Origin of the sequence: Rhizobium sp. Root483D2, assembly GCF_001426685.1 — a bacterium.
In the GTDB taxonomy this organism is placed as follows: domain Bacteria; phylum Pseudomonadota; class Alphaproteobacteria; order Rhizobiales; family Rhizobiaceae; genus Pararhizobium; species Pararhizobium qamdonense.
Genome location: NZ_LMFB01000005.1, coordinates 248,444 through 305,321, shown reverse-complemented (window position 1 = coordinate 305,321; position 56,878 = coordinate 248,444). Strand labels below are relative to the sequence as shown.

Genomic DNA, 56,878 nt, shown 5'->3' with positions numbered 1-56,878 from the left:
AACCGCGCGCTTAATTAATAAGGGCATTGTCAATATTATTGGAAGAATACTGAAAAGCGCGGTAAAGGCTTGACGGCCAAGCCCTGCACGGAGATGTTGCGCGCAACAATCCAGGGCTGCTCAGAGAGAATAGGACATATCGCGTGCCAGTGACGACGACAAAAATTACTCCGGTTCTTTTGGCTGGCGGTTCGGGATCGCGACTTTGGCCGGTATCGCGCGATCAGCTTCCCAAGCAATTCCAGCCCCTCGTGGGCGATTTGTCGACGTATCAGCAGACATTGAAGCGTGTTTCCGATCCAGAGCTCTATGGAATGCCGGTGGTCATAACCAACGAGGATTTCCGGTTCTTTGCGCAGCACCAGGCGAAAGATGTGGGGGTACCCTCCACCGTCGTGCTTGAGCCGGCCCGGCGCGATAGTGCCGCCGCCATGGCGGTTGCAGCCGTTCTTGCTGAACGGCGGTCTCCCGGCGGCCTCGTGCTAGCTCTCGCTGCGGATCATGTGGTGCTCGATGAGGACTTGTTCTCGCAGGCCGTAAAACTCGGATGCAAGGCAGCGCTCGACGGTCATATCGTCGTCTTTGGGCTTACTCCAACTGAGCCTCGCACCTCCTATGGCTATATCAATCCGGGCGCTTCGTTGGATGGCGAAGCGGATCTACATCTGGTCGAGGGATTTGTCGAAAAACCCGATGCCGAAACGGCGATCAGCTATTTGCAGAAGGGGTATCTGTGGAATTCTGGCAATTTTCTGTTCCGCTCCGACATGATGATCGCCGAACTGCAAACCTACGCGCCGGACATTCTGGCCGCAGTCCAGTCTTCGGTCGATCAGGCCGAAACAGACCTTGGGTTCCTTCGGCTTCACAAGGAAAGTTTTGAGGGTTCGCCAAAGAACTCGATCGACTACGCGGTTATCGAGAAAACCAGCAAGATCGCCGTCGTGCGCGGTCATTTCCGCTGGTCGGATATAGGCAGCTGGGACGCGATCTGGGAGGTTGCGCCCAAGAGTACGACGGACAACGCGATCGTGGGAGATGGGCTGGCACTTGAGTCGGAGGGTTGCCTGATCCATTCCACCGGTCTGATGACGACGGTCGTGGGTGCGAAGGACCTTGTCGTTGTCGTGACGCAGGATGCGGTCCTCGTTGTGCCGAAAGCGCGGTCGCAGGAGGTCAAAGGTCTTGTCGAATCACTCAAAGACGGCAGCCATCGCCGGATAACCGAGACCCACAAGCGCGGATACCGTCCATGGGGCTATGTCGAGGAGATGCTGACGGGTGACCGCTTCGCCGTGAAACGGCTGGTGATAGATCCCGGTGCCCGCACATCGCTGCAGAGCCACATGAACCGTGCAGAACATTGGGTCGTGGTCGGGGGCACTGCGACCGTTACGATCGGCGAAAGCACTTCGATCCTAACCGAGAATGAATCGATTTATGTCCCGCTCGGAAAGGCGCATCGTATCGCCAATGAAGGGCGCATCGCTCTCGAACTGATTGAAGTCAGAACCGGCGCCTATATCAAGGATGACGATATTGTGCGCATCGAGGATGATTACAGCCGCAAATTAAATCTTTAGAGGCTGCCAGATCGGGGGGGCGTCGGAAGACAGTTTGTATCTTAAAGAACCTTGATACGCGATCCGATTTGAGTGCCGGGCTCTCACAAGCCCGGCACTCAATGTTTAAAACCATATTCCCTGCACTCAATCTTCAGCGGCCCAAAACCGCCTCGATGGCACCGGCCGCAGCCTTCACCACGATATCTGCCTCTTCGCGTGTCAGGCACAGCGGCGGCGCAAAGCCGAGAATATCTCCTTGGGGCATGGCGCGGCCGATGACGCCGCGTTCCAGCAAGGCGGCCGAGATCTGCGGGCCGATCTTGCGGGATGCGTCGAAGAATGTGCGGTCATCCTTGTCCTCGACAAATTCCACCGCCGCCATCAATCCATCGCCGCGCACCTCGCCGACATTCCTGTGGCCGGCGACAGCTTTTGCCAGTTCAGCCCGGAAATAGGCACCAGTCGCGCCGGCATTGTCAACGAGGCCGAGTTCATCGACCAGTTCCAGATTGGCGACGCCGGCGGCAGCGCAGATTGGATGGGCCGAATACGTCCAGCCATGGCCGATCGCGCCCATTTTGTCGGAGCCTTCGACAAGCACCTGCCACATCCTGTCCGAGACGATCGAACCGGAAAGTGGCGCATAGGCAGAGGTAAGGCCTTTGGCGATGGTGATGAGATCCGGCTTCATGCCGTAGTGACCGGAGCCGAACATCGAGCCGAGACGGCCAAAACCAGTGACGACTTCGTCGGCGACCAGCAGGATATCGTATTTTTCGAGCACGGCCTGGATCTTCTGCCAGTAACCGGCCGGCGGCGGCACGATGCCGCCGGTGCCGAGAATCGGCTCGCCGATGAAGGCCGCAATCGTCTCCGGGCCTTCCGCAAGGATCATCTCTTCCAGCTTGTCGGCGCAATGTTGCGAGAACTGCTCCTCGCTCATCGACCGGTCGGCCCGGCGGAAATAATAGGGCGCCTCCGTGTGGAGGATCGGCGCCCTCGGCAGGTCGAACAGATTGTGGAACAGGTCAAGACCGGTCAGGCTGCCGGTCATGACGCCAGAGCCATGATAACCGCGCCAGCGGGAAATGATCTTCTTCTTTTCCGGGCGGCCGAGGATGTTGTTATAGTACCAGATCAGTTTGATATTGGTTTCGTTGGCGTCGGAGCCCGACAGGCCGAAATAGACACGGCTCATGCCAGCCGGTGCCCGGTCGATGATCATCTTCGACAGCGTGATCGACGCCTCGGTCCCATGGCCTACATAGGCGTGATAATAGGCAAGGTTCTTGGCCTGCTCGGCAATGGCATCGGAAATTTTCTGGCGGCCATAGCCGACATTGACGCAGTAGAGGCCGGCAAACGCGTCCAGACTTTTGCGGCCGTTGGTATCGGTGATGTAGACGCCTTCGCCGCCGGCAATGATGCGGGTGGGCGTCTCGCCGCGCGCATGCATGCCCATATGGGTGGACGGATGGAAGAAGTGGTCGCGGTCCCAGGCGGTCATTTCGTTGCTGTGCTCGGACATATGCCTATTCCTCGTGTCTGTGTTCAATGGGTCGGTTGCGCCATCAGGCCGCTGTGTCGATGCAGAGATATTTGAGTTCGGTGAAAGCCTCGATGCCGTGCCGCGATCCTTCGCGGCCGAGACCGGATTGTTTCCAGCCGCCGAAGGGAATGGGACCGCCGGTGATCTTGACCCGGTTGATCGCCACCATGCCGTAGTCCAGGGCCCGGCCGAGCCGCATCTGCCGAGCGCCGTTTTCGGTGACGGCATAGGCAACGAGGCCGTATTCGGTGTCGTTGGCGCGGGCGATCACCTCGTCCTCGGTGTCGAAAACGGCAATGGCAGCGACTGGCCCGAAGGTTTCTTCCGACATGATCAGAGCATCGCGGGGCACGCCGGTGAGCAGCGTCGGGGTGTAGAACAAGGGTCCAGCCGGGTGACGTGTGCCGCCGGTCAGGCATTGAGCGCCGCGCTTGATGGCATCGGTCACATGCTCATGCACCTTTGTCACCGCCCGCTCATGCATCAAAGGGCCGATATCGACGCCGGGTTCCAGGCCGTCCCCGATCTTCAGCATCTCAATCCGCGCCTTGAAAGCCGCGTTGAAGGCGTCGAGGATCGAGCGCTGGACAAAGATGCGATTGGCGGCGAGGCAATCCTGGCCCGATGTCGCAAATTTCGCATTGATGGCGATATCGACCGCCTTGTCCACATCCGCATCGTCAAAGACGATCAGCGGCGCGTGGCCGCCCAGTTCCATCACCAGCCGTTTCAGGGTCGGCGCGCATTGCCCTGCGATGAGCTTTCCGATTTCGGTGGAGCCGGTAAAGCTCAGCGCCCGGACCCGGCTGTCTTCGCACAGGCGGCCGACAATGGTGGCAGCGTCGCCGGTCACGACGTTGAAAACGCCCGCCGGAATGCCGGCTCTCTCCCCAAGCTCTGCCAGTGCCAGTGCGGAAAGAGGAGTTTCAGAAGACGGGTGAGCAACGACCGTGCAGCCTGCAGCCAACGCTGCAGCCGCCTTGCGGGTGATCATGGCGGACGGAAAATTCCAGGGCGTGACGATGCCGACGACACCCAGCGCCTCTCGGCGCACGATCATCTCGGCGTCCGGCAGGTGGCTCGTAACGCTCTCTGCATTCAGCCTTTTGCCTTCCTCCGCATACCATTCGATGAAGGACGCGGCATAATCGATTTCGCCCTTCGATTCCGCCAGCGGCTTTCCCTGCTCCAGCGTCATGATCAGAGCCAGATCATCCTTGGCGGCGAGCATCAGTTTATACCAGCGGCGCAGGATTTTGGCGCGCTCCTGCGGCAGCAGCGACCGCCATTTTGGAAAGGCGCGTGCGGCGGCATCAATGGCCAGCGACGTTTCAGTCGCATCCAGCTGCGAAACCCAGGCGAGAGGTACGGATGTGGCGGGATCGCGCACTTCGAACGTGCTGTTCGCCGCATTGGCGACCCAGCGGCCGCCGATATAAGCGAGCGATTTCAACAGATGTTTGTCGGTCAGCCGCGCAAGAGCGTCGTGACAGGCGGGTCGGGCGAATACAGCGTTCATCTGGGGCTCCTCATGCGTCGATTGCCACGCAGTCTGACAGCTTTGGAGGGAGAGATGGTCTGTTGGCAGCAAGCGTAGAAGAGGATCTGTCCAAATGACGGGGTGCTTGCAGAGGAATTGTCTAGCTGTCCGCTATGCTCTCCTGCGACAGGAGAACAGAAACAGGCAACACGGTTTCCTCTTTCACGGTCTTGGTCACGATGTACGTAAAATAGCGGGCAATGCCGATTTCGCGGTCAAGCAGGTCATCGACCAGCCGCTGATAGGCGTCGATATTCGACGCCATGATTTTCACGATGTAATCGACCCCGCCGCCGACCGACCAGCAGGCGACAATTTCAGGAATGGCCGTCACCGCCCGCTCGAAACGGTCGAAATCCACCTGGCGATGATTGCCGAGCGTGACCTCCATCATCACGCTCGCAACAGGCGCAACGCGGCGCACAGCGACACGCGCGTGGTAGCCCGAGACGATCCCGGCTTTTTCGAGCTTGCGCAGCCGCATCCAGCAGGGCGTCGGCGACAGGCCCACTTCTTCTGCCAGCGCCAGCTTGGTGATGCGCCCGTCCCGTTGGACGGCCTCTAAAATCCGCAGGTCGATGGCGTCAAGTTTCATTCGAACGGGTATCCCGGCGTGGTTATCATGGCAAAGCCTATGAAATCCGAATGGAGAATGCAATTTTTGGATTGTCAATTGACCTGAATTTTATCAATGTCAAATCATGACAAATTGGCGTCCCGATCCGCAGCAGCTCCGCCGGCCGGCCTATCTCTCGCTTGCCGAGCAGATTGCCAATGCCATTCATGACGGCAAGCTGGTGAATGGCGAGCGATTGCCGACACATAGAAAGCTGGCGGAAGATCTGACGCTGTCGATCCAGACGGTCAGCCGCGCCTATGACGAACTCATCCGCCGCGGCATGATCGCCGGGGAGATCGGACGCGGCAGCTTCGTCCAGACCCAGCCGAAAGAACCGGAGCCGCCCTATCTGCCGGAGCGGCTGGGCGAACTCATCGACCTGTCGATCCTGAAACCGGTCTGCGAGCAGATCCATCTCGAGCGGATGCGCGAAGCCTTTGGCTGGCTGGCGGAAAACCTGCCGTCGAGTTCGGCGCTGTCGTTCCGGCCGAATATGGTGTTTCCACGCCATCGGGCGGTGGCGGCCGAATGGCTGGCGCAATGCGGGCTGGAGGTTTCGCCGCTCAACGTCAATCTGACCAATGGTGCCACGTCCGGCATGACCGTCGCCCTGATGAGCGTTGCACCGCCGGGATCGACGGTTGCGACCGAGGCAATCAGCCACCACACGCTGGTGCCGCTCTCGACCTATCTGGGCATTCACCTGGAAGGTCTGGCGATCGATGACGATGGCATGATCCCGGAAGCTCTGGACGAGGCATGCCGGAAAGGCCCCATCCGTGCCGTTTTCCTGCAGCCTTCGGTGGTCAATCCGACGGCGACGCTGATGAGCATTGAGAGGCGCCAGGCGCTGGCGGCCGTTGCGGCCCGGCATGACATTGCCATCATCGAGAACGATATCCTCGGCCCCCTGGTTGAAAACCGGCCGCCGCCGCTGCAAACCTTTGCGCCCGAGCGCACGCTTTACGTCACGAGTTTCACCAAGATCACCGTGCCGGGCCTGCGCATCGGGTATCTCGTTGCGCCAGACCGCTATGTCGCCGCAGTCGCCAACCGGCATCTCGTCTCCAACTGGATGGCAACGCCGGCGATTGCCGAGATCGCCACGCGCTGGGTCAGCAACGGCACGGCGATGGAATTGGTCAACTGGCAGCGCCGGGCGCTGGCGCGGCGCCACGAGATTGCGACCGAGGCCTTGGGGGCACTCTTCTACCATTCCCACCCGCAAAGCCTGCATATCTGGCTGCCGCTGACTTGCCAGCATACGGAGGAGGGGTTCGTGGCGCAGGCGCGTCTGCGCGGGGTGGCGATCGCTCCGGGCGCCTCCTTCCAGACGGCCGACCATGGCCGCGCACCCGCCGTGCGCATTTCGCTCGGCTCGACAACCGAGGCCGAGTTGCGCACGGGGCTTGGCATCGTTGCGTCGCTGGCGCATGGAAATCCGGAAGCTCTGCTGCTTGCGATTTGATAGTTACGCCTGTCAAATGGGCAGGGAAAGAATAATTGTCATGAGATTATTTTGACAATTGACATGATTTGATAGGCTCGTCATCGTTAGGCATCGCTCGTCTCAACAGGAAGAGATCTGCATGCCTTCGCCCATGATCCGCATCGACAACATCACCAAGACCTACGGGCCGCTGACCGTGCTCGACGGTCTGTCGATGGATGTCATGCCCGGCGAGAAGCTGGCATTGATCGGCCCGTCCGGTTCGGGAAAGACCACCATCCTGCGCATCCTCATGACGCTGGAAAAAATCAACGGCGGCCATATCGAGGTCGATGGCGATCAGCTTTATCATATGCGCAAAGCCGGCAGTCTTACGGATGCCGATGAAAAGCACCTGCAGAAGATGCGCGAAAAGATCGGCATGGTCTTCCAGCACTTCAACCTGTTTCCGCATAAATGCGTGCTCGACAATATCACCCTGGCGCCGATGCTGACCAAGGGCGTGCCAAGGGCTGCTGCCGAGGCGCGGGCGATGGAGCTTCTCGACATGGTGGGCATGGCCGACAAGGCAAAGAGCATGCCCGCGCAATTGTCCGGCGGACAGAAGCAGCGCGTTGCCATCGCCCGTGCCTTGGCGCTTTCGCCGAAGATCATGCTGTTTGACGAGGTGACCTCGGCGCTTGATCCGGAATTGGTCGAGGAAGTGCTGAATGTCATGAGGAGGCTCGCGGTCGAGACCGATATGACCATGCTGCTCGTCACCCACGAAATGGGATTTGCCCATGATTTCGCCGATCGCGTCCTGTTTTTCGACAAGGGAAAGATCGTCGAGGAAGGCAAGCCGGACGACATATTCCGTAATCCCAGGCAGGAGCGCACGCAGAGCTTCCTGCGCAAGATCATCGCGGCGGGGCACCGCGTCTGATCGCTGCGGCGATCAGACAATGCCTCCGATAAAAATGGAAAAATCCAGAGGAGTTGGAACAATGAGAGCGACGTATTTCATGACGATGGCAGCCGGCGCCACGGCGTTGATGGCTGGTCTTGCTACAGTCCCGGCACATGCCGACGATGCCAAGCTGGAGGCGCTGAAGGCACAGGGCTTTGCCCGCATCGCCATTGCCAACGAGCCGCCGTTCACGGCTGTCGGCGCCGACGGCAAGGTGTCAGGGGCTGCCCCCGATGTGGCCCGCGAAGTCTTCAAGCGCCTCGGCGTGCCGGATGTCGTCGCCTCGATTTCGGAATATGGCGCGATGATCCCCGGTCTTCAGGCCGGCCGGCACGATGCTGTCACCGCCGGTCTGTTCATGAAGCCGGAGCGCTGCGCAGCCGTTGCCTATTCCGAGCCGGTTCTGTGCGATGCGGAAGCGATGCTGGTGAAAAAGGGCAATCCCAAAGCCTTCAAGAGCTATGCCGATGTTGCCAAGGATCAAGCCGCCACGATCGGCGCACCAGGCGGCGGCACGGAAGAAAAGCTGGCGCTGGAAGCCGGCGTACCGCGCGACCGCGTCATCGTCGTGCCCGACGGCCAGAGCGGCCTGAAAATGCTGCAGGACGGCCGCATCGACGCCTATTCGCTGCCGGTCCTGTCGATCAACGATCTCGTCAAGAAGGCCAACGATCCGAACCTTGAGGTCATTGCACCGGTCCAAGGTGCGCCGGTCTATTGCGATGGCGCCGCCTTCAAGAAGGGCGACGAGGCACTGCGCGACGCCTTCGACGTCGAACTGGCCAAGCTGAAGGAATCCGGTGAGTTCGCCAAGCTCATCGAGCCCTATGGTTTCTCGGCTGCGGCGGCGATGTCGACGACGCGCGAAAAGCTCTGCGCGGCTGCGCAGTAATCGCTGAGGGGAGGATGGCATGCGCCGTTCTCCCCCCCAATGAGACGATTGGTGATGATTGGTGACGATATGTGACGACGGGTGCGCATCCCGCTCCGTCACAAAGACAGGTCATGCGGCATTCCCAGAAGCCGTGGCAACTGCAGAGAAGGCAAGATGATCGACTGGTCCGGCTACATTGGGCTGATATTGCAAGGGGCGCTGGTGACCATCGAATTGACGGTCATGGGCTCCGCGCTGGCGCTGGTCATGGCGTTTGCTGCGGGGCTCGGCCGGCTGTCGCGCTTTGCCGGCGTGCGCGCGCTCGCCACTGTCTATATCGAGTTCTTTCGCGGAACCTCGATCTTCGTGCAGCTGTTCTGGGCCTATTTCGTGCTGCCATTTGCCGGCATCACGCTGACGCCCTTGCAGGCGGGTGTTCTGGCTCTGGGGCTGAATGTCGGCGCCTATGGTGCAGAGGTTGTGCGCGGGGCCGTGCGGGCCATCGGCCGCGAACAGCACGAGGCCTGCGTTGCTCTCAACCTTGGCCGCTATCACCGGATGCGGCATATCATTTTACCCCAGGCATTGCCGCTGATGCTGCCAACCTTCGGCAACAATGCCATCGAGCTATTGAAGGGCACCGCCGTCGTCTCGCTGATCTCGCTGACGGACATGACTTTTCAGGCGCAGGTGGTCAGGGCGCAGACCGGCAGCACGCTGATCCCGTTCGCGACGATTCTTGTCCTCTATTTCGCCATGGCCATGGCGATTTCCGCCGGCATGCGCTGGCTGGAGCGCCGCGCGTCGCGTGGTCTTGACGGGGTGAGGGTCTGAGCATGGAATGGGATTGGGCATTCGTTTGGCAGATCATGCCGACCCTTCTCGAAGGGCTGAAGATCACCATCCTTGCGACCGTGCTGGGCGCGATCGTCGCCGCAGTCGTTGGCCTGGTGCTGGCGATTGCCAGACGCTCGCCCAATCGTCTTATCTCGCGCCCGGTTGGCTTTCTGGCGGATTTTATCCGCGGGACGCCGCTTCTGGTGCAGCTCTATTTCATTTTCTACGTGCTGCCGGATATCGGCATCCGCCTGTCGCCGCTGACTGCCGGTGTCATTGGCCTGGGCATCCACTATGGCACCTATGCGGCCGAGGTTTACCGGGCAGGCATCGACAATGTGCCGCGCGGCCAGTGGGAGGCGGCGCGCGCCACCAATCTCAGCATCCGGCAGACATGGGTTCATGTCGTGCTGCCGCAGGCGATCCCGCCGATGATCCCGGCGCTCGCCAATTATTTCATCGCCATGTTCAAGGAGACGCCGCTGCTCTCGGCCATCACCGTGCTGGAACTGATGAACCAGGCAAAGAGCGTCGCCAATAGCAGCTATCGCTATATCGAGCCGATCACCATGGTCGGCGTGTTCTTCCTCGTCATCAGCCTGATCTCGGTTGTCGCGCTGCGTTTCCTGGAAGAGCGTTTTGCCCGGGTGGATGAACGATGAGCACGACGGAGATCAAAATCGAAACGGCAAGCCGGGCGCCCCGCCTGGACGATCGCCCGCTGCCGAAACGCATCGGCCTGATCATCCTGGCGACGGACCATACGACCGAGGTCGATTTCCAGCGTATGGTCGCCAGCAACCGGATCGGCGTCTATGTCACCCGCATTCCCTATGCCAATCCGGTGACGCCGGAAAACCTGAAGAAGATGCAGCCGTCGCTGAGCGCCGGCGCGGCCCTGATCCTGCCCGGCGAGACGCTCGACGTGGTCATGTATTCCTGCACGTCTGCTTCCGTCGTTATCGGCGATGCGCAGATCGAGGCTGCTGTGCAGTCTGCAAAGCCCGGTGTTCCCGTCGTCACGCCGACGGCTGCGGCTGTCAGTGCACTCAAGGCTCTCGGCGCAAAACGGATTTCGGTACTGACACCCTATACCGCCGAAACCAGCGCGCCGATGGCGGCTTACTTCGCCGATCTTGGTTTTGAGATCGACCGCTTCACTTGCCTTGGGCTTTCCGATGACCGGGACATGGCGCGCATCCCGCATGACGAGATCGCCGCCTTTGCCGCAGAAGCCATGGCACCGGAATCCGACGCGCTCTTCATTTCCTGTACCGCCGTTCGTGCGGCAGAGGCCGTGCCCCGCATCGAAAAGGCCCTTGGAAAGCCGGTGGTCAGCAGCAATCTGGCAACAGCCTGGGCATGCCTGCGGCTCTGCGGCGATACGGACGCGCGCCCCGAGCTCGGGCTTCTCATGACCAAGCCCTATGCGGAAAGCTGACGGCATGCAGCAACCCTTCATTTCACTGGATGATATTCGTGCCGCCGCTGCCCGTATTGCGGGCCAAATCCTGCGCACGCCGATGACGCAATCCGCTTCCCTTGGCGAGCTGGCCGGCGTTCCCGTCCATCTCAAGCTCGAGCATCAGCAGACTACCGGCAGCTTCAAACTGCGCGGTGCCAGCAATGCGATCCTGTCGCTGACACCGGCTGAGCGAGCATCGGGCGTCGTCGCAGCCTCCACCGGCAATCACGGCCGGGCACTGGCGCATGCGGCAAAGATGCAGGGTGCGGTCGCAACGATCTGCATGTCGCGCCTGGTGCCGGAGAACAAGGTCGCGGAAATCCGCAGGCTCGGAGCGGATGTCCGCATTGTCGGCAATTCGCAGGACGAAGCGCAGGATGAGGTCGACCGGCTGGTTGCGGACAAGGGCAAGATCATGGTGCCGCCCTTTGATCATCCTTCTGTCATCGCCGGGCAGGGAACGCTGGGGCTTGAGATCATGGAACAGGTGCCCGAGGCGGACACGGTTCTCGTGCCGTTATCGGGAGGCGGTCTCGCTGCCGGCGTAGCTGCGGCCGTGAAGGGCCTGCGCCCAAAGACAAGAGTCATCGGGCTCACCATGGAGCGCGGGGCTGCGATGAAGGCAAGCCTTGATGCCGGGCATCCGGTTCAGGTCGAGGAACTGCCGAGCCTGGCGGATTCGCTGGGTGGCGGTATCGGACTTCACAATGCGCTGACCTTTGCCATGTGCCGCGACCTGCTGGACGACGTTATCCTCCTCACCGAGGACGAGATCGCCGCCGGCATACGCAACGCCTATGCGGCCGAACGCGAGATCCTGGAAGGCGCCGGCGCGGTCGGTATTGCCGCACTTCTGTCTGGACGGGTGACATCGGCCGGCCCGATCGTCGCGATCCTGTCCGGCCGGAATATCGACATGGGACTGCATCGCCGCATCGTCAACGGCGCCTCCGGCGCGCCTGCGGAGGTTGCCGCATGAGCCGGATGATCATTCTGACGGAAGCGGATCTGCGATCCGTCGTGACACTGGATATGGATGCTATAACCTGTGTGGAAGACGCCTTCCGGGCGCTTTCGACCAAGGATGTGGCGATGCCGCCCATCCTTAGGCTCGACATTCCCGAGCATCGCGGCGAAGTGGATGTGAAGACCGCCTATGTGCCCGGCCTTGATGGCTTTGCCATCAAGATCAGCCCCGGCTTCTTCAACAATCCGTCGATTGGCCTGCCCAGCACCAATGGCATGATGGTCCTTCTTTCGGCAACCACCGGCCTCGTGCAGGCGCTGCTGCTCGACAATGGATATCTGACGGATGTGCGCACGGCCGCAGCCGGCGCCGTCGCGGCCAAATACCTGTCGAGGCCGGATGCGCAGGTTGCCGCGATCTTCGGTGCCGGCCTGCAGGCCCGGCTGCAACTGCAGGCGCTGACCTTGGTGCGGCCGATCCGGGAAGCCCGGATCTGGGCGCGCGACCGGGCGAAGGCCGAAACAACGGCTGCCGACCTGACCGGCACGCTGGGCATTAGGGTTGTCGCAATGGCCGATCCGCATCAGGCCATGTCCGGAGCCGATATTGCCGTCACCACGACGCCGTCTGAAACGCCGATCCTGAAAGCCGAATGGCTGGAAGCCGGCCAGCATATCACGGCAATGGGGTCGGATGCCGAACACAAGAACGAGATCGATCCGGCGGCCATCGCTGCCGCCGGTCTCTATGTTGCCGATCGTCTCACGCAGACGCGGCGGCTCGGTGAATTGCACCATGCCATCAAAACCGGTGTTGTCCCGGCGGCTATGGATTTTCCCGAGCTTGGGCAGATCATCGCCAGCCTCAAGCCGGGACGCACCGCAACCAGCCAAATCACCATCGCCGATCTCACCGGGACCGGCATTCAGGACACGGCCATCGCAACACTCGCCTTCGCTCGTGCCGGCCTTGCCGGCGCGGGCACGCCATTTGAAAGTTGAGACCGGCAAAGCCGGAGAATGTGGGAGAAACATGACCCAACCGAACCTCAAATTTTCCCTTGGGGAATATGAAACGCGGCTCGCCAAGACGCGCAAGGCCATGGAGGCAAAGGGCATCGATCTGTTGATCTGTAGCGACCCCTCCAATATGGCATGGCTGACCGGCTATGACGGCTGGTCGTTCTATGTGCATCAGGCGGTTATCGTCCCGCCCGACGGCGAACCGGTCTGGTACGGCCGCGGGCAGGACGCCAATGGCGCCAAGCTGACGGCCTATCTGAAGCATGAGAATATCATCGGTTATCCCGATCATTACGTGCAATCGACCGAACGCCATCCGATGGATTATCTGTCGGCCAAGCTGACCGAGCGCGGCTATGACCGACTGACCATCGGCGTCGAGATGGACAATTACTGGTTTTCGGCGGCCGCCTTTGCCGCCCTGGTCAAGCATCTGCCGAACGCCCGCTTCGTCGATGCAACGGCACTTGTGAATTGGCAGCGCGCCGTGAAGAGCGAGACCGAGATCAAATATATGCGCAATGCCGCCCGCATCGTGGAAGGCATGCACCAGCGCATCTTCGACAAGATCGAGATCGGCATGCGCAAATGCGATCTGGTCGCTGAAATCTATGATGCCGGAACGCGCGGCGTCGATGGTATCGGCGGCGACTATCCGGCAATTGTGCCGCTTCTGCCATCCGGCGTCGATGCGTCTGCGCCCCATCTCACCTGGGATGACAAGCCGATGAAGCGCGGCGAGGGCACCTTCTTCGAGATCGCCGGCTGCTACAACCGGTACCATGTGCCGTTGTCGCGGACCGTCTTTCTCGGCAAACCGACGCAGGACTTTCTCGATGCGGAAAAGGCAACGCTCGAAGGTATGGATGCCGGACTTGCTGCCGCAAAGCCTGGCAATACCTGCGAGGACATCGCCAATGGCTTCTTCGCAGTCCTGAAGAAATACGGCATCGTCAAGGACAACCGCACCGGCTACGGCATCGGTATTTCCTATCCGCCGGATTGGGGCGAGCGCACCATGAGCCTGCGCCCCGGCGACCGCACCGAGCTGAAACCGGGCATGACCTTTCATTTCATGACAGGGCTGTGGCTGGAAACGATGGGGCTGGAGATCACCGAGAGCATCCTGATCACCGACACCGGCGTCGAATGCCTTGCCAACGTTCCGCGCAAGCTGTTCGTCAAGGATTGAGTGGTCATGAACGATACCGGACTGCGCCCATCCCCCATCACACCGACGGTCGATTTTTCAGCCGCTGGCGTCCAGCATGGTTTCCTGCGTCTCCCCTATAGCCGCGACGATTCGGCCTGGGGTTCGGTGATGATCCCGGTCACGGTCATCAAGAACGGGGAGGGGCCGACGGCCCTTCTCACCGGCGGCAATCATGGCGACGAATATGAGGGCCCGATTGCCCTGTTTGATCTTGCGCAGACATTGCAGGCGCAGGATGTGCAAGGACGCGTCATCATCGTTCCGGCGATGAACTATCCCGCGTTCCTGGCGGGCACGCGGACATCGCCGATCGACAAGGGCAATCTCAACCGAAGCTTTCCCGGCAGGCCCGATGGTGCCGTGACCCAGAAGATCGCCGATTATTTCCAGCGCGAACTTCTGCCCCTTGCCGATATCGTGCTGGATTTCCACTCCGGCGGCAGGACGCTGGACTTTCTGCCGTTCTGTGCCGCGCATGTCCTGTCCGACAAGGCGCAGGAGGCGCGCTCCTTCGAACTCGTCGAGGCGTTTTCCGCACCCTATTCCATGCGGATGCTGGAGATCGATGCCGTCGGGATGTACGACACCGCAGCGGAAGAGATGGGCAAGATCTTCATCACCACCGAACTGGGCGGCGGCGGCACCGCAACGGCCAAAAGTGCAGGGATTGCCAAGCGCGGCGTCCGCAACGTTTTGGCAAAGGCCGGCATCCTGAAAGTTTCAGCCGAGGTGGTGCCGACCCAGTGGCTCGACATGCCGGATGGCGACTGCTTCTGTTTTGCCGAAGACGCGGGTCTTATCGAGCCGCGTTTCGATCTGGGCGATGCCGTTAAAAAAGGCGAGGCCGTCGCGCTCATCCATGCTGTCGGGCGCACCGGCCAGCGGCCGGTGGAAATCCGTGCCAAGATGGACGGCCTCCTTTGCGCACGCCATTTTCCCGGCCTCGTCAAGCCCGGCGACTGCGTTGCAGTCTTTGCGGTGACTGTCTGAGGCGGCTTTGTCGCCGCCACGGCCAACCCTCTGCTGTGAAGGTGCCGATTTAACCTTTGTCGATATTGATCCATGTCTTTTCATCAAACGACCGTGCCATGGCATGCACGGTCTGCTCGATGCGCAGGCCCTGCTTGAAATCGATCGCCGAAAAGGGTTCGCCCGCGATGGCGCGGATCAGTTCGTGGCATTCGATGATTTTCAGGTCATTGAAGCCGAGGCCATGACCGGGCGCGGGGATGAACTGGCCGTAGGGTGCATGCACAGGCGCCGTCAGGATGCGCTGAAAACCCTGTTGCGTGGCATTGCCGCCGGACTGGTAGAGTTCGAACTCGTTCATGCGTTCCTGGTCGTAAAGGATCGAGCCCTTGGACCCGAAGATCTGCAGCGCGATGCGGCCTTTCCGGCCCCAGGCGGCGCGGTTTGCCATGAGCACGGCCGAAATGCCGTGGTCGAGCCGCATCAGGATGCTGGCGCCATCATGGTTTTCCACCGCGCGGCGGCCACCATCGGGCAAGGGGCGGTCGGCATAGGGTTTTGCCATGTCGGTCACGACGGAGCGGACATGGCCGAAGAGATACCAGATCAACGACAGCGGATGCACCGCGAAATCATCCAGTGCGCCATAGCCTGCCGAACGCTCGCTCTTCCAGTAAAAGGCCGCCTCGGGATCGGCCATGAAATCCTCGTCCATCTCGGCGCGGACATGGTTGACGGTGCCGATCGCGCCGTCATCGATCAGCGTCTTCATCTGGCGCAGGATCGGGTTCTGAATATAGTTGTAGCCCATGATGGCAATTCTGCCGGAAGCTTCAACTGCTCTGAGCATGCGCTCAGCATCGGCAAAGCCCGGTGACATCGGCTTTTCGCACCAGACATGTTTGCCGGCCTCAAGGGCTGCAATGGCCATCTCAGCATGAAACTGGTTGGGCGTGGTGACGGAGACGACATCGACCTCCGGATCGTCGATCAGGCGGCGCCAGTCAGCTGTTGCCTTTTCGAAGCCGAACTCACCGGCGCGCACGCTCGCAAGTTCGGGATTGGCTTCCGCCAGATGAACCAGGCGTGGGCGGGCCACGTCGCCGAAGACGGTTTTGACCGCATTCCAGGCCAGCGCGTGGCACTTGCCCATATATCCCGTACCGATCAAGCCGACGCCCAATGGTTTCATGTCGATTATCCTTACCGATTATCCTGCAGCCCGTCAGACCGTCTTGCGCTTTTTCTGTCTGTAGACATCGACGACGACAGCAGCGACGATAATCATGCCTTTGACGATTTCCTGGTAATAGGCATCCACCCGCAGGAAGGTGAAGCCGGAGGTCATCACGCCGAGGATGACCGTGCCGATAACCGTCCCGGTGATGCGGCCGACGCCGCCGGCAAGCGACGTGCCGCCGATCACGGTGGCTGCGATCGCGTCCAATTCGTACATGACGCCCATGCCGGCCTGTGCGGTCTGGGCACGCGCGGCAGTGACGACGCCGGCAAGGCCCGCAAGCATGCCGGCAATTGCATAGACCTTGATCAGATGGGCCTCGACATTGATGCCGGAAACACGGGCAGCCTGGACATTGGCGCCGATTGCATAGGTGAATTTGCCGTAGCGGGTGTAGCGCAAGGCAATATGGAAGATGAGGGCGACGACGAGGAAGACGATGACCGGCCAGATGCCCGTGCCGATGAAGTTGAACTGGTCCGTCAGGCCGGAAACCGGCTGGCCCTTGGTGTACCATTTCGAGAGACCGCGCGCAGAAACCATCATGCCCAGCGTCGCGATGAAGGGGGGTATCTTCGTCTTGGCGATCAGCCAGCCGTTGATCAACCCGGCAAGCAGGCCGACACAGAGCCCCAGGCCGATCGGCACGATGGCCGGCAGGTCCGTCAGGGCCGGATAAAGCGCACGCGGCCAGGTCGAAGCCTGGGCGACGCTTGCGGCAATCATTGCCGTGACGCCGACAACGGAACCGGAGGAAAGATCGATGCCACCGGTGATGATCACCTGGGTGACGCCAACGGCGATGATGCCGATGACCGCCACCTGCAGGATCATGATCGTAAGCCGCTGGGTGTTCATCAGGAAGCTCTGGCCGATGAAGATCCAGCCAAGCACCTCGTAAACCAGCGCGATGCCGATCAGCACCAGGAAGATGTTGAATTCCGGCGGGATGCGCCGCTTGCTGGCCGGCGACGAGGCCGTTGCGGCCGAGGCTTCAATCTTGGTGCTCATGTCTGTCCTCCCTGATGGTATTTCTAAAAGCGCGCCATCACTGCGCTGCAAGTTCCATGACCTTGACCTGGGTCGCTTCCGCCTGGTCAAGAAAGCCCGTGACCCGGCCCTCATGCATCACCATGACGCGGTCGCTCATGCCGAGAACCTCCGGCATTTCCGAGGAGATCATGATGACGGCAACGCCGTCGCGGGCGAGCTCCGTCACCAGCCGGTGAATTTCCGCTTTAGCACCGACATCGATGCCGCGCGTCGGCTCGTCCAGAATGAGGATGCGCGGATTGGTCAAAAGCCAGCGGCCGATCAATGCCTTCTGCTGGTTGCCGCCCGAGAGGTTCTCGATGCGCTCCTGAAGGTTCGGGGTCTTGACCCGCAGCTTGCGCGCCATCTCCTCGCATTGTGCCGACACGGCCTTCTGATCGACAAAGCCCATCTTGACGAACTTGTCCTGCAACACGGCGATCTGCATGTTTTCCAGCACATCGAGGATCAGCAGACAGCCGGTATCCTTGCGGTCTTCCGTGAGGAAGGCCATGCGGTTGCGGATCGCTTCCGTCGGCGAACCGATCTTCACCGGCTTGCCGTTGATCTCGATGGATCCCGAGCTTGCCGGCGTCACGCCGAACAGTGTTTCCGCCACATTCGAGCGGCCGGAACCCACAAGACCGGCAACGCCCAGGATTTCGCCGGCGCGCACGTCGAAGGACACGTCGTGGAAGACGTCTTTCAGGCAGAGGTCTTTCACCGACAGCACGACATCGCCGATCGGCACCTCTTCCTTGGGGAACATCTGGGTGATTTCGCGGCCGACCATCATCTTGATGATGTCGTCGCGGGTTACGTCGGTGGAGGCGTGCGTGCCGATATATTTGCCGTCACGAAACACCGAGAATTCATCGGCGATCTCGAACAGCTCGTTCATCTTGTGGGTGATGTAGACGATGCCGATGCCCTGGCTGCGCAGGTCGCGGATGATGGTGAAGAGATGGGCGACTTCGCGCTCGGTCAGCGCCGATGTCGGCTCGTCCATGATCAGCACATCGGATTCGTAGGACACGGCCTTGGCGATCTCGACCATCTGGCGATTGGCGATCGAAAGGTCACGCACTTCCGCCTGCGGATCGAGCGCGATGTTCAGCCGCTTGAAAAGGTCAGCCGTCTTGCGGTTCATTTCGCCATGATCGACAAAACCCAGCCGGGTGAGGGGCTCGCGGCGGATCCAGATATTTTCGGCGACCGTCATGAAGGGCATCAGGTTGAGTTCCTGATGGATCATGGCGATCCCGTTTTCGAGCGCATCCAGCGGTGATTTCAACCGGATATCGACACCCTTGAATTTCACTTCGCCCTTGTCGGGCGTATAGATGCCGGCGAGGATCTTCATCAAGGTGGATTTGCCAGCGCCGTTTTCCCCCATCAGCGCATGCACCGTGCCGCGCTTCAACCGGAACGACACATCATCCAGCGCCACGACGCCCGGAAATTCCTTGCGCACGCCTTCGACAGCGAGAAGATATTCGGCATTGGGCACGGCGCCACTGGCACGTACGGCTGCCATTGTTGTCGGACTGACCATGTAGTGATGCCTCCCTGTCGCCTTGTCTGGCCGGGACCTGCGCCTTTGAGCGGCGCGGTCTCTTCATAGGTTTCGCTGTGCTGCGCAATGCGCCCGTCATCAACGAGACCGGGCAGTCCGGGGCGCCTGTGGGCGCCCCGGTGATCAGGCTCAGTTCTTGGCCTGATAGTCCTTGAGGTTGGCAGGGGTCACCAGTTCGAAAGGAATATAAACCTTCTTTTCGACCGTTTCGCCGCGGGCAAATTTCAAGGCTGCGTCCAGCGCACCCTTGCCCTGACCGGCAGCGTTCTGGAACACCGTCACGTCGAGGTCACCTGCTCCCATGGCAGCAAGGGCATCCTGCGTCGCATCAACGCCGCCGATCACGACCTTGTCCATCGGACGGCCGGAGGCCTTCAGTGCCTGAATGGCGCCAATCGCCATTTCGTCATTGTTGGCGATGACGGCGTCGAATTCCAGACCAGCCGAAAGCCAGTTGGTCATCAGGTCGGCACCCTGGGTCCGCGACCAGTTGGCCGTCTGCTCTTCAACGATGGTGATGCCCTTGCAGGCGTCGGTTGCCAGAACGTCGTGCACATCCTTGGTGCGCATGCGGGCGGCCTGGTTGGAAAGCTCGCCCATCATGACGACGGCCTTGCCCTTGCCACCGAGCAGCTTGCAGACTTCCTGGGTCTGAAGCGTGCCGGATTCGGCTTCGTTGGATGCGACGAAAGCCTGCTTTTCCGGGAGCGTGTCGATGTTGATCGGCTCGCGATTGACATAAACCAGAGGAATGCCGGCATCGGCCGCAATCTTCGACATAGCGGCAGTGGCATCGGTATCGACCGGGTTGACGACGATGGCATCGACGCCGGCGGCAATGAAGTTCTGGATCTGGCTCTGCTGCTTGGCAACGTCGTTCTGCGCATCTTCGACCTGCAGCGTGACGCCATCGAGCGTCTTGGCATAATCCTGCATGCCGTTGCGCAAGACGGTCAGGAAGTTGTCGTCGAACAGCGCCATCGAGACGCCGACCGTTTCGGCATGGGCCGCCGTCGACATCATCACAGCCAGGGCTGCGCTCATAATCATTTTCTTCATGATGTAGTTCCTCCACAAAACGGTGACCGGCGACCACCCTCCACAAGCCGGAGGCGCCCCATTCCCGGCGGCGCCCAATTCCCGTATGCCGCCTCTCCCGGGCGGCTCTGCATCAAAACAGAATAAACAAACCGATAGTTTGTTAATACGGAATACATATTCCATTTTATGATTGGATCGTCAAGGGCGTTCCATCCGGCATTCCTGCAAAAACGTCAGCGCGAACGTCCGTTCTCCTACGCCTTGGCGGCAAGGAAGTTCATACTCTCCCGGATTTCTGTCTGGATGTCGGTGGATTGATGGACGTCCGGTGAGAAAGGCTCGAACGAGAACGGTCCCGCATAGCCGTTTTCCCGCAGTTTCCGGATCTGGCCGACATTATCCAGCCGATCGGTTGAATCAACGAGGATGCGGTGTGGATCGCGCATCGCGCTCACGGTGACATCCGGATCGGCGACACCGGAGATATGCACCAGCCCGGTCATTTCAGGATGGAATTTTTCTTCTCCTGCCAGATGATGATGGAACGTGTCATGCACGATTTTGAACCGATTCTCCCCCGAAACGGCGCGAATGGCCTCAACGGCCTCGGTTTTGGATCGCAGCGAGCAGATTTCGAACCCGAGCGGCTCGACGAGACCGGTAATGCCTGCATCTTCCAGCATCGGCTTCAGCGCGGTCAGCGCCTGGCGCAGGTTTTCCTGGCGCTCGCCATCGGCCTGGCCGCTACCGTCGTTCACCGGCACGAGAACCAGCGCCTTGGCGCCACAGTCGCGCGCATAGGTTATGAGTTCCTGCGCTTCACGGGCGCGGGTCTCGTTCCACTCATTGAAGCGTTGCAAGGCATTGATCGAGATGATCGTCAGCCCGTGCTTTTCGGCCAGGGCCTTGATCTCGCTGGGCGGCGTCCCGTCGATGATGGCGTTGCCATCGAGATCATTGCGAATCTCGACAGCGTCAATGCCGAGCGATGCCGCTAGACCAAAAAACGCATCCGGCGATAATGCCGGAGCCGTCATGTGATTGAGTGCGAATGAAAGAGTGGTCATGGTTGCTGTTCCTCCTGCGAAATGAACGGGCCAGGGAGGGCCGGGCGGCACGCTTTTCACGCGTGCGGTCCGAATGCAAATCTCTCTCCCTAAGGCTGGAGGATCAGCAGCTTATTGCGGAACAGTCAAAGAGGAAGACGCCATTTCCCTGTCATTCGTGACAGAATGAGGAAACGTCCTGAGGGAATTCCATCATTTCCCGCGCTGTGCCGGTCAAATATTTTCCGGCGTGAAAATATCGAACGGCAAGAATGTCTGACCGGGAACGCCGCCGATGCCGCGATCGATCGCGGCGACCATCTGGCCGATCAGTTCGCGGGCGATCGGGGCGGCGGGTGTTGATATCGCCATGGTCACCAGATCATCGGCCAGCGCCGCGCGCGATTCCGGCGTCAGTTCGTTGACGACAACCAGCAGCTTTCCGGCACGCTTCTCTTCCGCCAGCGCCGTGATCGCACCCTCCATGCCGCCGCCGCAGACATAGAAGCCGATGAGATCGGGATGACGCTGCAGAAGATTGACTGTTGCCTCATGGGTAATCTCGGCAGTGTCCAGATTGACCAGCGTATCCAGTACCTCGAAGTCTGGCGCGTTCTCGCGAAAATAAGACCGGAAACCAATCTCGCGCAGTTCATGGCCGTGAAAACGGTGGCTGCCGATGAAAGTCGCGACCTTGCCCGGCTTTCGCGCCGCCTTGGCGATCATCCAGGCGGCGGTGCGCCCGACCGTGCGGTTGTTCAGCCCGACATAGCCTTCACGCACGCCGGCGGCGAAATCGGAGAGAAGCGAGAAAACGGGAATTCCCTTTTCCCGCAAGTCTTCCACCGCCGCCGTCACGGCCGGATAATCCGGGCAAACAAGCGCCACCGCCTGGTTGCGGGCGGCCACCGCCTTGAGTTTTTCCGTCAATGCCGTCGGTGTCGCACTCGTATTATAGTCGATCTGGGGAATGATGCGGACGCCGGGCGCCGACAGGGCCGCAGCTTCGATCTCCCTGGTCATCGACTGGTAGAAATATTGGTTCGGCTTTTGCAGGATGAAGCCCAGTCGATATTGTGGCAGATCCTCGAAGACCCGCTGACGCAACAGGCTGACGGCATGGTAGCCGATCTCCTTGGCCGCATCGTAAACCCGCCGAGCGGTTTCCTCCCGAACCTTGTGGCGGCCGTTCAGAACGCGATCGACGGTGGCGACGCTCACGCCTGCGGCATTGGCGAGATCGGTAATGGTCGGGCGTCCGCTCATCGGTTCTCCTGAGGTAAACCATCATTTTCTCATGAGAGATATGATGTGTTTTGATAGATTACATCAAGGCTGCATTGAGCTGCAGTCAAAGTCAACCTATCCTGATTGCACAAGCCAAGACCGGACGGCGGGAGGATGTGAATGGACAAGGTTGCCACGAAACGCGACTATAGCCTGCTCGGCCGCGATGCCCAGGCTGCCGTCGACAGCGGACTTGCTGCCGCCGAATGGTATCACACCGATATTCCGCGCAAGCAGATGAAAGAGCTGATGAAGCGCGAGGATGGCCCCGCTATCCGCGATACGGCGATATGGCTCGGCAGCATGGTGGTTACCGGCGCACTTGGGATCTATTTCTGGGGCACCTTGTGGTGCGTGCCGTTCTTCCTGATCTACGGCGTCATGTATGGCTCGGCATCGGATTCGCGCTGGCATGAATGCGGTCACGGCACGGCCTTCAAGACGCGCTGGATGAATGATGCGGTCTATCAGATCGCCTGTTTCATGATCATGCGCAATCCGGTGACCTGGCGCTGGAGCCACACCCGGCACCACACCGATACGGTCATCGTCGGCCGCGATCCGGAAATCGCCGTGATGCGCCCGCCGGACCTGCTCAGGCTGATCCTCAATGTCTTCGGCCTGCTGGATGCGGGCTATGCGATGATCGACATGGTCCGCAATGCCGCCGGGATCATCAGTCCGGCCGAAAAAACCTTTATCCCCGAGCAGGAACAGCCGCGCGTGATCCGTGTCGCCCGCATCTGGATGCTGATCTATGCCGCAACGCTGGTGCTCGCAATTTACCTCGGCTCCATCCTGCCGCTGATGCTGGTCGGGCTGCCGCGGCTCTATGGGGCCTGGCATCATGTCCTGACCGGGCTTTTGCAGCATGGCGGCCTTGCCGACAACGTCATCGATCACCGCCTGAATAGCCGCAGCGTCTACATGAACCCGTTCAGCCGGTTCGTGTACTGGAACATGAACTATCATGTCGAACATCATATGTTCCCGATGGTGCCCTATCATGCGCTGCCGCAGCTGCATGAGATGATCAAGCATGATCTGCCCGCCCCGAACAGGTCGATGCTCGACGGCTACCGTGAGATGATCCCGGCCTTCCTGCGCCAGCTGAGAAACGAGGACTATTTTCTCAAGCGCGCGCTGCCGCCGACGGCCAAGCCGTACCGCGAGGAATTTCACGCCGAGCCAATCGCCGCCGAATAGAGCGGTATCAAAGAACTGAACCGAATGGAGGAAACGATGAGCAACTGGGTGGAAGTCTGCGCAACGGACGATATCGATGAAGAGGATGTCATCCGCTTCGATCACGAGGGAAAAACCTTTGCGGTGTACCGCAGCCCCGACGACCGGTTCTTTGCGACCGATGGGCTCTGCACCCATGAAAAAATCCATCTTGCCGACGGGCTTGTCATGGACGACATCATCGAATGTCCAAAGCACAATGGCCGCTTCAGCTATATGACGGGAGAGGCCAAGGGAGCTCCAGTCTGCGTCGATCTCAAGACCTACCCGGTCAAGGTCGAGGATGGCAGCGTCTTCATTTCACTGGGCTGAGGGGGCGATCATGACGCATATCCTCATCATCGGGGCAGGGGAATGCGGCGCGCGTGCGGCTTTTTGCCTGCGCGAAAAAGGTTTTCGTGGAGAGATCACCCTTGTCGGCGCCGAGGAACATCTGCCCTATGAGCGCCCGCCGCTCTCGAAGGATGCGCTGCTGCTCGGCCATGCGCCCAAGCTGGTCTCCGATGCCGCCCGTTATCTGGAGGCAGGCATTACAGTCCTGAGCGGGATCAGCGCGGAAAACATCGAGCCGCTTGGGAAAACGGTACGCTTGTCCGATGGCCGCAATCTCGCCTATGACCAGCTGCTTTTGACGACAGGTGCCCGCCCACGCCCGTTTCCGGGCCAAAATCCAGTCGCCGCAGCGTCCGGCACACGCATTCGGACATTGCGAACCCATGGTGACGCCGTTGCCATCCGTGCTGCCCTGCAGCCGGGTACGCATCTTGCCATCATCGGCGGCGGGTTCATCGGTCTTGAACTGGCGGCAACCGCGCGCAAGCTCGGCGCGCGCGTCACGCTGGTCGAGGGCCTGCCCCGCATCCTCAGCCGTGGCGTACCGGAAGAACTGGCCGCCGTGGTCGCCGAGCGGCACGAGGCCGAGGGCGTCGAAATCCTCTGCGGCGTCAAGATCCGGGGCCTTGAAGAAAACCGGGAGGGTGCGACAATCCTTTTGGAGGATGACAGCACGATTGCTGCAGACCTGATCGTCGTCGGCATCGGTGCCATCCCGAATATCGAGCTTGCCCGCGATGCCGGACTTGCAATCGACAACGGCATCGCTGTTGACGCCTGTTTGCGAACATCCGTGCCGGACATCTTTGCCGCAGGCGACTGCTGCTCCTTTCCCCTGTCGCATTATGGCAATCGCCGCCTGCGGCTGGAAGCTTGGCGCAATGCCCAGGACCAGGGCCAGCTTGCCGCCGCCAATCTCTTAGGCGCGGAAGAGACGATCAGCGCCATTCCCTGGTTCTGGTCGGATCAATACGAACTGACGCTCCAGATTGCCGGTCTCGCCGACGGTGCGGCCCAGACCGTCCGCCGTGATATGGCTGAAGGCGCCTTCATTCTCTTCCATCTCGATGCCGGGGGCCGGTTGATCGCCGCCAGCGGTATCGGTCCCGGCAACACAGTTGCCCGCGATATCCGCCTGGCCGAAATGATGATTGCGGCCGGCATCCACCCCGATCCGTCAGCCCTCGCCGCGCCGGACACCAAGCTGAAGACGCTGCTGGCGGCCTGAAGGCCGCAGGACCAAACAGCGAACCAACCGCAGCGGCTCCTTCGCCGCTCGCGGCAACGGAGAATTATGCCATGAGACATCACCGGCCAACCGTCGCCGACCTTCTGTCGATGAAGGGAAAACGTCAGCTGAGCATGCTGCGCGTCGAGACACTGGAGGAGGCGGAGGCCGCCGAACGGGCAGGGGTCGATCTCGTGTCCGTGCCGCCATCGCTTCTGAGCCCGGCCTTCCGCGAGGCGGCACCCTCCGTCTTTGCCTTTCCCGGCCTCGAATATGGCGATCTTGTCACGGCGGACGAGTATATCCGTGCTGCTTTCCAGGCCTTGAAAGCAGGTGGTGATGCGGTCTATTGCGCCGCCGGTCTCTCGACCGTCCGCCGTATGCGCGAAGAAGGCATCCCGGTTTGCGGCCATGTCGGGCTCATTCCCTCAAAAGCCACCTGGACCGGCGGTTTCCGCGCGGTCGGCAAGACGTCGGTCAGCGCACTTGAAATCTGGCGGCAGACAAGAGCGCTCGAAGACGCCGGCGCATTTGCCGCCGAGATCGAGGTCGTTCCGGGCGAAGTCGCAGCCGCGATCAGCGAACGCACCTCCATGCTGATGCTGTCCATGGGAGCGGGCACAGGCTGTGACGCGCAATATCTGTTTGCAGACGATGTGCTCGGCGCCACCAAAGGCCATGTTCCGCGCCACGCCAAGATCTATCGGAACTTCGCCGTCGAATATGACCGGCTGCAACAGGAGCGCATTGCCGCATTCGGCGAATTTGTGGCCGATGTCAAATCCGGCGCCTATCCCGCCAAATCGCATCTGGTCGGCATCGAGCCTGCGGAGCTGGAAGCATTCCTGCAGTCGCTGGCGTAAGCAGTTGCCGCCTCACCGCACCTCACTGCTGCGTGCCGCCGTCCTTTTGCTTTTTTGTTGTTCAAACGGAGAGGCAGTACGCTTCAAACGGAGCAAGCTGCACCGGTTGGGAACTCAAGCCGAGTTTCGTGGTGTCGATCGACTGTTCCTGCGCCGTGAGATTGGCGATCCAGGCAAGACGGCCGTCCGCTGTCTCCACCGTAAATGCCAAGACCTTGTCCGGCGCGGAGGACGTGACCGCCTGCCAGGAATTTCCGGCAATGTCCGAAAGCCCTTTGACGACGGCGAAGAGCGGGCGTTTGCCGCCGTCTTCGACCGGCTCATGCTTGCCGGCATAAAGTCCGAACGGGCCGGTGAGTGCGCACAAGGTCAGGGTTTCGAGACCGGCATCCAGGACTGAGGTGACATAGCCTGCGGCAAAGGCTGCGGCGAATTGGCCGTTATGGCGCGGCTCCCGGTTGGCCATAGGTATGCGGCCACCATCCGGATTGTCCATCGTGCGGCTGCCATAGGGGTTCTGGCGCATGGGGATGGTAGAGGGGCCGATCCGGTAGGGTTTGCCGCCATAGATGGCGCGGACGGATTTCGTGATGAAGGGCAGGGCCTCGAGCGTCTGCATCACGCTGATATCGTCGGCGGCATGGACGATCGGGTTGGTGCAATGGCTGATGAAGGCGAGGTTTTCGCCCGGCACGCGCTTGCGGTTGAGTTCGGTAAAATAGGACAGCATGCCGCCGCCGAGGCGGATGCCGGGAAACGCGTTCAGGGCCGCCGCGTAAACGTCCGCAAGCGGCGGGCAGTCCGGCCATGCGCTGCCGGGCGGTGTCGATTGCCGGTCAACCGAGGGGCAGACCATGATGGCGTCAGGGCCGAAACCCGCGTCCCGCATCCAGGCAGAGATTTCCTGCAATTCCTCGCCCAGCGCCCTTTGGCAGGGGACGGCGATTTCGAGCGTCGTGGTGCCGGTGTGAATTGCTGAAATCGCGGCGAAATCTGTAAAGGCTGACGGGCCGTGACCGGCTGCCGGGTCGAAATGGAAAAGCAGCTCCTGAACGTTCAGCGCATCCGGTTGCTGAAGCGCGGCAAGGCTGTCTTTCGCTTCCTCAGGCGTGATCAACAGGCCGATCGCAGGCATGATGCCGGTGGCTGTACCAGGCGTAAGATGGACGATGCCATGATTTTCGGCGGCGGCGGCGGCAACGTCGGACGCGGTTCGGCTGTCGGTGATCGTCAGGGTGATCTGCTGGGAGACCGGTCCGTTTGCCGGGATCATATAGGGCCAGGGCAGGGCGAGCGGGCGGACATAGGTCTTGTAGGACGCATCCGACCAGTTGCGCTGGTCCTCCATTTCGAACGTGTCGCCTTCCATGCGGCATTCGGCGCTGACGCCGGCAAGGGCGGTGTGCGTGATGGAGCGCATGTCCTTGAACGGCTGCCACGGCTCGATCAGGTCAGGAAGCTTTGTGTCTTCGATGGCGCCATCGACATGCTCGACGGTCACCGGCGTGCCCGCGATGCCGACGATGGGATGGAGAATGCAAAAACCGCAGCGATTGGTCTCAAAGCCGGTCTCCGATTGCGCCAAGCCCTTGAAAATCAGCCTTCCGTCCGCTGTGCCTTCGATCGCGGCGGATATATCGAGAAGGCTGCCATACGGACCATGGCAACGGGCGCTATAGGCGACGCTGAACCCCGCCTCCGTCTCGGTGACGGCAAGGTTTGATACTGTGGGATCATAGGTGCCCCAGTCGCGGTCGCGCACCAGGTAGGAGATGGCGCGCAGCACCTCGACGCCATCATAGCGGATTGCGCGCAGATTGCCGCCCGCCAGTTGCGCCGTCAGTTTTCCGGCTCTTAGCAAACGGGGCGCAGGCTCGGCCTGCCTGGTTCCGTAAAGCTTGAACGCGGTTTCTGCATCTTTCATTTCAACAGGCTTCCGATGTCGATCGTGGCTTTGGAGGCTGCACTTTCGTAGGCGGCCTCGACAAGCGCAAAGGTCTTCAGGTTGTCCGTGCCGGACGTGGAGGTTTCCGCTCCCGCCTTCAGGCTGTCGGCCCAATGCTGCTGGATGGCGAACACGCTTTCCTGGATATTGTGCCAGGGGCGCGAAGCCCAGGAGAGAAGCGTGGGCGCGACGTCGGTATTGACCGTGCCTTGCGCATTGGTCACCTGCAATTCGTAGCCTTGCGACAGGCGGATCGAGCCCTCGGTCCCGTCGATTTCGATCAGCGTTTCCGGGAAGGGTTCGACCGACTGCTTCGTCGCATAGCTGACATCGACGATGGAGGTCGCGCCGTTTTCGTGATCGAGCAGGATGGTGGCGACATCCTCGCCGTTGATCTTCGGGTTGACGCGCTTGGTGCGGGCCGTCAGAGACGTCACGTCGCCCAGGATATAGCGGGCGATATCCAGTGTGTGGATGCCGAGATCCTCGATGATGAAGCGCTTGCCCTCTGCAAGGTAAGGCTGGCCGGAAAAGACATCATAGCCGGAGCGGAAGGAAAAACGGCCCCAGAAGGGCGTTCCGATCGCGCCCGCGTCCAAGACCTTGCGCACAGCCTGGATCGGCGTCTGCCAGCGAAAGTTTTCATGGATCATCAGCGGAATGCCGGCCGCCGTGCAGGCTTCAACCATCGCCTTGGCGTCGCCAAGTGTCGGCGCAAACGGTTTCTGGCAGATTGCCGGCACCTTGTGGGCTGCCGCCATCTCGACCAGCGCACGGTGGCTGTTCACGGTCGTGGCGATATCGACGAAATCGAATCCGCCTTCGGCAAACATCTGGCCGGCATCTGTATAGCGGCGCGCAATGCCGAACTGGTCGCCGACAATCTTCAAGCGCTGCGGATCACGGTCGCAGATGGCAACGATGTCGGCACCATAGACGTCGCTCCAGCCATGCATCTGGTTGACGGCGAAAAAGCCGCAGCCGATCAGGGCGCCCTTGAGGTCTGGCATATCGTGATCCTTCAAGACTCAAAACCCTCATTCGTGTGCGGATTGGGCGATTACATGTATGTATGGCCGCTGGCGGTGGTTTCCCCTTCTCCCCATCGGGGAGAAGTGCCGAGCGGATGCGAGGCGATGAGGGGGTGTGTCAGCGCATTCCGAGCCAGCCGCCCCCTCATCCGGCCCTGCGGGCCACCTTCTCCCCGCAGGGGAGAAGAGGGAAGCCGCCTGGAGTGGAGATACCTTTAACCCTTCTTCGCCAGCTGCATCAGCGTCACCTGCTGCTGCAGCCGTCTCTGTGCCTGGTCTACCACCACCGCGACGATGATGACGATACCCTTGATGACCATCTGCCAGAAGGAGGACACGCCCATCATCACCAGGCCGTCGGACAGGATGCCGATCACGAAGGCGCCGATGATCGTGCCTCCGATCGTGCCGCGGCCGCCCGACATCGAGGTGCCGCCGAGAACGGCTGCGGCAATGGCGTTGAGCTCGAAGGAATTGCCGGTTGCCGGATGCGAGGCCATCAGCTCGGAGGAGATGACGATGCCGACGATCGCGGCGCAGAAGCCGGAAAACATGTAGACGAACATCTTGACGCGATCGACGCGGATGCCGGACATGCGGGCGGCGCGCTCGTTACCCCCGACCGCGAAGATCTGGCGGCCGATCGGCACATATTTGGCGACATAGGCAGCAGCAAGCGCCACGACGATGAGGATCCAGATCGACACCGGCAGGCCGATGATACGGCCGGAGCCGAGAAAGCCAAAGCCGGTCGTTGCCAGTTCAGGCTTGCCGATCAGGTTCGGAAAAGTCTGGCCGTCGGACGAGAGCAGCGCGAAACCACGGGCGACATACAGCGTGCCGAGCGTCGCGATGAAGGGCGCGACGTTGAGCTTCGTGATCAGCAGGCCATTGACCGCGCCGATGAGAATGCCGACGACAAGCGTGATCAGGCAGACTTCGACGACGTTGAAATACATCGTGTAGCCGATCTGCAGATCGATGCCGTTGAGGATCAGGCCGCCGGCCACCATGCCGCAGAGACCGACGATCGAGCCGACCGAAAGGTCGATGCCGCCGGTGATGATGACGAAGGTCATGCCCATGGCGAGAAAGGCGTTGAGCGCCACATGCTTCGACATCAGGATGATATTGGCCGTCGACAGGAAGTTCGGCGCGAAAATCGAAAAGAAGGCGATGACGGCAAACAGCGCGATGAAGGTTCTCGCCTTCATCAGCGTCAGGAGGATGGAGCCGGTATCGGCCGCAGGGACTTTTTCGGTCGAGGTTGCAGTCGTCATCACGCAATTTCCCTTGTCGATGTGTGGCCGGCCGATTTGTGTCCCTCGGACGCAGCCTTGACGATGAGTTCTTCGGTGGCATCGGCCCGGTCAAGGATCGTCGTCACCTTGCCGTTGCTCATGACGGCGATCCGGTCGGAGAGCGCCATGACCTCTTCGAGATCGGAGGTGGAGAACAGGATGGCGAGACCTTCGCCGGCGAGCTTGCGCATGGTGCGGAAGACGTCCGCCTTGGCGCCGACATCGATGCCGCGGCTCGGCTCGTCCATCAGCAGAACCTTCGGACTGGTCATCAGCGCCTTGCCGATAACGACCTTCTGCTGGTTACCGCCGGACATGGAGGTGACGTCGAAATCCGGGTTCGGCGCCTTGATCGAGAGATTGCGGACCTGCTCCTTGACGGCCGCATTCTCGCGCTCGCCGGAAATGTGAAAGCCGAATTTCACGAATTTTTCGAGGCTCGCCAAGGTCAGGTTCGCGGCGATCGATAGGACCTGCACGAGCCCTTCGCGCTGACGGTCTTCCGGAATGAGAGCCAGACCCTTGCGGATGCGGGTGGAGGTGTCCTTTGCCACAATCTCTTCGCCGCCCACGAAAATCTTGCCGGTCGAATGCGCATGCTGGCCGATGACGCATTCGAAGAATTCGCTGCGCCCGGCACCCATAAGTCCATAGATGCCCAAGACCTCGCCGGCGCGAACCGAGATCGACAGGTGATCGACGGCAAAGCCGCCGGTCTTGCGCGGCAGGCAGATATCTTCAGCGCGAAAGGCCTCAGCCCCCAGTGTGTGATCGAGGGACTTGGCAAAGTCCTTGGCATCCGAGCCGATCATCGAACGCACGATCCATTTGGTGTCGATGTCGCGGACCATGGCCTGGCCGGTGATCTGGCCGTCGCGCAGAACGGTGATGTAATCGCCAATGCGCATCAGCTCTTCCAGCCGGTGCGAGATATAGACGATGGCGACGCCCTGCGCCTTTAGCTCTCCGATGACCTTGAAGAGGATATCGACCTCGGCGGCAGACAGCGCCGATGTCGGCTCATCGAGAATGAGGATGCGGGTATCGAGCGAGATCGCCTTGGCAATTTCGACCAGCTGCTGCTGGCCGATCGGCAGATCCTCGACCATCGTTTCGGCGCTGATCCCGGCATCGAGCTTGTCGAGAAACTGGTTGGCCTTTTGAACCTGGGCCTTGTGGTCGATGCCGCGAATGCCGCGGGTGATTTCGCGGGTGGCGAAAATGTTCTCGGCAACCGAGAGATTGCCGAACAGGTTGAGTTCCTGGAACACCATGCCGATGCCGTGTTTCTGGGCGTCGGCGGGCGAGTTGAACTCGACCTCCTGGCCTTCGAGCAGGATGCGTCCGAGCGACGGTTTCTCGACGCCGGCGATCATGCGCATCAGCGTCGATTTTCCGGCGCCGTTTTCGCCGACGAGCACATTGACCGCGCCGCGCTTGAGCTCGAGGCTCGCATGCTTGACGGCGACGATGCCGGAATAGACCTTGGTCACATCGTCAAGCTTCAGGATCGTATCGTGGGGTTCGGCTGCCATGTCAGCCGCCGATCGTGATGGTGGCGGGGGTCAGCAGCGCCGGCTGGCCGGAGGAGGGCAGCGGATAGGCGCCGAGCGCCTCGACCTTCTTTCCTTCGAGGCCGTCGCGCGGCAGCTTCTCAAGCGTCAAGCCATTGACATGGGTGTTGAAAGCCTTGCCGAATTCGGCCCATTGGATCTGGTTCTTGAATTCGTTGAAATTGACGAAATCAAGGCTGTCGCGGATCGCCGTACCCCGGATGACCGGGCCGATCTGGATGCGGACATCGGCCTTGCCGTCGCCATCGACATCGGTGTCGAGATAGCCGGCGCGCGACGTCGTTTCGGCCTTGATGATCGTGCCGGAGACTTTCGCGGCAAAGGTCCAGGGCGCGCTGCCCTCTTTTTCCTTATGGCCATATTTTGCGGCTGCGGCATCAAGATCGGATTTGGCGAGCGCAGAGACGTCCTGGTACGGGCCGGCGCGCGTCTCTAGGAACGGGATGACCTTGCTGTCCCAAATTCCAGCAACCTGACGGGCGGGATTAAAGCCGCCGCTTGCAGCCTCCGCAGCCTCTTCCGCCGTCGGTGTCTTGATGATCTTGCAGCCACTCAGCGCCACAAGGGCGGCCAGCGCAAGGCAAAGCGGGATTGAGGCGGCGGGCCGGAAATGCGGCATGAATGTCACTCCGTCAGATGGCAAAAAACGCACAGGGCAGAGTACATCCGCCCTGTGCGCATCCTTTTGGAGGATTAGTCCTTGAGCGCGAAGGTTTCGAGCTTGCTGGCATTGTCGGCGTTGATCAGCACGCAATCCATCAGCTGCTTTTCTTCCGCCGGACCCTTGCCGGTCTTGATGTAAGCGTCAGCCTGCTCGACGGCCATCTGTGCCTGCGCATAAGCCGGCTGCAGGACAGTCGCCTTGATACCGCCCGAGGTGATCGAATCGCGCACGTCGTTGGAGCCGTCGAAGCCGACGACGATGACGTCCTTGCGGCCGGCAGCCTGAAGGGCTGCGATTGCGCCCATGGCCATCGTGTCGTTACCGGAAATGACGCCCTTGATATCCGGGTTGGCCTGCAGGATGGTTTCCATCTTGGAATAGCCTTCCGTTTGGCTCCAGTTGGCCGACTGCTGCGCAACCATCTTCAGGTCCGGATATTCGTCGATGATGTCGTGATAGCCCTTGGAGCGGATGCCGGCGTTCAGATCGGCTTCGCGGCCAAGCAGTTCGACATAGTTGCCCTTCTCGCCCATCAGCTTGACGAATTCTTCCGCGCCGAGCTGTGCGCCCTGGTAGTTGTTGGAAACGATCTGCGAGACGGCAACGCCGGTGGCGTTGATTTCGCGGTCGATCAGGAAGGAGGGAACGCCTGCGTCCTTGGCTTTCTGGACAGCGGCGATCGAGGCTTCCGAGCCTGCATTGTCGAGGATGATAGCCTTGGCGCCACGGCCGATGGCGGTGTCGATCAGCTGGCTCTGCTTGTTGGCGTCGTCATCGTGAACGAGAATGAGCGTCTCGTAGCCAAGTTCCTTGGCCTTTGCTTCCGCGCCGACGGCTTCCGCCTTGAAGAACGGGTTGTCGTGCGAGGGCGTGATGATGGCGATGAGATCGGCGGCAAATGCCGGCATGGCAACGCCCAGAGAAAGGGCGCCGGCAAAGGCGGCAAGCGTCAGTCTGCGTGTCAGTTTCATGTGGTTCCTCCCGGTTGATATAGGTTACGGCTCCGTTCCCGGCGGAGCCGTCGATGTGCGGAGCGTTTGCTCCTTGTCGATCAGGTGATGCGCCGGATGCTTTCGGCGATCTCCTCGGGTTCGAAGACTTTTTTCCAGTCGTCCTTCATCAGGACGGGAATGCCGAATTCGATGGCCTTGTTGCAGGCATCGGAAAAGACGCCCGGCGTCTCTTCAAAAATGACGGCGCCGAGCACGTTCATGTGCCCGAGCAGGAAGTCGCGGGCAGCTTCCTTCGGCACGCCGCGGGCAACGCATTCGTCCATGGCCTGGCGCATGACGACCAGGAGCGAGGCGCATACGGTCTCCGAGAGGCCTGGCTCCAGAAGCGCAATCTGCTCGACGGTGACGCGGTGCGAGCGCATGACGGGCGCCCAGATGACCTTGGCCACTTCTTCGCCCAGCGCAAAATGCTCTTCCGGGCCCTGCATCAGGGCTGAAACGATATGCTGCTTGGCCGCGACACCGCCGAAGAAGTCGCGCTTGGCGGCCGGATCGGTCTCGTCGTTGAAGATCGGAGGGTGGCAGGGATGGGTGACGAAATAGGTCAGATCGTCACGCTTCGGCAAATGGCCGGCGGCAGGTGCGGCGGCATCGAGGACGATGACGATGGTGCCAGAGGCGAGCTTATCGACAATACCGGCGGCAACCTTGCCGATGGCTGTGTCCGGTACGGCGAGCACAACGACTTCAGCGCCGGAAAGGGCGGTGTCGGCATCGACGCAGGAGAGGCCGAGGTCGTCCTGCAGGCGTGCCTTGCCGGCGTCGCTCAGCTCGACATGGCGCACGTCGAAGCGTGAGCCCTTGAGGTTCTTGGCAAGCCGGTAGCCCATTTTGCCGCCAGCACCGAAGAGTGCGATCGAAGTCATGTTTCCTCACCTGCGCGTTTGTTTTGCGATGGTGTAAGATAACTGGTATGATGAGTCAATGAGTATGTCACCTAGTGAGGTGATTTTTCTGATCGGGTAATTGCTTTGTGTTCCGCCGCCGGCGCATATCGGCAATCGGAAGAAGGCGTCTCATCGCTTTAGCAATCGAAGATAGTCTTTTGATTGGATTGCCTTATTACTCTTTTATCCGGCTATATTAACCGCGATTAAATGGTTGCAGGCGAAGATCGAAGATGAGATATTCGTTAGGAGGAGAACGTTTTCACCGAACACTTGATTTTTCACGTGCCACAGGCCTTTCTGAGGAGAGTTCTACTGTGAAGCGCGCGATATACGGTGAAGATCCCGTTGCATTATCCTCATGATTGGAAAAGAACGGTAGGAATGCTCAAGCGCATCAAAAGGCATCAGGTTCGTGCGGGAATGTATATCACCGACATCGAAGATCCCTTGCGCGATGAAGCAACGCCGGTCCGCAGCTTTCTTTTGAAAGACGAAGCCGCCGCCGCAAAAGTGCGGGCAAGCAATATTATCAGCCTTGTCATCGATACCCGCCGAGGCATCGATGTCGGAGCAGGCACGGTGCAGACCGCAGCCAAGGACAGCGCGCAGCCCAATCTTTCGCGCGCCTTTACCGAGACCGAAATCAAGCAAGCACTGCAGACGATCGAACAGACAAGGCCGCTGCTCGACACATTGTTTTCCGGTGTCCGGCAAAACGGCGCGGCGGCATTCGAGCCGGCCGACCGTGTTGTCGAGCAGATCGCCAAATCCATGGAAAGCAATCCGGCGGCGCTGATCGGCATAACGCGGCTTAAAACCAAGGACGAGTATACGTTTTTGCATTCGGTCGCCGTCAGCGCATTGATGGTGCATTTCGCCCGGTTTCTCAAATTCGACGAGCAGACCGTTCGCATTCTGGGCGTCAGCGGCCTGTTGCATGATATCGGCAAGATGGTCATGCCCGACGCGCTTCTGTCGAAGAAGGGCGCGCTCACCGATGACGAGATGGCGGAGATCCGCACGCATCCGGCGCGTGGTTACGAATTGCTGTCACGCCAGGGCGACATGCCGGAGATTGTCCTCGACGTCTGCCTTCATCACCACGAGCGGATCGACGGCAAAGGTTATCCGTTCGGGCTTGCCGACAAGCAGATCAGCATGCCGGCACGCATTGCGGCCATCTGCGACGTCTATGATGCGATGACCTCGGCGCGGTCCTACAAGCGGGCATGGACGCCCGCCGAGACGCTGCGCATGATGCTGAAATCGGATGGCCATTTCGACCGGCACCTCCTAGCGCAATTCAATGCCAGTCTGCGTGCATCCTTTTCACCGGCGCCGCCCGGCGAGCGCCGCAGCAGCGTCCGCACGCTTCAATAGCGTCTAAGCCTAGCCTTGAAGGCCATCCCTGATCTGTGCGAAATAACCGTCCGATCCGACCTGGCCACCCTTCAACGCAATCTGAAGTCCGTTGGTGGCGGCATAGGTGCCGTGCGCCGTGCAGAGCGGTGATCCCGGCGTCTGCGGCAAAGGCAAAAGCGTCGTCAGCGCCTGGACATGCAACTCCCTCAATGCATGGCTTGATGTATCGCCGCCGGCAATGACGGCTCGGGTCAAATGCTGTTCTTCGACAAGGCGGCGCAGGATCGTTCCGAGCATGCGGCCGAGGCGATGGCGGCTGCCGGGAACGCGGTCGATATCGCCGCCGCGATCGGCGGATGGACCAAGCGCCGTGTTGAGAATGACGCTTTCGCCGCGCTTGAGGCTTTCGAGGCCGCTGGCAATCGCCCGTTCGAGCGCGGCATTGCCGTTTTCGCCGAGCAGTTCCAGAGGATCGAGATTGATGCCGGTAAACCCGTTTTGCGTGGCGTGGCGGATCTGCCGTTCGGTGGTGGGGGAGACGCTGCCAGAAACGACGGCGATACGGTCTGCCTTGCCGGGCAAGGGAAAGGTCTTCCTGCCCTGTGTCAAACCATCTTTATCCCAGGCGGTCAGCAGCGCATATTCGACGCCGGACGAACCGGTAACGAACCAGCCGCCCTCCCGCCGCAGGCGCCAGAGCTGGCGTCCGGCATGGGACTGGCTTTCGGGGCTATCAACATCAAACAGGATCATGCCGTCGAAATCCCGGCAGAGGGTCTCAACTCTCTCATCCGCATCCGCAGCGGCCAGCATGGAAAGATCGGCCAATCCGGTCTTCAGCGCCGTCTGCGCGCTCAGGTGCAGACGCAGATCCGCCTCCGCCATCGGCGTCACCGGATGGCGGCTCATGACGGGGTGGCGGTCGATCCGGTAGACCTCGCCCTGATAGGCTGCAAAGAGATGGCCGAAGGCGGTGTAGCGCTTCAGTTGCGGCGCGCCGACGAGAACGGGCACATAGGGCTGGCCGAACATCGCCTTGCCGATTTCGATCGCCTTGCCGATATTGCCGACCTGCGGGCTGGAATCGAAGGTCGAGCAGACTTTGTAATGGCAGATATCGGCTTCAAGGCTCTTCAACCATTGAAACGCGGGTGTCAGGTGCCCGTCCATCCAGTCCGGCGTTTCGCTGCGGCTGGTGCCGGCAAGGCCGATCGCCCGGCACTGGTCAAACCGCTGCTTGAGCGCGTCATCCGGCACATCCATGAACAGAACGGTATCGACACCATTGGAGGCCAGCGCTTCCATGACATCGGTCGAGCCTGTCAGGTCGTCGCCGTAATAGGAGATCAGCGGGTTTGTCTTTGCGGTCATGATATCACTCGCTTGCGCTACCGAATTTCTGGATGGAGGCGGCAAGTTCCGGGTGGTCCTTGGCGTAGGTCTCAAGCGGAATATCGGCGACGGCTGCTTGCCAGGCCTGTTGCACGGCGCGCACGCCGGCCGCCGGACCGCCGGGATGGCTGACGATGCCGCCGCCGCAGAGATAGAGCAGGTCGGTGGTGCGGCCGGTGCGGCGATAGGTTTCCGGCGCCTGTCCGCCCCATTGGCCGGAACCGGCAACCGGCAGCGCGCAATCGGACGCATCAAACAGCGGCGTCGTCACCGCCTTGAAGCTCTCGACGAAACTATCGTCCGGCTCCCAGTATTTGACGCCGATGCCGTTGATCTGGAATTGATCGACGCCCAGAAGCCGCCAGAACTGCTGCCAGACCTTGAAATCGAAGCCGATGCCGGGGTGCCGGGTGAGCACGTCCCAACCGTTGCGGTGGGCGTGCAGCACCAGGCCGGAGCGCTTGCGCAGGAAGGCCATACCGCCCATGCCGATCGAGTTGATATTGATGACGGCGCAATTGCCGCCAGCTTCCAAAACGAGATCGTGGTTGCGCATCATCTCGTCGGGATCGGTCGCCGAGATGCCGAAGGCATACATGACCTTCTTGCCGGTCTTTTGCTCGTGGTCGAGAATTTTCGGCATGATCGCGGCCACGCGCTCGCTGAGCGGCGAATAGGCCGGGCTCATCAGCTTTTCGTCGTCCTTGATGAAATCGACGCCGGAGCCGATCAATTCCCCGACAAGTCCGGCGGTTTCATGCGGACGCAGGCCAAGCGCCGGCTTGACGATGGTGCCGATGATCGGCCGGTCATAAACGCCGGTGAGCCTGCGGCTGCCGGGCAGGCCAAATTGCGGGCCGGGATAGGCCGACTGATAGTCCTGAGGCAGTTTCAGATCGACGACACGCAGGCCGGTCATGCCGCGGATTGAAAAGATACCGCCGACCGCAATGGTCATCAGGGCTGAGAGATCGGTGCCGACAGCATCGAGCGGAAAGGCGATATCGGCATCGGCGCGGCGGATCGGGCCATGACCGGCTGCAGCCTCCGGCCAGCTCGGATATTCCGCATCGGCAAGCGGGCGGATGGCGAGAACGCGGGCGGCAACGCGCGCCTTCAGCTCTGGCGTTTCGCCGGGAACGGGCACGAAGGTGCCGGTCGATTGATCGCTGGCGATCTTTTCCGCCATCGCCTCGATGCTTCCGGATGTTTCAATTCTGTAGGTGACGACGATCATGATCGTGCAAAAGCCTCCCGCTACGGCAAACCCAGCCGGTTCCGGCTGGCGTGTTTTTCGCAACTGGTATAATGAGTATATCAATTAAGCAAGAGGGAGCTTGCATCCCCCATCATCAATGTGGACTGTGCTCTCACAAACGGATGGGCGCATTTCTTTCGCCGTGGGAGCGGTGCATAAGGATGGCAAAGGGTAACCAGCGAGACATTATGGGCCAGCACACCGAACAGATCGTCCGCCGCAAACTGTCTGACGAAGTTTTCGCGCGTTTGAAGACGATGATCACGTCAGGCGAGTTGCAGCCCGGCGACGAGATGCCATCCGAGCGCGAGTTGATGGAGCGCTTCGGCGTCGGCCGGCCGGCAATCCGCGAGGCGATGCAGGCGCTGGCCGGCATGGGGCTGGTGGCGATTTCGCATGGCGAGCGCGCCAAGGTGCTGGAACTGACCGCACAATCGATCTTCCGCCAGATGGATATGACCGCAAAGATGATGCTCGCCAAGTCGTCGGATACGCTGGAGCATCTGAAAAGCGCCCGCATTTTCTTCGAGCGCGGCATGGCGCGCGAGGCGGCGATCAAAGGCGATTCCAAAGATATTGCCGATCTCAGCGACATTCTCGACAAGCAGCGGGCATCGCTTGGCGACGCCGAAGCCTTCATTGCCGCTGATATGGAATTTCACACACGCATTGCCCGGATTTCGCGCAACCCGATCTATGTCGCCGTCAGCGACGCGATGCTGGCCTGGCTGAAGGAATATCACACGGAAATGCTGATCTGGACCGGCAAGGAAAAGTTCACCCTGGCCGAGCACGAGGAAATTATCATCTGTCTAAAAGCTGGCGATCCGGATGCGGCAGAACAGGCGGTGCTAAAGCATCTGGAACGGTCGCGGTCGCTCTACGCCGCAAAATGAGCGTTGGCGCCACGCAAAATTTGATCAAATGACCTGTTGGCAGCCGCTACTGATCAAGCAAGTTTTCACGCCAGGACATTTCGTCGATTCGGTCCTGCTGTGTCGGGTTCATTTTCGAGTTGAACCGCCTTTGACTGAAAACGCCGTAGCCAATGGCAATGCCAAAGACTGCAAGCGCAGCCACCAGTGCTAAGATCCACGTTACGCTGATCATTGTGTGTCTCCTCAAGACACAAAACGCTGCCGCAACCCTCTAAGTTCCAACTGAGCAACGCGGCTTAACTGTAGGAGCGTATTTCGCCGTTGGTCTTGGCAGGCGGCTCGATGGAACTGGTCGGGACGGGCCGGTAAAAGGCGTTGTGGATCAGGAGGAGTGCGGTGAGGAAGAATGCCGTGAGCAGTATGAGCAAAACGTTTCGCGCCGTCATGACTGATCACCGGAAGGATTGATTCGAGAGATGCGCGACGGAGCGCCGCCGCCGTGAGCGGAAACAACGCGTAGATGCCACGCATCCGGCATCAAAGCGTGGGTTCGGAAGATTATCGTGTCAGGGGGCAGACTATTTTCGTCCATCGCATTTCTCCTCACGGGAGAAACACTGCTGAGGGACAGAAAGTTCCCGGACGCTGTCTGCGTAAAGGCGCTCAGCGGGCGGCCGCAGTCCTCGGGGCCGGATTATTTCGGTATAGACGACGTGATTTCGCCAGAGACGCCGTCGGCCATGGCTGGCGTGCCATAACGGGTCATCGCGAAATTCAACGTGAACATCGCAACGATCGTGACGACGATGACGGCGAGCGTAATTCCTTTGTCCGTTTTCATGGTCTCAATTCCTTCGCGAGCAACTTCAACGCTTTGATCGCCGGGATGGGGCGATTGTGCGGCGCAGGAACTCCTGTCCACCAGTGACGCTCATCATGGTAAATGCAGGGTTAAGGCAGCGAGGCCGGGAGAGAAAATGCAGCCGGTGTCTCTGTTGCGCATCAGCGCGGTTGGCGAAGGCTGGTCGAGACGGCGCAGACCTGCGCACAAGCAAATGCGGCCCGTGAGACACGGACCGCATGTCGATTTTCACACTATGATAGGCTTTATTCGGCGGGTTGCAGGTTGCCGATGGCCGGTGCTTGGGCTTGTCCCTGGTTTCCCTGCAGCGCCTTTGCCAGTTGATCTTTGTCCAGCTCGTTTTCCCAGCGGGCAACCACGACGGTTGCGACGGCATTGCCGACGAGATTGGTCAGTGCCCGGCATTCCGACATGAAGCGGTCGATGCCGAGGATGAGCGCCATGCCGGCGACGGGAACGGCAGGCACGACCGAGAGCGTGGCCGCCAGCGTGATGAAGCCGGCGCCGGTGATCCCCGCAGCACCCTTCGAGCTTAACATCGCGACGAGCAGCAGCAGGATCTGATCGGCAAAGGACAGCTGGATATCGGTTGCCTGCGCGATGAACAGGGCGGCCAGCGTCATGTAGATATTGGTTCCGTCAAGATTGAAGGAGTATCCCGTCGGAATGACCAGGCCGACGACCGAGCGCTTGCAGCCGGCCTTTTCCATCTTGTCCATCAGGCCCGGCAGTGCGGCTTCCGAAGAGGACGTGCCGAGAACCAGAAGCAGTTCCTCCTTGATGTAGCGCAGCAGGGCGATGATCGAAAAGCCGTTGTAGCGGGCAACCGCACCAAGGACGATGAAAACGAACAGCAGTGACGTGATATAGAAAGTCCCGATCAGCATGGCGAGATTGGCGATCGAGCCGACGCCGTATTTGCCGATGGTGAAGGCCATGGCGCCAAAGGCGCCGATCGGTGCTGCCTTCATCAGGATGGCGACGAGCTTGAAGACCGGAGCGGTCAGCGCATTGAGAAAATTGACGACCGGCTGGCCCTTTTCGCCGACCATGGCCAGAGCGAGGCCGAACAGCACCGAGAAGAACAGCACCTGCAGGATATCGCCATCGGCAAAGGCGCCGACGATCGTGGTCGGGATGATGTTGCTGAGGAAGCCGGTGATCGTCTGCTCATGTGCCTTTGCGGCATAGTTGGCGACGGCGGCCGGATCGAGCGACGCGGGATCGATATGCATGCCTGCACCCGGCTGCACGACATTGGCGACGATCAAGCCAATGACGAGGGCGAGCGTTGAAAATGTCAGGAAGTACAGCATCGCCTTTCCGGCGACCCGGCCGACCTTCTGCAGATCGCTCATGCCAGCAATGCCGGTTGCCACGGTCAGGAAGATGACGGGGGCGATGATCATCTTGACGAGCTTGATGAAGGCATCGCCAAGCGGCTTTAGCTGTGCGCCGATCTCGGGATAAAAATGGCCGAGAAGAATGCCGGCTGCGATGGCAGCCAGAACCTGAATGTACAGATGCCGGTAAAAGGGAGTTTTGACTGCAGGTGTCGGGGCTGCGTCTGCTGGAACAGAGATCATGATATCCTCCTTTGACCCGCCCGGAACGAATTCCGGCCTCCCGGGCCTGTGACTGATTGTTGAACGGGCGTGCCGTTATCCGGGTATCTTCGCAAGTGCCGTGCCAGTTTCGGATATTCCATTTAAATTGTTGATTAATATAGATAAAATTTATAAGGCGTTGCCCTAAACACAATCTTTTGTGCGGTTATCAGCACGTCTCCCGTTGTATTTTGTGCGAATTTATGCACAAATTAGCCATGAATTTTTTCCCGGTGTCAGGCCCCCTTCGAGCTCAGGAATCCGCCCGCCGCGTGCAGCGCGCCTGGGTGCTTTACGGCGTGTTTTCGGCTGTGCTGGCGATCCTCGTCCTGTGGGTCACCGGTGAGGTGGCGCGCAGGCTGGCGACGGTATCGCTGGAAGCGCAGGCGCGCACGGACGCCGATCTCAATGCCGCGCTGCTACGGGCAGTCCTTGAGAAACAGCGAGCGCTTCCGCTGGTGCTTGCACAGGACACCGCCCTTGGCGACGCCCTGGTGACACAAGACCGTGCGGCGCTGGATCAATTGAACCACAAGCTCGAAGGTCTGGCCACCGGCACCCAGGCCGCCGTCATCTATGTGATCGGCAGGCATGGTGTGGCGGTTGCCGCCAGCAATTGGCGCGAGCCGGACAGTTTTGTCGGCAATGACTACCGGTTTCGTGAATACTACCAAAAAGCGATAAGCAGCGGCAAGGCGGAGCATTTCGCCCTTGGCAGCGTCAGCAAGAAGCCCGGTCTTTACATTTCGCAACGGGTCGATGGTGCAAGCGGGCCGCTGGGTGTCGTCGTCGTCAAGCTGGAATTCGATCCGGTGGAGGCGGCCTGGGCGGCATCGCAGAAACCAACCTATGTCACGGATCGCCGTGGGATCGTTTTGATCACCAGCATCCCGTCCTGGCGGTTCATGACCATTGGAGAAATCCCGGCAAACGCACTTGTGGCCATCCGCGAGAGCCTGCAGTTCGGCGAGGCGCCGCTGCGCCCGCTGCCGTTCCGGCAGGCCGGGGACCTGGATGGCGGCAACCTTGTCGAGGTGGTGATGCCGGGAAGCACCGGAGCCACCGAATTCCTCGATCTGAAGACGCCGGTACCGACAACGCCCTGGACCCTGCAGCATCTGGTCGAGACCGCCCCGTCCTTTGATGCGGCGACGCGCGAAGGGCGCCTGCTGGCTTTGCTTGGGCTGCTTCCTGTTCTGGCCGCTGGCGCGCTGTTGCTCCGGCGGCGGCACGTCGCATCCTTGCGCATCTCCGAGGCACTTCGGGCGCGTGAGGAACTGGAGCGGCGTGTCCTGGAGAGAACGGCAGATCTGAGCCAGGCGCGCGACCGCCTGCAGATGGAGATCACCGACCATCGCAATACGGAGCAGACCCTGCAGGCGGTGCAGCAGGACCTCGTCCAGGCAAACAGGCTTGCCATCCTTGGCCAGGTGGCGGCAGGCGTCGCCCATGAAATCAACCAGCCGGTCGCCACCATCCGCGCCTATGCCGACAATGCGCGTGTATTCCTGGAGCGCGGGCAGGGTGCGTCTGCTGCAGACAACCTTGGAAATATCGCCGCGCTGACGGAGCGCATCGGCGTGATCACCGACGAATTGCGAGCACTCTCGCGCAAGGGCCGCCGCGACGCCGAACCCACTTCGCTCAGGCTGGTGATCGAAGGCGCCGTGCAATTGCTTCGCAGCCGTTTTGCCGGACGCATGGAGACGCTGGATATCGCGCTGCCGCCCCCCGATCTTCTGGTAATGGGTATGCGCATCCGCCTGGAACAGGTGCTGATCAACCTTCTGCAAAACGCGTTCGAAGCAATTGGCGATAAAAAGACGGACGGCCGGGTAGAGGTGCGGTTCGAGGTCACCGGCGAGGCGGTCGGCGTCACGGTGTCCGACAATGGCCCGGGTATCGCGCCGGATATCCTGCAAAGCCTGTTCACGCCGTTCAATACCAGCAAGGAGAGCGGGCTTGGCCTTGGCCTGGTCATTTCAAAAGACATCGTGGCCGATTACGGCGGCCGGATCGATGTGTCCAGCAGTGATGCCGGAACCAGTTTCACAGTTCATCTGAAGAAGGCATAGCGGCATGGCGGATGGCGGCAATATCATCCTGATCGACGACGACAAGGATTTGCGGCTGGCAACGATCCAGACGCTCGAACTCGCCGGATTTTCCGTCTCGGCCTTCAGCAGCGCGCGCACCGCGCTTGCCGATATATCCGTGGATTTCAACGGCGCCGTCATCACCGATATCCGCATGCCGGATATAGACGGGCTGGAATTATTCGCACGGTTGTCACGGATGGACGCCGATCTCCCGGTGATACTGGTCACCGGTCATGGGGATATCCCGATGGCCGTGCAGGCCATCCAGGCTGGCGCCTATGATTTTATCGCCAAGCCGTTTGCTGCCGACAGGCTGGTGCAAAGCGCCCGGCGCGCCGTGGAAAAGCGCCGGCTGGTTATGGAAAACCGGGCATTGCGGCAATCAGCGCAGACCGCCAGCGACAGCCTGCCGCTGATTGGCCAGACACCGGCAATGGAGAGTCTGAGGCAGACGCTGCGTTATATCGCCGATACCGATGTCGATGTGCTTGTTGCCGGTGAAACCGGCAGCGGCAAGGAGGTCGTCGCGCAGCTGCTGCACAATTGGAGCCGGCGGCGGTCGGGAAATTTCGTGGCCTTGAACTGTGGCGCCCTGCCCGAAACGGTGATCGAGAGCGAACTGTTCGGCCATGAGGCGGGCGCCTTTACGGGTGCCCAGAAACGGCGGATTGGGCGCATCGAGCATGCGGGCGGCGGGACTTTGTTTCTCGACGAAATCGAGAGCATGCTGCCGGCGACGCAGGTCAAGATGCTGAGGGTGCTTGAGACGCGCCAGGTCAATCCGCTGGGGACGAACGAGGTCAGGCCGGTCGATCTGCGGGTGGTTGCCGCCGCCAAAATCGATCTCGGCGATCCGGCCATGAGGGGGGATTTCCGGGAGGATCTATACTACCGGCTGAATGTCGTGACCCTCTCCATTCCGCCGCTGCGCGAGCGCCGGGAGGATATTCCGTTGCTGTTTTCCCATTTCGCCGCCCGCGCCGCCGAACGCTTCAAGCGCGATATTCCCGTCATTTCCCGCAGCGTGCAGCAATATCTGTCCACGCATGCCTGGCCAGGGAACGTGCGCGAGCTGTCGCATTTTGCCGAGCGTGTCGTTCTCGGCGTCGAAGCTGCCGGATGGCAGGCTACCCCCTCCCCTTCCACCCAAAACAGCCTGCCGGAAAAGCTGGAGCTGTATGAGGCGGATATCATCCGCCAGGCGCTTTCGGCCAGCGATGGCGATGTCCGCTTGACGATCGAGGCGCTGGGTATTCCCAGAAAGACTTTCTACGACAAGCTGCAGCGCCACGGCATCAACCGTGCCGACTTTGGCCGGAAGCGCTGATGGGCGGACGTCCAAACGAAAAGTGCTCGCGAGGTGACACGGCGCGAGCACTTTTCTAGCCGGCTTCTGGACCGGGACCTATTCGATACGGCCAAGCGCCGCTCCGGCATTCACATAAGCGCCTTCCGCTGCCTTGATCACCAATGTCCCGGAGCGGGCCGATAGAATCTGCGTTTCCATCTTCATCGCTTCCATCACCGCGAGCAGGTCGCCCTCCTTGACGGTATCGCCATCGGCGCATTTCCAGGCTTGCAGCGTCCCGGAAATGGGCGCTGTTACGGTGGAAGAGTCTTCTTGCGTCTCCGTGCTTCCGGCATCGCCGATCGGTGCGTTCAGGCCGCCGAGACCGGCCAGAAGTGCGGCGGGAATGCCCAGCGCATGGCGCTTGCCGTCGATCTCGACATGGGTGCGGATGAGAGACGTATCGGCGCCCGGATCGGGCCGCGCGTCAGCGGCAAGGCGGTCAGCGAAATCGGTTTCGATCCAGCGCGTATGCACCTTGAAGCCGTCGTCACCGATAAAATCGGCGGCCTCCATCGCGGCGCGGTGGAACGGCAGCACGGTTGCCACGCCCTCGATCCTGAATTCCTTGAGCGCCCGGCGGGCACGGGTGAGCGCCTGTTCGCGGGTTGCCCCGGTCACGATCAGCTTGGCCACCAGCGAATCGAAGGTGCCGGGAATGGTCGAGCCGGAGACGACGCCGCTGTCGAGCCGGACGCCCGGTCCGGACGGTGCCTCGAATGTGGTGATGGTGCCCGGCGTCGGCAGGAAGCCGCGGCCGGGATCTTCGGCATTGATGCGGAATTCGATCGAATGGCCGCGGGGTGCGGGCGTCTCGGTCACCAGCAGCGGCAGGCCGTCGGCGATGCGGAACTGTTCGATCACCAGGTCGATGCCGGTCGTTTCTTCGGTGACGGGGTGCTCCACCTGCAGGCGGGTATTGACCTCCAGGAAGGAGATCGTGCCATCGACGCCGAGCAGGAATTCGACCGTACCGGCGCCGGAATAGCCGGCGGCAGCGCAGATGCGCTTGGCAGCATCATGGATTTCATGCCGCTGGGCATCTGAGAGAAACGGCGCCGGCGCCTCTTCGACAAGCTTCTGATTGCGGCGCTGCAGCGAGCAGTCGCGGGTCCCGAGCACCAGCACATTGCCATGCTTGTCGGCCAGAACCTGCGCCTCGATATGGCGCGGCCGGTCAAGGAAGCGTTCGAGAAAACATTCGCCACGGCCAAAGGCAGCTTCCGCCTCGCGCACGGCCGATGCGTAGAGGTCGGCCACATCTTCCATCTTCCAGGCGACCTTCAGGCCGCGTCCGCCGCCGCCATGGGCCGCCTTGATCGCAACCGGCAGGCCATATTGCTCGGCAAATGCGATCACTTCGGCTGCCGTCTCGACCGGACCATCGCTGCCGGCAACCAGGGGAGCGCCGACGCTGGTGGCGATCCGCCGCGCCTGCACCTTGTCACCCAGCGCTTCGATGACATGCGGATCGGGGCCGATCCAGATCAGGCCGGCATCGATGACGGCGCGGGCAAACTCCGCCCGCTCGGACAGGAAGCCGTACCCCGGATGCACGGCATCGGCGCCGGAGCGTTTGGCGATGCCGATCAGCTTTTCGATGTCGAGATAGGTTTCCGCCGGGCGGCTGCCGGAGAGACCGTAGGCCTCGTCGGCCAGGCGCACGAACAGCGCATCCATGTCCGGATCGGCATAAACCGCAACCGAGGCGATGCCGTAGTCGCGGCAGGCGCGGATGATGCGGACGGCGATTTCGCCACGATTGGCAATCAGCACTTTTTTCATCGGGTCTATCCTCATTGTCTTTGTCCGGCGGGTATCGCGATCTCAGGCCTTGACGGGCTTGATGTCGGCGAAAGCCCTTACGGGCCGGAAGCGTATCTTTGCATTGACCGGAATCTGGCCGGCGAGATCGAGATGATGTTCGGCGACATTGCCGATCACGGGATAGCCGCCGGTCAGCGGATGGTCTGCAAGGAACAGCACCGGCTGGCCGCTATGCGGCACCTGGATGGCCCCGGTCGCCGTGCCTTCGCTCGGCAGCTCCGCCTTGTCCTTGCGCTCTAGAGGCACGTCACCGGCGAGGCGGATGCCGACGCGGTTGGACTGCGGCGTCATCGTCCAGAGCTGGCCGGACAGCGTGTCGATGCCAGCCTGCGTAAACCAGTCGCTGCGCGGTCCCATCACCACATCGAGCACCACCGTTTCACCGGACGCCGGATGATCGAAGGCCGGTACTTCTGTCAACGAGACGGGCACCAAGTCTTTTGTTCCGCTCTGGATCGTCAGCACCGTACCGGCCGTGACCGGGTCCGGCCCGACGATGGCGAGCGTATCGGTGGAGGCGCTGCCAAGCACCGGCGTGACCGCAAAACCGCCGCGCATTGCGAGATAGCTGCGCATGCCCTTGGGCGCATGGCCGAGCGTGACGACATCACCCGGCTCAAGCGAAATCGGCCGGTAGGTTTCGGCCGTCTGGACACGCCCGGAAGCGTCGCGCACCTGAATGGGGCAGGGCGCGCCGGTTATCCCCAGCACGGCGCGGCCGTTGATTTCGAAGGAAAAGCCGCCGAGCGTAATTTCAAGACAGGCGAAATCAACGGGATTTCCAACAACGCGGTTGGCGGCCTTGTGCGCACCGATGTCCAGTGCGCCGGAGGCTGAAACCCCCTGGCCCGTCTGGCCGAAGCGGCCGGTATCCTGAAATAGCGCGGGCATCGGTGCTGCGAGCACCTTCAGCGCCAGCGCACCGGCTGTCTGGACCGTTGCTGGCGCTGCAGCGCTCTTGGCCGTGCTCACCGAGACAACGGATTTGCTTTTCGAAAGATCGGTAAAGCGCACCCGGTAACCCGGCTGGAACAAAGCTGGCGGATCGCGGGACAGGTCCCACATTTTTTCCGGCGTCGTGCCGATGATCTGCCAGCCGCCGGGGCTTGCCTGCGGGTAAACGCCGGAAAAGGCGCCGGCCAGCGCGACGGAGCCGGCGGGGATCTTCGTGCGCGGGCTTTGCCGGCGCGGCACCTGCAGGGTGGGATCGCCGCCGACGAGATAGCCGAAGCCTGGAGCAAAGCCGCAGAAGGCGACGGTGAATTCGCTTTCGGTATGGCGGCGGATGACCTCATCGACCGAAAGGCCGGTGAGTCCGGCGACATCCGCCAGATCCTCGCCGTCATAATGGACCGGGATTTCAACGCATGTGTCCGAAGGCGTAATACGGGCGGAGAGGTCGCGGGTCGCGATGGCGCCGCACAGCTTCTCGGCCGTCAGCCGTTCCGGGCGGAAACGGATCATCAGGGTACGGGCGGCCGGCACCATGTCTTCGATGCCATCGACCGGATCGGCTTGAAGCGAGGCAAACAGCGCCAGCGTCTCATCGAGATCGGCGAGTTCGACAAGCAGGACTGTCAGGCTGACGGGTAGAAAGCGCATCGGAACCTCAGGCGTGATAGGCGGAATCAGGGATATCGGTGATGAACATATGTCCCGGTGCATGGGTGATGGCAAACGGCACACCGGATGCCATGACGGCTGCCTGCGGGGTGACGCCGCAAGCCCAGAAGACCGGGATTTCACCGGGCTCGATGCGCACGGGATCGCCAAATTCAGGCTTGGCCAGATCCTTGATGCCGAGTTCTTCCGGCACGCCGATATGCACGGGCGCGCCATGCACGGACGGGAAGCGGCCGGAAATCGTCGCCGCATCGGCAACGCGCGACGCCGGGATCGGCCGCATTGACACGACCATATTGCCGTGCAGGCGCCCGGCCGGGCGGCATGGCCGGTTGGTCAGGTACATCGGCACATTGGATCGGTCGGTGATATGGCGGATTTCGATGCCTGCCTCCACCATCGGTGTCTCGAAGGTGAAGCTGCAGCCGATCAGGAAGCTGACAAGATCGGGATGCTCTGCCCAGGCTGCGCGTGCGTCCGCCGTTTCCTCGGCAAGCTTGCCGTCGCGCCAGATGCGGTAGAGCGGGATATCGGTGCGCAGGTCGGCACCTGGCGCCAGCAGGGTCGCGTGCGAGCCGGGATCGGAGACGTCAAGCACCGGGCAGGCCTTCGGATTGCGCTGCGCATAGAGCAGGAAATCAAAGGCCCAATCGCGCGGCAAAACAATCATGTTGGCTTGCGTAAAACCGGGCGCGACGCCCGATGTCGGCTCGATGCTGCCAGCGCGGTAGCGCTCGCGGGCGATGCGCGCCTGTCCGGTATTCACATGGCGCAGATGGTCTATGGCAATCATTCTATTCCTCCCAGAATATCCGTCAGGCCGTTAGAAAAGACCGGACGGAAATGCCGTCTGCCTCGAAGGCCCGGCGGATTTCCTGCGCGATGGCAACGGCGCCCGGGCTGTCGCCATGGACGCAGATCGACTGAGCATCGATCGTGATGGTCGAGCCGTCGATCGCCTCCAGCGTGCCTTGGCGGGCAAGCTGCAGCATGCGGCGGGCGATCAGCTGCGTATCGTGCAGGACGGCGCCCTGTTCGCGGCGCGAGACCAATTGTCCGTCCGGCGTATAGGCGCGGTCGGCAAAGGCCTCGGCAACCGTTTTCAGGCCGGATGCCTGGGCAAGTTTCAGGATCGGCGCATTGGCAAGGCCCATCAGCACCAGCGACGGATCGATCGCCTTGATGGCGTCGATGACCGCCTGTCCCTGTAGCGGGTCATGGGCGATCCGGTTGTAAAGCGCGCCATGCGGCTTGACATAGCCGACTGCAACGCCGGCTGAAGCCGCCATGCCCTTCAGCGCACCGATCTGGTAGATGACGTCGGCGATCAGTTCGCCGCTCGTCACATCGAGGTCGCGCCGGCCAAAGCCGACGCGATCGGGATAGGAGACATGCGCCCCGATCGAAACACCTTTGCCGGCCGCCGCCTTGACGGTCTTCCAGATGCCGGCGGGATCGCCGGCATGGAAGCCGCAGGCGACATTGGCGCTCGAGACGATGCCCAGCATCGTTTCGTCTTCGCCCATGCGCCAGGCGCCGTAGCTTTCGCCGAGATCGCTGTTCAGATCGATGGCAGTCATTGTCTATCCTCCTCAGGCGGCCGGCGTCAGCAGGGCGAAAATCGGGCCGATCGACTTGTAGCCCATGTACCAGGTGAGTGCGCAAGCCAGCACACCGAGTACCAGCAGCCAGCGCGGATAGCGGTAACCGCCCATGAGGTCGGACCGTGCCCAGGCAGCATAGATGAAGATCGACAGGCCGATCGGCAGGATCAGGCCGTTCAGGCCGCCAACGAAGATCAGCATCTGCGCCGGTGGCGTGGTGATGATCACGTAGAAGAACAGCGAGACGGCGATGAAGATCACGGTTGCGATATTGCGGGCGCGTTCGCTGATGTCCTTCTTGAAGACGGTGATGAACGATACCGACGTATAGGCGGCGCCGATCACCGAGGTGATGGCGGCAAACCACAAAACGGCACCGAAGATGCGGTAGCCGGTCTCGCCTGCGGCTGCCTGGAAGGCTTGTGCCGCAGGATTGGCACCCTTGCCCGACACGTCGATGACGACGCCGCTGGCGACCACGCCGAGAATGGCAAGGAACAGCACATAGCGCATCAGGCCGGTGACGGCGATACCCGTCAGTGCCGCACGGTTGACGGCGCCGAGGTTCTCGATGCCGACGGTGCCCTTGTCGAGCAGGCGATGTGCGCCGGAATAGGTGATGTAGCCGCCGACCGTGCCACCGACGATGGTGGTGATCGTGGCAAAATCGATGGTGGAGGGAAGGAAGGTCTGGAACAGCGCATCGCCGACCGGCGGACCTGAGACGATCGCGACATAGAGCGTCAGGAGGATCATCAGGACGCCGGCGACGACGATCAGGCGGTCGATGGCAAGGCCGGCCCGTTTGGAGCTGAAAATGCCGATGGCGATCAGCGCACTGATTGCGCCGCCCCATTTTGCATCAAGGCCGATCATGGCGTTGAGGCCAAGACCGGAGCCGCCGATATTGCCGATGTTGAAGAACAGCCCGCCGACGATGACGAGGACGGCGAGCAGGTAACCGGTACCCGGAATGGCCGCATTGGCAATGTCGGATGCGCGCATCTTCGTCAGCGTCACGATCCGCCAGATGTTTAGCTGCACGATGAAATCGATGAGGATGGAAGCAAGAATCGCAAAGGCGAAGGCAGCGCCGAGCTGGCTTGTGAAGGTGGCCGTCTGGGTGATGAAGCCTGGACCGATGGCCGATGTCGCCATCAGAAAGATGGCAGCGACGAGCGCGGCACGCCGCGATTTGGCGGACATGGGCGCCTTTTGCGGCGCGCCGTTGGCGGGTGAAATCGGTGACTGTTCCATGAACCCTCTCTCTGATTATCCGCCTGCGCATTCCCCGGCAGGCCTCGTCAATGATCTTGACTGCCATACCGTCGCCGCATTTCACAATTCTGTCAATATTGTTCAACGATTATTATTTCATCGTTCCATCATACTGTTGAAATGTTGAGCTTTTCATATTTGCCTCATGACGTGAAGTGCCGCCTAGATGGAGATTTCTGTGCCTTCAAAGGTTCTTGTGTCCCGGTTCGATGTCCCCCGGTACGGCCCGCCTGTTGAAATAATCATTCCGGCTGCTCTTCCTGCCGCAAAACATACGCCGGCCGACGTGTTCGGCCCAGACCCCATTTCCAAGCGGGGGAATCCAAGATATCCGTCACACACGGTGCTTATCGCTTCGAATGAAGGACGTGCATGACTGAGCAGGACACCATATCCGCACTTGCGCCCCGGTTGGCGGAGGCGATCCGCAACAAGCTGATTGCCGGCGAGCTCAAGCCCGGTCAACGCCTGTCGGAAGTCAAATTGAGCAGCGATCTGCAGGTGTCCCGCAATTCGCTGCGCGAAGCGTTCCGGCTTTTGACCAAGGAAGGCCTGTTGCGGCACGAGCCCAATCGCGGCGTCTTCGTTGAAATCCCCAGCATGGCCTCGATCATCGATATCTACCGCGTGCGCCGTCTCATCGAGTGCCGGGCGCTGGCGCAGGCCTATCCGAAACATCCGGCGGTCGCCCGCATGCGCGCCGCCGTCGAAGAGGCGCGTGCCGCCAGCCTCTGCAGCGATTGGGGCACGGTCGGCAGCGCCAACATGGTCTTTCATGCAGCGATCGTCGATCTCGCCGACAGCGAACGGCTGAACGCTTTCTATCTGCAGATCGCGGCAGAGCTGCGTCTGAGTTTCGGACTTCTCGACAGCCCCGAACTTCTGCACGAGCCTTATATCGAGCTCAATGCCTCCATCCTTGAAAAGCTGAATGCCGGCGAGACGCAAGACGCTGCAGCCGCGCTGGAAAGCTACCTTCTCCAGTCGGAACGCACCGTGCTTGCCGCCTTCTCTCGTATTCCTGAAAAGGGCAGAAGCTGACCCTGCTGTTCCAAATCTGGCCATAGCTGACCCAGAACGGGACCGCTTGTCTGCGTATTAACGCAGCTTGACGGTTTCATGCGCCTCATCCCGATCCATCATGGGTGGATCCGCTGGCCCGTTGTACCCTGGTGCACTGCGGCATCGATCTCGTTTCACGATGCCCTGGCCAGCCGGACAGGAGATGATCATGCGCAAGACCGTTTTGAATGCCCTTGGGCAAACCCTCTACTACAGCGATAGTTCGACCGGGTTTTTCTCCGCAACCGGATCTGGCCCGGCGCTGAAGGGTACGGCCGGCCATGATTCGATGTGGGGCGACAGCGCCGTCAACGTCACGATGAGCGGCGGCACCGGCGACGATATCTACTATCTCTATTCGGCGATCAACCGCGCCTACGAGGCCGCAGGCGAGGGGATCGATACGATCAGCACTTGGATGAGCTATACCCTGCCGGACAATTTCGAAAACCTGACGGTCACCGGCAATCTGCGCTATGCCTTCGGAAACGCCGCCGACAATATCATCAAGGGCGGCTCAGGCCGGCAGACGCTGGACGGCGGCGGCGGCAATGATGTGCTGACCGGGGGTGCAGGGGCAGACACGTTCATTTTCGCCAAGGGGAATGGCAGCGACCTCATCACCGATTTTGAAGCCGCCGACATCGTCCGCCTGGACGGCTATTCGCTGACCTCTTTCGATCAGGTCCTCGCCCATGCGACACAGGAAGGCGCGCATCTGAGACTTGATCTCGGTGATGGCGAAAGCCTTGTCTTTGCCGATACGACCAGGACGGACCTCAGCGCCGGCCAGTTCGAGCTGAGCCTCGACCGCTCCGCACTGACGCGGACCTTCAGCGACAATTTCAACGCGCTGCAACTTGTGGACGGCACGCAGGGTGTCTGGGAGGCCAAATACTGGTGGGCGCCGGAGAAGGGCGCGACCTTGTCCGGCAATGGCGAATTGCAATGGTACGTCAATCCCCGCTACGCGCCGACATCCGCCAGCAATCCCTTTTCCGTCAGCGATGGCGTGTTGACGATAACGGCGGAGAAAACGCCTGATGCGCTCAAGGCAGAGGTCGGAGGCCATGCCTACACATCGGGCATGCTGACCACGCATGCTTCCTTTTCCCAGACCTATGGCTATTTCGAAATCCGTGCCGACATGCCGGATGAAAAAGGCGTGTGGCCGGCGTTCTGGCTGCTTCCGGAAGATGGCTCCTGGCCGCCGGAACTGGATGTCGTGGAGATGCGCGGCCAGGACCCCAATACCGTGCATGTCACGGTTCACTCCAACGAAACCGGAAAGCAGACATCCGTCGCCACCGCCGTCAGCGTCTCCGAAACGGAAGGTTTCCACACCTACGGCGTTCTGTGGCAGGAAGACGAGATCGTCTGGTATATCGATGATGTCGCCGTCGCGCGCGCTGATACACCGTCGGATATGCATAAGCCGATGTACATGATCGTCAATCTTGCCGTCGGCGGCATGGCGGGCGCGCCGTCAGACGGTCTGCCCAATGGTTCGGACATGAAGATCGACTATATCCGCGCCTACACGCTGGACGATCTCGCCTGATATCAGCCCTGCAAGTGCGTCAGTGACAGAGGCTCGCCGAAATCATTCTTCGGCTTCGGCGCCCGCAGCCTTGAACCGCTCTTCGAATTCGCGTCTCAGACTGCGCCGCACCTGCGCGGCACGTTCGCGGCGCTTGGCGACGCCGGTTATGGGGCTATAGGCGGGAACATTGGTCGGACGGCCGTCGGCGTCCACCGCCACCATGGTGAAATAACAGGAATTGGTGTGCCGCCGCTCGCCGGTGCGGATGGTTTCCGCCTCGACCCGGATGCCGACCTCCATCGATGTGCGGCCGGCATAGTTGATCGAGGCGCGAAAGGTGACGAGTTCGCCGACATGGATCGGTTGGCGGAAGACGACCTGATCGACCGACAGGGTCACGGCATATTCCTGCGAGAAACGCGAGGCGCAGGAAAAGGCGACCCGATCAAGAAGATTGAGCAGCGCGCCGCCATGCACCTTGCCGCTGAAATTGGCCATGTCGGGCGTCATCAGCACGACCATCTCGAGCCGGCTCGTGTCATGACCAGTTTCCAAAAACGTCACCCCTCTATCGCCATTCCCCAAATCGATCGTGATTATCCACAACCATCCGTGACTGTTCAAGCGCCCGTATTTTTACTCGGCCATCAAGCCGTCAAACACCTCAAGCATCGCATCCGCAATTGCCTTGCCAAGGGCCGCGCCATGTTCCTGAAGGGCGTCTTCGTTCATGTCACGGGCAGCCAGAGCCAGAGCCGCGCCCTCAGCCATGACGATTTCCTGCGCCCGCTGGATTGCCCAAAGGGCAAAGTCGCTGCGGCCATTGATTTCCACGGTGTCCATATCGATTTCCATTGTTGCAGTCCGGTTAAATGCTGAGTGTCCCACGCAGGCGCCGCTCTCCCATAGCAGGGGATCGCTGCAATGGAAAACAGGCTTGCAATCTTTGATGCCCGCACCAGATTGATGTGACCGGCGGTGAGGGAGAGGCATGATGGATGAGGCCGAAGCGGTGCTGGTTCGCATAGCCGGACGTGTCCAGGGTGTCGGTTTCCGGTTTTGGACGCGGGGCCAGGCGCAGAGGCTTGGCCTGTCGGGCTGGGTCCGCAACGAAGCGGACGGCTCGGTCGCGGCATTGATATGCGGACCTGGGCTCGCGGTCAAAGCCATGCTGGAGCGCTGCCGGATTGGACCTCCCGGTGCGTCGGTGACCGATGTGGAGGTGCGATCAGCACCGCTTGAGAACATCGCTGACAGATTTCGTATTTTGAAATAACCGGGCCACCTTCATGAGAAGTTGGTCGCATATAGTTGATTTTATTTGAATTCTTGGAAATTTGGCAGGTTGCGGCTGAAATCATTGATGTGCCTCATAAAGCGGGTGCAGCATTAATCGCTTGTCGATGCCGCACCGCAGCAATAAAAGGAATTCGTATTTTTGCAGTCAGGCATAAAACGGGGAACGAAAAACGCAGACGTTCTATTCACGCACAACAGGAGACTTTCATGTCTATTGTACTCAATAATTTCGACAATCTTGGCCTTGAGGCCATTGCCGGCGGCACCGTTGGCTCTCAGGTGAAAGCGCATCGTGAATCGGCCGGTTACAGCATTGAAGATCTTGCCGTAACCTGCGGACTGGCGAATACCGAGATTGCAGCCATCGAAGATGGCAGCGATGCCGATCCGGCCAAGTTGAGAAGAATTGCCGCAGCCCTGCAGGTCTCCGTGGCCGCGCTGCTGGGCACCGAAGTCTGAGGCAATTGCCGCGACCCGCCGTTTTGACGGCGGGGCTGCGGCCAGACGCTTAACTCCCATCCGGGCGCGTTGCCCTTCCGCGACCGCCCGCGCCGATGATTTCCTCCAGAATTTGATCATTCTCCCGCCAGCCAGAGGCAAGCCGGACGTTCCGGCCAAAGCTCTTGCTCCTGAAGATCGCCATGACCTGCAGCGGGTTGATTGTCTTTTTCATAAAACATCCGGATAAACGGGCTCCAATGCTTGAGTCGCACCTGCCCCGGCAGGATGCCATCTGCCGCATCGAGAGGAGCGGATTTTGACACCACACGCCCAGGATCGGACACTTGAACTCCACAATGTCAGCCGCAGTTTTGGCGCAACCGTCGCGCTTGATTCAGTGTCGCTGACGATCGCGTCCGGCGAGATCATCTGCCTTGTCGGCCAGTCCGGCTGCGGAAAATCGACCTTGCTGCGCATGATTGCCGGGGTGGATCGTGTCGATGGCGGCCGTATCGTGTTGAACGGCGAGGAGGTTTCAGGCCCCTCCCGCTTCGTCGAGCCGGAAGACCGCAAAATCGGTTTCGTGTTTCAGGACTATGCCCTTTTCCCGCATCTGACCGTCGAGCAGAACATCCTGTTCGGCCTGAAACGCCGTCCGAAACCGGAGGCTGCCGCCAGAACCGAAGACGTGATCGCGCATATCGGCATTGCCCATCTCAAGGGGCGCTATCCGCACATGCTGTCGGGTGGCGAGCAGCAGCGTGTGGCACTTGCCCGCGCGCTCGCTCCCCGGCCGGACATTCTGCTGATGGACGAGCCGTTTTCCAATCTTGACCGGGGATTGCGCGAAAAGGTTCGCGATGAAACCCTGTCTCTCCTGAAAAGCCTTGGCACCACCGTGATCATGGTCACCCACGATCCGGAAGAGGCGCTTTCGGCCGGCGACCGGGTGGTGTTGATGAAGGACGGCCGGATCGTCCAGGCGGGATCCGGTTACGATCTGCACGATCGGCCTGTATCTCCCTACGCCGCCGAGTTCTTCTGTGCCTTCAACAGGATTTCCGGTG

The 56,878-nt window shown here is 60.8% G+C and carries 54 protein-coding genes (1 of these 54 only partly in view); 24 read left to right on the top strand and 30 right to left on the bottom strand.

Annotated features, from left to right (window positions below):
* The first annotated feature begins 143 nt into the window (after positions 1–143).
* A complete protein-coding gene (locus ASD32_RS04875) occupies positions 144–1,583 on the top strand; it encodes a mannose-1-phosphate guanylyltransferase/mannose-6-phosphate isomerase (RefSeq protein ID WP_060636807.1) in 1,440 nt (479 codons plus the stop codon).
* A 133-nt stretch (positions 1,584–1,716) separates the two neighbouring features.
* On the opposite strand, the gene ASD32_RS04870 is transcribed toward ASD32_RS04875, so the two are convergent.
* The 3 genes from ASD32_RS04870 to ASD32_RS04860 form a co-directional block, all read right to left on the bottom strand.
* A complete protein-coding gene (locus ASD32_RS04870) occupies positions 1,717–3,093 on the bottom strand; it encodes an aspartate aminotransferase family protein (RefSeq protein ID WP_060636806.1) in 1,377 nt (458 codons plus the stop codon).
* 43 nt (positions 3,094–3,136) lie between these two features.
* A complete protein-coding gene (locus ASD32_RS04865; RefSeq protein ID WP_060636805.1) occupies positions 3,137–4,633 on the bottom strand; it encodes an NAD-dependent succinate-semialdehyde dehydrogenase in 1,497 nt (498 codons plus the stop codon).
* 121 nt (positions 4,634–4,754) lie between these two features.
* On the bottom strand, positions 4,755–5,249 hold the full coding sequence (locus tag ASD32_RS04860) for an Lrp/AsnC family transcriptional regulator (RefSeq protein WP_060636803.1): 495 nt from the start codon (positions 5,247–5,249) through the stop codon (positions 4,755–4,757).
* A 106-nt stretch (positions 5,250–5,355) separates the two neighbouring features.
* Here ASD32_RS04860 and ASD32_RS04855 point away from each other — a divergent pair, with 106 nt between their 5' ends.
* The 10 genes from ASD32_RS04855 to doeB all read left to right on the top strand — a co-directional run bounded on the left by ASD32_RS04855 (position 5,356) and on the right by doeB (position 15,040).
* On the top strand, positions 5,356–6,741 hold the full coding sequence (locus ASD32_RS04855; RefSeq protein WP_060636801.1) for a PLP-dependent aminotransferase family protein: 1,386 nt from the start codon (positions 5,356–5,358) through the stop codon (positions 6,739–6,741).
* A gap of 121 nt (positions 6,742–6,862) precedes the next feature.
* On the top strand, positions 6,863–7,648 hold the full coding sequence (gene ehuA, locus ASD32_RS04850; protein ID WP_060636799.1) for an ectoine/hydroxyectoine ABC transporter ATP-binding protein EhuA: 786 nt from the start codon (positions 6,863–6,865) through the stop codon (positions 7,646–7,648).
* A 61-nt stretch (positions 7,649–7,709) separates the two neighbouring features.
* Positions 7,710–8,564 carry an ectoine/hydroxyectoine ABC transporter substrate-binding protein EhuB gene (gene ehuB, locus ASD32_RS04845; RefSeq protein WP_060636797.1) on the top strand — a complete coding sequence of 285 codons (855 nt, stop codon included), beginning with the start codon at positions 7,710–7,712 and terminating at the stop codon, positions 8,562–8,564.
* A gap of 156 nt (positions 8,565–8,720) precedes the next feature.
* The gene (gene ehuC / locus ASD32_RS04840) at positions 8,721–9,380 is read left to right on the top strand and encodes an ectoine/hydroxyectoine ABC transporter permease subunit EhuC (RefSeq protein WP_060636795.1); all 660 of its coding nucleotides are present in this window, start codon (positions 8,721–8,723) and stop codon (positions 9,378–9,380) included.
* 2 nt (positions 9,381–9,382) lie between these two features.
* The gene (gene ehuD / locus ASD32_RS04835) at positions 9,383–10,045 is read left to right on the top strand and encodes an ectoine/hydroxyectoine ABC transporter permease subunit EhuD (protein WP_060636794.1); all 663 of its coding nucleotides are present in this window, start codon (positions 9,383–9,385) and stop codon (positions 10,043–10,045) included.
* The gene (eutA, locus tag ASD32_RS04830; RefSeq protein WP_060636792.1) at positions 10,042–10,824 is read left to right on the top strand and encodes an ectoine utilization protein EutA; all 783 of its coding nucleotides are present in this window, start codon (positions 10,042–10,044) and stop codon (positions 10,822–10,824) included. The genes ehuD and eutA overlap by 4 nt, the downstream gene beginning before the upstream one ends.
* Before the next feature lie 4 nt (positions 10,825–10,828).
* Positions 10,829–11,827: a hydroxyectoine utilization dehydratase EutB gene (gene eutB, locus ASD32_RS04825; RefSeq protein ID WP_060636790.1), complete on the top strand. Its 999-nt coding sequence runs from the start codon at positions 10,829–10,831 to the stop codon at positions 11,825–11,827.
* On the top strand, positions 11,824–12,816 hold the full coding sequence (gene eutC / locus ASD32_RS04820) for an ectoine utilization protein EutC (RefSeq protein ID WP_060636788.1): 993 nt from the start codon (positions 11,824–11,826) through the stop codon (positions 12,814–12,816). Before eutB ends, eutC begins: the two co-directional genes overlap by 4 nt.
* Positions 12,817–12,847: 31 nt before the next feature.
* Positions 12,848–14,029, top strand: coding sequence for an ectoine hydrolase DoeA (gene doeA / locus ASD32_RS04815; protein WP_060636786.1), 1,182 nt, complete (start codon positions 12,848–12,850; stop codon positions 14,027–14,029).
* 6 nt (positions 14,030–14,035) lie between these two features.
* Positions 14,036–15,040, top strand: a complete 1,005-nt coding sequence (gene doeB, locus ASD32_RS04810; RefSeq protein WP_060636931.1) for a N(2)-acetyl-L-2,4-diaminobutanoate deacetylase DoeB — start codon at positions 14,036–14,038, stop codon at positions 15,038–15,040.
* A 49-nt stretch (positions 15,041–15,089) separates the two neighbouring features.
* Here the strand turns inward: doeB and ASD32_RS04805 are convergent, their stop codons facing one another.
* The 6 genes from ASD32_RS04805 to ASD32_RS04780 form a co-directional block, all read right to left on the bottom strand.
* Entirely contained in the window at positions 15,090–16,211 is a 1,122-nt protein-coding gene (locus ASD32_RS04805; protein WP_060636784.1) for a Gfo/Idh/MocA family oxidoreductase, read from the bottom strand.
* A gap of 33 nt (positions 16,212–16,244) precedes the next feature.
* Entirely contained in the window at positions 16,245–17,270 is a 1,026-nt protein-coding gene (locus ASD32_RS04800; RefSeq protein ID WP_060636782.1) for an ABC transporter permease, read from the bottom strand.
* A 37-nt stretch (positions 17,271–17,307) separates the two neighbouring features.
* On the bottom strand, positions 17,308–18,846 hold the full coding sequence (locus tag ASD32_RS04795) for a sugar ABC transporter ATP-binding protein (RefSeq protein WP_156383059.1): 1,539 nt from the start codon (positions 18,844–18,846) through the stop codon (positions 17,308–17,310).
* A 150-nt stretch (positions 18,847–18,996) separates the two neighbouring features.
* Positions 18,997–19,926, bottom strand: a complete 930-nt coding sequence (locus tag ASD32_RS04790) for a sugar ABC transporter substrate-binding protein (protein WP_060636779.1) — start codon at positions 19,924–19,926, stop codon at positions 18,997–18,999.
* Positions 19,927–20,162: 236 nt separating this feature from the next.
* Positions 20,163–20,975 (bottom strand): TIM barrel protein, encoded by an 813-nt coding sequence (locus tag ASD32_RS04785; RefSeq protein ID WP_060636776.1) that lies wholly within the window; start codon positions 20,973–20,975, stop codon positions 20,163–20,165.
* 213 nt (positions 20,976–21,188) lie between these two features.
* Positions 21,189–22,220, bottom strand: a complete 1,032-nt coding sequence (locus tag ASD32_RS04780) for a LacI family DNA-binding transcriptional regulator (protein WP_060636774.1) — start codon at positions 22,218–22,220, stop codon at positions 21,189–21,191.
* A 141-nt stretch (positions 22,221–22,361) separates the two neighbouring features.
* Between ASD32_RS04780 and ASD32_RS04775 the strand changes: the two genes are divergently transcribed.
* The 4 genes from ASD32_RS04775 to ASD32_RS04760 all read left to right on the top strand — a co-directional run bounded on the left by ASD32_RS04775 (position 22,362) and on the right by ASD32_RS04760 (position 25,910).
* Entirely contained in the window at positions 22,362–23,447 is a 1,086-nt protein-coding gene (locus ASD32_RS04775; protein ID WP_060636772.1) for a fatty acid desaturase family protein, read from the top strand.
* A gap of 36 nt (positions 23,448–23,483) precedes the next feature.
* Entirely contained in the window at positions 23,484–23,798 is a 315-nt protein-coding gene (locus ASD32_RS04770; RefSeq protein WP_060636929.1) for a MocE family 2Fe-2S type ferredoxin, read from the top strand.
* Between the two features lie 10 nt (positions 23,799–23,808).
* On the top strand, positions 23,809–25,047 hold the full coding sequence (locus tag ASD32_RS04765; RefSeq protein ID WP_060636770.1) for an FAD-dependent oxidoreductase: 1,239 nt from the start codon (positions 23,809–23,811) through the stop codon (positions 25,045–25,047).
* A gap of 71 nt (positions 25,048–25,118) precedes the next feature.
* A complete protein-coding gene (locus ASD32_RS04760) occupies positions 25,119–25,910 on the top strand; it encodes a 3-methyl-2-oxobutanoate hydroxymethyltransferase (RefSeq protein WP_060636768.1) in 792 nt (263 codons plus the stop codon).
* Between the two features lie 61 nt (positions 25,911–25,971).
* Here the strand turns inward: ASD32_RS04760 and ASD32_RS04755 are convergent, their stop codons facing one another.
* The 7 genes from ASD32_RS04755 to ASD32_RS04725 all read right to left on the bottom strand — a co-directional run bounded on the left by ASD32_RS04755 (position 25,972) and on the right by ASD32_RS04725 (position 34,304).
* Complete coding sequence (locus tag ASD32_RS04755) at positions 25,972–27,834, bottom strand: hypothetical protein (protein ID WP_060636766.1); 1,863 nt, start codon at positions 27,832–27,834, stop codon at positions 25,972–25,974.
* Positions 27,831–28,865 carry a Gfo/Idh/MocA family oxidoreductase gene (locus tag ASD32_RS04750; protein ID WP_060636765.1) on the bottom strand — a complete coding sequence of 345 codons (1,035 nt, stop codon included), beginning with the start codon at positions 28,863–28,865 and terminating at the stop codon, positions 27,831–27,833. Before ASD32_RS04750 ends, ASD32_RS04755 begins: the two co-directional genes overlap by 4 nt.
* Positions 28,866–29,101: 236 nt before the next feature.
* Entirely contained in the window at positions 29,102–30,166 is a 1,065-nt protein-coding gene (locus ASD32_RS04745) for an ABC transporter permease (RefSeq protein WP_060636763.1), read from the bottom strand.
* Complete coding sequence (locus ASD32_RS04740) at positions 30,166–31,722, bottom strand: sugar ABC transporter ATP-binding protein (protein ID WP_060636761.1); 1,557 nt, start codon at positions 31,720–31,722, stop codon at positions 30,166–30,168. The genes ASD32_RS04745 and ASD32_RS04740 overlap by 1 nt, the downstream gene beginning before the upstream one ends.
* A gap of 1 nt (position 31,723) precedes the next feature.
* Entirely contained in the window at positions 31,724–32,380 is a 657-nt protein-coding gene (locus ASD32_RS04735; protein WP_060636759.1) for a DUF2291 family protein, read from the bottom strand.
* 74 nt (positions 32,381–32,454) lie between these two features.
* Positions 32,455–33,396 carry a D-ribose ABC transporter substrate-binding protein gene (locus ASD32_RS04730; protein ID WP_060636757.1) on the bottom strand — a complete coding sequence of 314 codons (942 nt, stop codon included), beginning with the start codon at positions 33,394–33,396 and terminating at the stop codon, positions 32,455–32,457.
* 80 nt (positions 33,397–33,476) lie between these two features.
* Positions 33,477–34,304 carry a phosphogluconate dehydrogenase C-terminal domain-containing protein gene (locus ASD32_RS04725; RefSeq protein WP_060636755.1) on the bottom strand — a complete coding sequence of 276 codons (828 nt, stop codon included), beginning with the start codon at positions 34,302–34,304 and terminating at the stop codon, positions 33,477–33,479.
* 405 nt (positions 34,305–34,709) lie between these two features.
* On the opposite strand from ASD32_RS04725, the gene ASD32_RS04720 reads away from it, so the two are divergent.
* A complete protein-coding gene (locus ASD32_RS04720; protein WP_060636754.1) occupies positions 34,710–35,708 on the top strand; it encodes an HD-GYP domain-containing protein in 999 nt (332 codons plus the stop codon).
* A gap of 9 nt (positions 35,709–35,717) precedes the next feature.
* On the opposite strand, the gene ASD32_RS04715 is transcribed toward ASD32_RS04720, so the two are convergent.
* The gene (locus ASD32_RS04715; RefSeq protein ID WP_060636752.1) at positions 35,718–37,061 is read right to left on the bottom strand and encodes a four-carbon acid sugar kinase family protein; all 1,344 of its coding nucleotides are present in this window, start codon (positions 37,059–37,061) and stop codon (positions 35,718–35,720) included.
* 4 nt (positions 37,062–37,065) lie between these two features.
* Positions 37,066–38,322 carry a 3-oxo-isoapionate-4-phosphate decarboxylase OiaX gene (gene oiaX, locus ASD32_RS04710; RefSeq protein ID WP_060636927.1) on the bottom strand — a complete coding sequence of 419 codons (1,257 nt, stop codon included), beginning with the start codon at positions 38,320–38,322 and terminating at the stop codon, positions 37,066–37,068.
* A gap of 206 nt (positions 38,323–38,528) precedes the next feature.
* Between oiaX and ASD32_RS04705 the strand changes: the two genes are divergently transcribed.
* A complete protein-coding gene (locus tag ASD32_RS04705; protein WP_060636751.1) occupies positions 38,529–39,236 on the top strand; it encodes a transcriptional regulator NanR in 708 nt (235 codons plus the stop codon).
* A 46-nt stretch (positions 39,237–39,282) separates the two neighbouring features.
* Here the strand turns inward: ASD32_RS04705 and ASD32_RS29415 are convergent, their stop codons facing one another.
* The 4 genes from ASD32_RS29415 to ASD32_RS04700 form a co-directional block, all read right to left on the bottom strand.
* A complete protein-coding gene (locus tag ASD32_RS29415; RefSeq protein ID WP_156383058.1) occupies positions 39,283–39,450 on the bottom strand; it encodes a hypothetical protein in 168 nt (55 codons plus the stop codon).
* Positions 39,451–39,514: 64 nt separating this feature from the next.
* A complete protein-coding gene (locus ASD32_RS30230) occupies positions 39,515–39,664 on the bottom strand; it encodes a hypothetical protein (protein ID WP_200953559.1) in 150 nt (49 codons plus the stop codon).
* Positions 39,665–39,912: 248 nt separating this feature from the next.
* Complete coding sequence (locus tag ASD32_RS29410; protein ID WP_156383057.1) at positions 39,913–40,059, bottom strand: hypothetical protein; 147 nt, start codon at positions 40,057–40,059, stop codon at positions 39,913–39,915.
* A 266-nt stretch (positions 40,060–40,325) separates the two neighbouring features.
* Positions 40,326–41,666: a dicarboxylate/amino acid:cation symporter gene (locus ASD32_RS04700; protein WP_060636748.1), complete on the bottom strand. Its 1,341-nt coding sequence runs from the start codon at positions 41,664–41,666 to the stop codon at positions 40,326–40,328.
* Positions 41,667–41,905: 239 nt separating this feature from the next.
* Between ASD32_RS04700 and ASD32_RS04695 the strand changes: the two genes are divergently transcribed.
* On the top strand, positions 41,906–43,762 hold the full coding sequence (locus ASD32_RS04695) for a sensor histidine kinase (RefSeq protein ID WP_156383056.1): 1,857 nt from the start codon (positions 41,906–41,908) through the stop codon (positions 43,760–43,762).
* A 4-nt stretch (positions 43,763–43,766) separates the two neighbouring features.
* Positions 43,767–45,113 carry a sigma-54 dependent transcriptional regulator gene (locus ASD32_RS04690; protein WP_060636745.1) on the top strand — a complete coding sequence of 449 codons (1,347 nt, stop codon included), beginning with the start codon at positions 43,767–43,769 and terminating at the stop codon, positions 45,111–45,113.
* 78 nt (positions 45,114–45,191) lie between these two features.
* Here ASD32_RS04690 and ASD32_RS04685 read toward each other — a convergent pair whose 3' ends face one another.
* From ASD32_RS04685 to ASD32_RS04665, 5 genes are read right to left on the bottom strand one after another with little or no spacing between them, the layout of a single operon-like run.
* Positions 45,192–46,919: a biotin carboxylase N-terminal domain-containing protein gene (locus tag ASD32_RS04685; RefSeq protein WP_060636743.1), complete on the bottom strand. Its 1,728-nt coding sequence runs from the start codon at positions 46,917–46,919 to the stop codon at positions 45,192–45,194.
* A 42-nt stretch (positions 46,920–46,961) separates the two neighbouring features.
* The gene (locus ASD32_RS04680) at positions 46,962–48,563 is read right to left on the bottom strand and encodes a 5-oxoprolinase/urea amidolyase family protein (RefSeq protein ID WP_060636741.1); all 1,602 of its coding nucleotides are present in this window, start codon (positions 48,561–48,563) and stop codon (positions 46,962–46,964) included.
* A 7-nt stretch (positions 48,564–48,570) separates the two neighbouring features.
* Entirely contained in the window at positions 48,571–49,377 is an 807-nt protein-coding gene (locus ASD32_RS04675) for a putative hydro-lyase (RefSeq protein ID WP_060636740.1), read from the bottom strand.
* Between the two features lie 22 nt (positions 49,378–49,399).
* The gene (locus tag ASD32_RS04670; protein ID WP_060636738.1) at positions 49,400–50,164 is read right to left on the bottom strand and encodes a 5-oxoprolinase subunit PxpA; all 765 of its coding nucleotides are present in this window, start codon (positions 50,162–50,164) and stop codon (positions 49,400–49,402) included.
* Positions 50,165–50,176: 12 nt separating this feature from the next.
* Complete coding sequence (locus ASD32_RS04665) at positions 50,177–51,394, bottom strand: NRAMP family divalent metal transporter (protein ID WP_156383066.1); 1,218 nt, start codon at positions 51,392–51,394, stop codon at positions 50,177–50,179.
* Between the two features lie 444 nt (positions 51,395–51,838).
* Here ASD32_RS04665 and ASD32_RS04660 point away from each other — a divergent pair, with 444 nt between their 5' ends.
* Both ASD32_RS04660 and ASD32_RS04655 read left to right on the top strand, forming a co-directional pair.
* Positions 51,839–52,507 carry a GntR family transcriptional regulator gene (locus ASD32_RS04660; RefSeq protein WP_060636735.1) on the top strand — a complete coding sequence of 223 codons (669 nt, stop codon included), beginning with the start codon at positions 51,839–51,841 and terminating at the stop codon, positions 52,505–52,507.
* 190 nt (positions 52,508–52,697) lie between these two features.
* Complete coding sequence (locus ASD32_RS04655; RefSeq protein WP_060636732.1) at positions 52,698–54,089, top strand: family 16 glycosylhydrolase; 1,392 nt, start codon at positions 52,698–52,700, stop codon at positions 54,087–54,089.
* 42 nt (positions 54,090–54,131) lie between these two features.
* Here the strand turns inward: ASD32_RS04655 and ASD32_RS04650 are convergent, their stop codons facing one another.
* Entirely contained in the window at positions 54,132–54,593 is a 462-nt protein-coding gene (locus tag ASD32_RS04650) for an acyl-CoA thioesterase (RefSeq protein ID WP_060636730.1), read from the bottom strand.
* A gap of 114 nt (positions 54,594–54,707) precedes the next feature.
* Entirely contained in the window at positions 54,708–54,914 is a 207-nt protein-coding gene (locus tag ASD32_RS04645) for a hypothetical protein (RefSeq protein WP_060636925.1), read from the bottom strand.
* A 148-nt stretch (positions 54,915–55,062) separates the two neighbouring features.
* Between ASD32_RS04645 and ASD32_RS04640 the strand changes: the two genes are divergently transcribed.
* Together ASD32_RS04640 and ASD32_RS04635 are read left to right on the top strand one after the other, a co-directional pair.
* Complete coding sequence (locus tag ASD32_RS04640) at positions 55,063–55,347, top strand: acylphosphatase (protein WP_060636728.1); 285 nt, start codon at positions 55,063–55,065, stop codon at positions 55,345–55,347.
* Between the two features lie 230 nt (positions 55,348–55,577).
* Complete coding sequence (locus tag ASD32_RS04635) at positions 55,578–55,829, top strand: helix-turn-helix transcriptional regulator (RefSeq protein WP_060636726.1); 252 nt, start codon at positions 55,578–55,580, stop codon at positions 55,827–55,829.
* 49 nt (positions 55,830–55,878) lie between these two features.
* Here ASD32_RS04635 and ASD32_RS29405 read toward each other — a convergent pair whose 3' ends face one another.
* Positions 55,879–56,043, bottom strand: coding sequence for a hypothetical protein (locus ASD32_RS29405; RefSeq protein ID WP_156383055.1), 165 nt, complete (start codon positions 56,041–56,043; stop codon positions 55,879–55,881).
* 84 nt (positions 56,044–56,127) lie between these two features.
* Here ASD32_RS29405 and ASD32_RS04630 point away from each other — a divergent pair, with 84 nt between their 5' ends.
* A protein-coding gene (locus ASD32_RS04630) for an ABC transporter ATP-binding protein (RefSeq protein WP_060636723.1) crosses the window boundary here: on the top strand, positions 56,128–56,878 show its 5' portion. Its footprint extends 305 nt past the window's final position; only the first 751 of its 1,056 coding nucleotides appear in the window; it begins with the start codon at positions 56,128–56,130; its stop codon lies off the right edge, out of view.

Coding starts and splice junctions, on each gene's coding strand:
- ehuC (WP_060636795.1), top strand. CDS start 8,721: ATGATCGACTGGTCCGGCTACATTGGGCTGATATTGCAAGGGGCGCTG.
- ASD32_RS04640 (WP_060636728.1), top strand. CDS start 55,063: ATGATGGATGAGGCCGAAGCGGTGCTGGTTCGCATAGCCGGACGTGTC.
- ASD32_RS04765 (WP_060636770.1), top strand. CDS start 23,809: ATGACGCATATCCTCATCATCGGGGCAGGGGAATGCGGCGCGCGTGCG.
- ASD32_RS04775 (WP_060636772.1), top strand. CDS start 22,362: ATGGACAAGGTTGCCACGAAACGCGACTATAGCCTGCTCGGCCGCGAT.
- ASD32_RS04860 (WP_060636803.1), bottom strand. CDS start 5,249: ATGAAACTTGACGCCATCGACCTGCGGATTTTAGAGGCCGTCCAACGG.
- ASD32_RS04855 (WP_060636801.1), top strand. CDS start 5,356: ATGACAAATTGGCGTCCCGATCCGCAGCAGCTCCGCCGGCCGGCCTAT.
- ASD32_RS04695 (WP_156383056.1), top strand. CDS start 41,906: ATGAATTTTTTCCCGGTGTCAGGCCCCCTTCGAGCTCAGGAATCCGCC.
- ASD32_RS29405 (WP_156383055.1), bottom strand. CDS start 56,043: ATGAAAAAGACAATCAACCCGCTGCAGGTCATGGCGATCTTCAGGAGC.
- ASD32_RS04725 (WP_060636755.1), bottom strand. CDS start 34,304: ATGACTTCGATCGCACTCTTCGGTGCTGGCGGCAAAATGGGCTACCGG.
- ASD32_RS04770 (WP_060636929.1), top strand. CDS start 23,484: ATGAGCAACTGGGTGGAAGTCTGCGCAACGGACGATATCGATGAAGAG.
- ASD32_RS04780 (WP_060636774.1), bottom strand. CDS start 22,220: ATGAGCGGACGCCCGACCATTACCGATCTCGCCAATGCCGCAGGCGTG.
- ASD32_RS04750 (WP_060636765.1), bottom strand. CDS start 28,865: ATGCCAGACCTCAAGGGCGCCCTGATCGGCTGCGGCTTTTTCGCCGTC.
- ASD32_RS04805 (WP_060636784.1), bottom strand. CDS start 16,211: ATGAAACCATTGGGCGTCGGCTTGATCGGTACGGGATATATGGGCAAG.
- eutC (WP_060636788.1), top strand. CDS start 11,824: ATGAGCCGGATGATCATTCTGACGGAAGCGGATCTGCGATCCGTCGTG.
- eutB (WP_060636790.1), top strand. CDS start 10,829: ATGCAGCAACCCTTCATTTCACTGGATGATATTCGTGCCGCCGCTGCC.
- ASD32_RS04680 (WP_060636741.1), bottom strand. CDS start 48,563: ATGCGCTTTCTACCCGTCAGCCTGACAGTCCTGCTTGTCGAACTCGCC.
- ASD32_RS30230 (WP_200953559.1), bottom strand. CDS start 39,664: ATGACGGCGCGAAACGTTTTGCTCATACTGCTCACGGCATTCTTCCTC.
- ASD32_RS04760 (WP_060636768.1), top strand. CDS start 25,119: ATGAGACATCACCGGCCAACCGTCGCCGACCTTCTGTCGATGAAGGGA.
- ASD32_RS04645 (WP_060636925.1), bottom strand. CDS start 54,914: ATGGACACCGTGGAAATCAATGGCCGCAGCGACTTTGCCCTTTGGGCA.
- ASD32_RS04755 (WP_060636766.1), bottom strand. CDS start 27,834: ATGAAAGATGCAGAAACCGCGTTCAAGCTTTACGGAACCAGGCAGGCC.
- ASD32_RS04670 (WP_060636738.1), bottom strand. CDS start 50,164: ATGACTGCCATCGATCTGAACAGCGATCTCGGCGAAAGCTACGGCGCC.
- ASD32_RS04660 (WP_060636735.1), top strand. CDS start 51,839: ATGACTGAGCAGGACACCATATCCGCACTTGCGCCCCGGTTGGCGGAG.
- doeB (WP_060636931.1), top strand. CDS start 14,036: ATGAACGATACCGGACTGCGCCCATCCCCCATCACACCGACGGTCGAT.
- ASD32_RS04730 (WP_060636757.1), bottom strand. CDS start 33,396: ATGAAACTGACACGCAGACTGACGCTTGCCGCCTTTGCCGGCGCCCTT.
- ehuA (WP_060636799.1), top strand. CDS start 6,863: ATGCCTTCGCCCATGATCCGCATCGACAACATCACCAAGACCTACGGG.
- ASD32_RS04700 (WP_060636748.1), bottom strand. CDS start 41,666: ATGATCTCTGTTCCAGCAGACGCAGCCCCGACACCTGCAGTCAAAACT.
- ASD32_RS04635 (WP_060636726.1), top strand. CDS start 55,578: ATGTCTATTGTACTCAATAATTTCGACAATCTTGGCCTTGAGGCCATT.
- ASD32_RS04705 (WP_060636751.1), top strand. CDS start 38,529: ATGGGCCAGCACACCGAACAGATCGTCCGCCGCAAACTGTCTGACGAA.
- ASD32_RS04655 (WP_060636732.1), top strand. CDS start 52,698: ATGCGCAAGACCGTTTTGAATGCCCTTGGGCAAACCCTCTACTACAGC.
- ASD32_RS04665 (WP_156383066.1), bottom strand. CDS start 51,394: ATGTCCGCCAAATCGCGGCGTGCCGCGCTCGTCGCTGCCATCTTTCTG.
- eutA (WP_060636792.1), top strand. CDS start 10,042: ATGAGCACGACGGAGATCAAAATCGAAACGGCAAGCCGGGCGCCCCGC.
- ASD32_RS04795 (WP_156383059.1), bottom strand. CDS start 18,846: ATGGTCAGTCCGACAACAATGGCAGCCGTACGTGCCAGTGGCGCCGTG.
- ASD32_RS04865 (WP_060636805.1), bottom strand. CDS start 4,633: ATGAACGCTGTATTCGCCCGACCCGCCTGTCACGACGCTCTTGCGCGG.
- ehuD (WP_060636794.1), top strand. CDS start 9,383: ATGGAATGGGATTGGGCATTCGTTTGGCAGATCATGCCGACCCTTCTC.
- ASD32_RS04740 (WP_060636761.1), bottom strand. CDS start 31,722: ATGGCAGCCGAACCCCACGATACGATCCTGAAGCTTGACGATGTGACC.
- ASD32_RS04785 (WP_060636776.1), bottom strand. CDS start 20,975: ATGACCACTCTTTCATTCGCACTCAATCACATGACGGCTCCGGCATTA.
- ASD32_RS04790 (WP_060636779.1), bottom strand. CDS start 19,926: ATGAAGAAAATGATTATGAGCGCAGCCCTGGCTGTGATGATGTCGACG.
- ASD32_RS04720 (WP_060636754.1), top strand. CDS start 34,710: ATGCTCAAGCGCATCAAAAGGCATCAGGTTCGTGCGGGAATGTATATC.
- ASD32_RS29410 (WP_156383057.1), bottom strand. CDS start 40,059: ATGAAAACGGACAAAGGAATTACGCTCGCCGTCATCGTCGTCACGATC.
- ASD32_RS04650 (WP_060636730.1), bottom strand. CDS start 54,593: ATGGTCGTGCTGATGACGCCCGACATGGCCAATTTCAGCGGCAAGGTG.
- ASD32_RS29415 (WP_156383058.1), bottom strand. CDS start 39,450: ATGATCAGCGTAACGTGGATCTTAGCACTGGTGGCTGCGCTTGCAGTC.
- ASD32_RS04715 (WP_060636752.1), bottom strand. CDS start 37,061: ATGACCGCAAAGACAAACCCGCTGATCTCCTATTACGGCGACGACCTG.
- ASD32_RS04685 (WP_060636743.1), bottom strand. CDS start 46,919: ATGAAAAAAGTGCTGATTGCCAATCGTGGCGAAATCGCCGTCCGCATC.
- ASD32_RS04800 (WP_060636782.1), bottom strand. CDS start 17,270: ATGAGCACCAAGATTGAAGCCTCGGCCGCAACGGCCTCGTCGCCGGCC.
- ASD32_RS04745 (WP_060636763.1), bottom strand. CDS start 30,166: ATGACGACTGCAACCTCGACCGAAAAAGTCCCTGCGGCCGATACCGGC.
- ASD32_RS04675 (WP_060636740.1), bottom strand. CDS start 49,377: ATGATTGCCATAGACCATCTGCGCCATGTGAATACCGGACAGGCGCGC.
- doeA (WP_060636786.1), top strand. CDS start 12,848: ATGACCCAACCGAACCTCAAATTTTCCCTTGGGGAATATGAAACGCGG.
- ASD32_RS04735 (WP_060636759.1), bottom strand. CDS start 32,380: ATGCCGCATTTCCGGCCCGCCGCCTCAATCCCGCTTTGCCTTGCGCTG.
- ehuB (WP_060636797.1), top strand. CDS start 7,710: ATGAGAGCGACGTATTTCATGACGATGGCAGCCGGCGCCACGGCGTTG.
- ASD32_RS04870 (WP_060636806.1), bottom strand. CDS start 3,093: ATGTCCGAGCACAGCAACGAAATGACCGCCTGGGACCGCGACCACTTC.
- ASD32_RS04690 (WP_060636745.1), top strand. CDS start 43,767: ATGGCGGATGGCGGCAATATCATCCTGATCGACGACGACAAGGATTTG.